The following is a 57,671-nucleotide window of genomic DNA, read 5'->3' as shown; positions in this document are numbered from 1 at the left end:
TTTACTGCACTGCCATAATCCATAATCACCTTGAGTATAAAACAAGCGTTTTTTATCAAATCCAGCTTTTTGAAATTGATGATCAACATTTGTCGTTAAGACAAAATAATCTTTATCTTTAACTAGCTTCAATAATTTTTGATAAGTATTTTTAGGTGCCTCAATATAACGATTATAATATATATGTCGTGACCAATATGCCCAATACTCTTCTAATGTTTCATAAGGATAAAAACCAGCCGAATACATATCTGGTAGATGATACTTATCAATAAAATCTGCAAAATATTTTTGAAATCTTTCACCAGTATAAGTCAATCCTGCCGAAGTTGATAAACCGGAACCAGCCCCAATAACAAGACAATCAGCTTCTTTAATTTTATTTGCCAGTTTAGCTACTGAATCACTATAATCTTGTTCAAAAAACATTCTTACCACCTCATCTTTTATTGTAATATAACCAATAGCTAAAAGATATTAAATCTTTAACTATTGGTTAATTTCACAAACTATTATTTTCTTACAACACTAATTCTTTGTTGAAGATGATTTCCACTAACAATTTCATCAACCATAGCAATGGCATAATCAGCATATGAAATAATGCTTTCACCTTTATCATTCAATGTCAATTCTTCGCCACCTAGAATATAGGCCCCAGTTCTTTCACCTTCAGCCTGAAAATCTCCAGCTGGTGAAATATATGTCCATTTAACATCATTACGATTTCTTAATTCATTTAAAGCTTTAGCCATAGCAGCAGCTAATGGTTTAAAAGCATCAGGAAAATCTGGACCATCAGCCACACATACTGTATGTTCTGGATTAACATATAAACTTCCAGCTCCTCCAACAATTAATAATCTTGTATTGCTTCCTGATAAAATATCACATAAATGTTTAAGAGAAGTGCTATGTTGTGGTAGGTCTTCTTCTACCCAGGCACCAAAAGCATCAACTACAACATCAAAATCTTTTAAATCTTCACTAGTTAAATCATATAAATCTTTTACGATAACATTTTTAGCTTCTGTTTGGTTTTCTCCTCTAACTACCGCAGTTACCTCTAATCCTCTTGCGACTGCTTCTTTAACAATTAATTTACCAGCTTTACCATTGGCACATACTACTGCAATTTTCATAATCTATTTCCTCCATTTCTTGATTTGTTGTAACTCTATTGATTACATCTAAAATATAACACCGCTTTAATGTAATGTCAATAGTTACATCTATTTTTTTTAATATTTCATTAACACAAATTCAATAAGATTAAAATACTTCAAGTATAAACTAACAAATGTAAAACGAAAGGAGATTGTTAAGATAGCAAAATCAAAATTAATAAAAGTTAATGAAAAAAAGGGTCCTTATCATAATTTTTAAGAACCTATCTAATCTTCTTTTTCTTTAATCTTCAATTACAAAAGCACTTCTTAGCATTTCTTCAACTCCTGGAGCTTCAGGATCGTGACTAGTCTTACCAGTATCTAATGCTTTCATTTCAGTCATTTCTTCTTCAGTCAAGACAAAATCAAAAATATCAATATTACTTTTGATTCTTTCAGGATTAGTTGATTTCGGTAAAACAATCAAGCCATCTTGAGTTTCAAAACGCAATAAGATTTGACCTGCATTTTTACCATACTTTTTAGCCAATTTAGTTACAACTTCATTACCTAATAATTCAGGATTTCCATGACCTAAAGGATAATAACATTCTAATTTTACATCATCTTGAGCCATGATTTCACGAAGTTCTTTTTGTTGGCAAAAAGGATTACACTCTACTTGATTAACTGCAGGTTTGATTTTAAATTCTGGGACAAATTGATTGTATATTTTAGGTGTCATATTACTTACACCAATTGATTTTAACTTACCGGCTTCTTTGGCTTCTTCAAGAGCTTTCCAGGCACCAACGACATCACCATAAGGTTGATGAATCAAATATAAATCAATATAATCAACATTTAGTTTTCTAAGTGATCTGGCAATTCCCACTTTAGCTTGTTGATACCCATGATCTTGTAACCATAACTTACTGGTAATAAAGATTTCTTCACGTGGAATCCCACTATCACGAATAGCTTTTCCGACATCTTCTTCATTAAAATAAGCAGCCGCAGTATCGATATGACGATATCCATCTTTTAAAGCCTGTAGCACAGCATCATAAGTTGGTCCATCATTAGGAATTGTAAAAACTCCAAAACCAACAATTGGAATTTTATTTCCATCATTTAAAGTAATCATTTCCATCTTTATACACTTCCTTTTTTAATCATGTACTTTTACTGAATGAATCATTTTCACAAATTCTGGATCAAAATGATTTACAATATTACTTTTACCAGTATCTAATTTTGAAATTGCTTCTATATCACTTTCATCAAGTTTAAAATCCCAAACATCAAAATTTTGTTCAATTCTATCTTGATGAACAGATTTAGGAATTACAACAACTCCACGATCAAGATTCCAACGCAAAGCTACTTGAGCTGGTGTTTTATGATATTTATTTCCGATTTCTATTAAAACAGGATGACTAAAAATCCCATATTTTCCTTCCGCAAATGGTCCCCAGGCTTCTAAAACCACTCCATATTCACTAGCAGTTTTTAAAGCTAATGGTTGTTGAAAAAATGGATGTAATTCAATTTGATTGACAGCTGGTATTACTTCAACTGTTTCACAAATATCAGCTAAAACATGAGGATAACAATTACATACACCAATCGCTTTAAATTTACCAGCACGATAATTTTCTTCCATGACTTGATAAGCAGCTAGATAGTTTCCCATTGGTTGATGGAATAAATATAAATCAATATAATCTAATCCTAATAAATCTAATGATCGATCAATAGCGCTTTGAACATCATTATAATCTTGAACCCATAATTTAGTCGTTATAAATAATTCTTCTCTAGTAACAATTTCTTCATTAATAGCTTTTTTTATCGCAGCCCCTACAGCCGCTTCGTTCATATATGCTGCTGCAGTATCAATCAAACGATATCCAGTTTTAATAGCCTGATAAACAACTTCTTCACATTGATCTAAATCAGGCACCTGATATACACCATAGCCTTCCATTGGCATTTTGATTCCATTATTTAATGTAACATATTCCATAATCTCACTCCTTAATTTTTATAAATATCTATTAATGGTTTTAAACTATATTCACAATAATTTTCAATACTAGCAATCAAGCTTCGCTCTTGACCGCCATTAATACACCAGGTAGCTACTGCTCCATAATAATTATCAATAATGATATTAATAATTATATTAACTGGAAGAGTATCTTTTAACTCCTTAGAATTAATAGCCTCCATCAAAATCTCTTTGATAGCTTCTTGGTCATAGTGATATTTAGTAGTTCCTGTATCTTCATTTTCTAATGGAGCCGTAACACTTTTCATCCATTGTTGAGCCACCTGTAATGTATTTTTTTCAATGATCATAACTGATTGTTTTAAATAATAACTGATTTGATCATAGACACTGCCTGATAAATTTGCTGCTAAATCTTTAATAACCTCATATTCTGATAAAGCAATGGCTGAAATCGCATCTTCTTTTCTTTTAAAATGAGTATAAAAACTTCCTTTAGCGATCTGTGCTTTAGTCGTAATTTCTTCAATATTGATATCTTCGGCTTTTTTTTCATTAAGCAACTCTCTTACTGCTTCAATAATTTTTCTTCTGGTTTCTAATTTGGCCTCCTGTCTTTTACCCATCATATGCCCTCCTCGACTATATTTTGCCATTTCGTTGAATAAAGTTAATGAATTTATTCAACGAAATTTAAATATTATAAAAATTAATAACCTTTACTAAACTTTATCGTGCTATTATAATAATTAAATAGAGGTGGTATTTGTGAAACTCACAATTTCTCAAATTGCAAAAATGGCTGGTGTTTCTCGAGGAACCGTCGATCGGGTACTACATCATCGCGGTAACGTTTCTAAAGAAACTAAGCAAAAAATTCTTAGTATTATAGAAAAATATGACTATCAACCTAACGCTATTGGAAGTGCTTTAGCTAGAAAAAAAAGTTATAAAATTGGCGTAATTTTATTAGAAAAACATAATTCTTTTTTTCAAATAATAAAAAATGGTGCTTTAGAGGCAGTTAAAACATATAAAGATTATCACATTGAATTAGAAATCCGACATATCCCTTACCTGGAGGTTAAAGACTATATCAAAGCTTTAAATGAATTAGAACCTATCGTTGATGCCTTGGCATTAGTTGGTTTAGATAATGAAATAGTTTTAGAAAAAGTTAATTCACTGGTACAACAAAAAATACCAATCATGACAATGAATACTGATTTATCAAATAGTTTACGAACCGGTTTTATTGGAATCGATGATTATAAAGGAGGGATGTGTATTGGTGGTTTAATTAAAGATATATTAAAAGAAAACAGTACGATTCTACTATTAAGTGGTGATTCTATTATTAGATCGCAACAATCACGACTTGAAGGCTTTAAACAAGTTTTAAAATCTTATCCTAGCATTTATCTTTCCGATGTTTTTTATACTCATGACAAAATCAATGAAGTTTATCGTTATATTTATGATACTTTATCAAAAAAATCTTATGATGCAATTGTTTCCATGGGTTCTCATGTCGATATGATCGTTAAAGCCATAAAAGATCTTAATTTATCTAATAAGCCCTATATTTTAGGCTTTGATTTAATGCCTGAATATCATGATGCTTTAGCTAATGGGGAAATTGATTACATTGTTGATCAAAATGCTTTTTTACAGGGGTATCAGACTATCACATGTTTATGCGAATATTTGATTCATAAAAAACAATTGCCACAAGGGCCTCAGTATTTACCGATTCATATCTATAATCAATATAATATTTAAAAGGGAGCTTTACATCTTGAAAGCTCCCTTAATTTACTTCATCCGTTAGTGTGCATATTTTTCTTAAATATCATAGTAGAACTTATTTGATAAATATATTTACACTCTTTTAATAGATTCTTTGTCTATAAGTAACTTCTACTTTTAATACTCTGTTTACACTAAATCCTCTTTTTTAAATTTTAGTACATCCAACTAATATACATCCAATTGTTACCAATACAACACCGATAATAGTATATTTCAATTCTTTTTTAGATTTATTTTCATTTAAGAACACTAATGAACAAATTGTAGAAACAACAACACACATTTGTGATAATGTAAATCCAATTGCCACTCCATTTAATAAATTAGCATAAATCAAAGCAATATTAGCTACTGACCAAATCAAACCTGGTAACATATTTTTAAAAGTTATCACATCAAATTTCTTAATATCTTTAGGTTCAAATAAACATAAGATCAAAGAACCAATGACCATTCCAACTGCTTGAGGGAATACTGCTTCAATCCCACCAGCATTAACAAAACGTGGTGCACATGAGTATGCTGTAAATCCTATTGCTGCAATTATTAAAATAATAACCCCTGCTTTAGTATTAGATTCTTCTTTATTATCACTATAAGAAGTACAAACTGCTCCCAAAATAATAATTGCCAATGCTACAAAACCTAAAGTTAATTTAGTAGTAGTATCCCATTCATTAAAAACAATTACACCGAATAAAGAATTAAGTACTAAATTAAACCCTGTAGAAATTGCAAATGCTTTGGAAGTTCCTAATAACTGATAAGATTTATATTGTAATAATTGCCCTACACTCCAAAATAGTCCTGAAATAGCACTACCCAAAGCAACTGCCATAGTAACTTGTGGCTGCATTACTATAAACACAACTATTGCAAAAATCATTGCTCCAAAAGCTGTTCCTAATTGCTGTTGAATTGGTTTACCACCAATTTTGCCAATCACTGTTGGATTGATTCCCCACATTAAAGCTGGGATTAAAGCGATTAATAAATCCATTTTTTCTTATCTCCTTTTTATTTATTTGGATATAATACAACTTCTAACGCTTCACCTTTACGCATTGCATCTAACCCAATTCCAAATTCATCTAATGTTAGACGATGAGTAATCATATTTCTAAAATCAACAATACCACTACTTAACAATTGAATTGTTGGTTCGAAAGTAAAGTGTCCAATATAGCTACCTAAAATAGAAATATTTCTAGTTGCAATATCACTTTGACAAATTGTTTGTGTCGCATTACCATTTAATCCAAATAACAATATAGTTCCAGAAGCTCGAACACATGATAAAGCATCATTCAATAATGTACCAACTGCATCAATTACAATATCAGCACCATAACCATTGGTTTCAGCTTTAATAATTTCTGCTAAATTTTCTTTAGTTGGATTAATTACTCTTGTTGCTCCCATATCCCGAGCATATTTTGAGCGATATTCAGAAACCTCAGAAACAAAAACTTTTCCTGCTCCTTTTAATTGTAATAACTTCAAATAATAAAGACCTATTGGTCCAGCCCCTAAAACAACAGCACTTTGACCAGGCATCATATTTCCTAATTTTTGAATACCACCCATACAACAGTTTACTGGTTCGGCGAAAACAGCTAAGTCATCAGGTAATGAAGCTGGTACTTTAGTAGCTGCACTATCTGGTACAACTACATATTGAGCAAATACCCCATCACTATCTACACCTTTAGCATTCATGTTCAAACAAGTGTTATAATGTCCAGTTTGACATTCCTCACAATATCCACATGGAATATTATTATCAATTACAATACGGTCACCTGGTTGATATCCTTTGACATCTTCACCAATTTCTTCAATTGTTCCTACCATTTCATGTCCTAAAATAATCCCTTTTGTCGCATTAACTCCTGGTGGTGTAGCTAAGATATGCACATCCGTTCCACAAATAGAACAGGCATCTACTCTAACCAACATATCAGTTCCCTTTTTTATTGTTGGTTTTGCAACATCTTTAACTGCAAAACGTCCAACATCTTCAAATACAACAGCTTTCATAATTTTATCTCTCCTCTCATATATAAATGTTTTTCCGTGCACGTGCACTGTTAATTTTATTATACTCCATTACTCATAAATCTCAATAGACAGAACTTAAAATATTTTTCATATTTTAAAAATAATTTTTTAATTATTCCAAAGAAAAAAGCCTGCTTTTCAAACACCATTAATGTGCTTTAGCAGGATTTATTATTAGTATATTATTTAATAATATGCGCGGTAATTATCGTATAACTAGATGAATTGATTGTAATTCTAATCTTATCAACTTCAACATACCAATTCTTACCTTGTTTATAAATAATAGCATTTTCTTTTAAAATTTTATCTTTACAATAAGTCACGACATCATCATTTTTTAAATTAAGATTCTTTTTTATGCGATCAACACCCATTTTAGTCGTATGTAGTTTTTCAATCTTTGCAAGTAATGTATTTTCCATAAGGATCAACCCCTTTTTAATCTACTGTTTTTTTAATTCATTCCAATTAACATCACTATCATACGGTTTAGCTATGCCATCAACATCTTCAGCACGAACATGTAAAATTCCTTCTTCATCTAACCTAAAGGTTACATCAACTCTTACTTTACCAGCCGGTTTACTTGCTAAGCCATTAATATTAAACTCATAAAGTAATTTATTAGCAGGATCTTTAGCGTTTGATAAAACATTTCCTTCATAAATTGCAATATGAAGACTAGTACAATAATCGGTTGGTGTATAATAAGCACGTGTTTTTTCGATAGCTGGTGGATGCATGCTTCCTTTTTCAATAATCGGACTTAATTCACCACTATTAACAAGAATTCCTAAATTATAGTATAGCATATCAGAAACTTCTAATTTTTCTTTTGTCCCGGTTTTATCAAAATCTCCTTCATCCTCAAATTTTGAATAGGCAAAGATAGCGGCACCAGCGGCCACAATTTTATCTAAATCTTTATCCAAAGGTTCTTTTTTTAAAAAATTATAGACTATTTCCTTTACTTTAGGAAGATTCATTGATCCACCGGCAAAAATCACTTTATCAATATCATCAATCGTCAAATTTTCAGTTCTTTGAATAGCTTTTAATGCATCCTCTATACTATCTTGAAAATGATTAAATAATCTTTGCGCTTTTTGTTCAAATCGCTGTCTTGATAATTCCATCGAAAAACTGATATCATTTCCATTTCTATTGTATAGCTTTGGAATATCGATGTAAGTAGTTTGTTCATAACTTAAAGCAATCTTAGCTTTTTCAGCATGATCTGCAATTTTTGATTTTAATTTTAAATACTCTTCATTACTTTTAAATATATTTTGTAAAACTGGACTAGCATCAATATTATCATAAGATACATCCAAATAACCGTATTGTTCATTATTTAAGATTTCATCTTCGATTATTTTAATAATGACATCGGTAAAATCATCACCGCCTAAGTCTGGATTACCACCAGTATACAGTACTCTAAATTTATATTTATTGACAGAAACAACTGAAAGATCTAATGTACCACCACCTAAGTCAATAACTATATATTTTCCATTAGTTTCATTATCACCAATACCATTAGCAATAGCGGAAGAAATGGGTTCTTTTAATGTTCTAACATTTTTAAAACCAGCTCTTCTGCCAGCTCGTTTAGTTGCATTTAAGGCATAATCTCTAAAATTAGCGGGAATTGTAACTATAGCGCTAATATCACTTTCTCCAGTTTGTTCCTTAATTTCATTATAAATTCTTTTTAAAACTTCAGTTGCGACATCTTCGGGGCTATATTCTTTATTACCAGCTTTAAAATAATAATTACTTTCTCCCATTTTTCGTTTAGCTGATGCTATATAATATTCGGGATGAATTAATCCCCGGGCTTTAGCTCTTTTACCAATCAATAAACTTTTACCATCGTCATATAAACATGATGGTAGTATTTCTAGATGATCAAATTTAATATATTGTAATTGGCGATCTTTATAAATAGCACACGCACTATTAGTTGTCCCTAAATCAATTCCTACTGTAATGGCCATAAATTATTCCTCCAATTTAATATTTTAATTCTTGCCAATTCAATTCGGTATCAACTTGGTGATTATTAGATAAATCTAAAGCAGTAATTTTCAAAATACCTTCCTGATTTAAAGAAAAAGTAACTTTAATTTGTGGCTCTCCTGCTTCTTTCATTTCAATACCACTTAAATCTAATTTACCTAACCAATGATTCTTTTTATCATATACATCATCTACAATATTTCCTTCATATACTTCAAAAGAAATCATCGTTTGATTATCTTCAAGCGTAGTATATATTTTAGAAGCCTCAATAGGATATTTTGATTGTTCTGGAATAATTACCGAGATTTTATCCCCCTCTACTTTTAATCCCAAATTGAAATTTACTCTTGGAGTAATTTGTTTAGTAGTGGTCATTTTACTACTTGCTCCAATAGCAACGATCGTATCTAAATTATCTTCTAAAATATTGGCTGGTATTAATTCTTGAACAATTCTTTTAGCCTCAGGTAAATTCATTGAACCTCCAACAAAAATAACATGATTAATATCACTAACTTCAATATCTTCTCTTTTCAATTTTTCAATTACTTCTTCGATTGCTTCTTTATAATCACGCCATAACCGTTTCACTTCAGAATACTGGTTAAAATCTTCACTTGTAACAGCACATTCGAAAGTAACTGATTGATCATTTTTAACACATAATTCGCCTATAGCCACATTAACACTTGTTTCATAGCTTAAAGCTACCTTAGCTGCCTCAGCTTTTTGGGCAATTTTGGCTTTCGTTCTTTGATAAGTTACATTACTATCATAAACTGTTTTTAATAAAACATTATCTTCAATTGAATCTAGTGAATAATCTAAGGCTTCTTTTTCCATTATTTGATTATTAAGATAATTAATCATGGCATTAGTAAAATCATCACCACCAAGTTTTTCATTACCTCCAGTAGCAATAACTTCATATTCATTACCATCATATCTAATTACAGCAATATCTAGGGTTCCACCACCAAAATCACAGACAAAATAGATGGCATGATTATCGGGTCTAATCTCTTCACCATAAGCTAAAACTGATGCTATCGGTTCTTTTAAAGTTTCAACCTTAGAAAAGCCTGCTCGAATACCAGCACTTTTAGTGTTTTCGACGGCACTAGTTGTAAAGTTATTAGGTACTGTAATTACTGCTTCTAATTCCTCTTCATGTCCTAAGTATTGATAGATAGCTTCTTTAACTTTTAATAGAATTTCAACCGCAACATCTTCACTGCTAAATGTTTTATTAGAAGCTGTAAATTTTTTTTCTGGTGAATCTATTGAACGCTTGGTAGATTTAATATAATTATCTGGATCCATTAAACCGCGATTTTTGGCCCGTTTACCTACTAGTTTGATTTTTCTTTTTTCATTATAGTAAAAAACTGATGGTAATAAGTTATCGTTATCAATTGGTACAATTTTGATTTGATCATTATCATTAATAGTTACAACTGTATTAGTTGTTCCTAAATCAATTCCTATCTTTTTCATTTTTACTTTGTTTTCCTTTCAGCATTCCAATTAACTGGATTATCACGATTGTCGTATGGTGGCGCAACACCATCTAAATCCTCAGCATGAATATACAACATACCTTCTTCATTTAAAGTAAATGTGACATCAACTTTCGCTTTACCTGCTGGCATTGGTCTTAATCCACTTATTTCAAAATGGTATATTTTTTTATTAGCAGGATCTTTAGCATTAGATAATTCATTTCCCTCATAAACATTAAAAACAATCGTTGTTTGATCATCACGAATTGTTGTATATGGTCTTGTTTTCTTGACTTCTGGTGGGTATGTAGTTCCTTGTTCAATAATAGGACTAAAGCTGCCATCAAATAAATCAACACCTAAATTGTAAGGAAGTTTATTTTTTAGATTGATATCAACCTCTTTAGTTCCCGTACCTTTTTTATTTTCATCAAAGGCAACAACAGCCCAAATTGCAGCACCAGCGGCCACAATTTTATCTAAATCTTTATCTAATGGCTCTTGTGTAAACATTTTTTTTATAATTTCTTTGGCCTTTGGCAAATTCATTGAGCCTCCGGCAAAAACAATTCTATTAATATCCTTTTTATCAATATTTTCTTCTCTTTTTACGCTTTTTAGCGCATCTTCAATTGTTTCCTGGAAACGATTGAATAATCGGCTAGCACTTTTTTCAAAATCTGATCTCGTAATTGTCATCGACAAAGAAATTGTATCACCATTAATTTTATAAATATCTGGTAAATCAATTACTGTTTGGGATTCGTAACTCAAAGCTTGCTTTGCTTTTTCAGCAGCATTAAGTATCTTTTGTTTCATTTGTCGATATTTTTCATTAGATGGAAAAATACTTTGTAAAAGTGGATTTTGAGCAATACTATCATAAGAAACATCTAAATGACCATATCTTTCTTCATTTAGGATTTCATCTTCAATCATCTTAACGATGACATTAGTAAAATCATCACCACCTAATTTATCATCACCACCAACACTAGCAGTATAATAATCATTACCTTTTACAGTAACAATTGAAATATCTGTTGTTCCCCCACCTAAATCAATAACCATATAATTACCATCGGCTTTTTCTTCAATTCCATTAGCAATAACAGATGAAATAGGTTCTTTTAAAGTTTTTACATCTTTAAATCCAGCTCGACGTCCTGCTCTGATCGTCGCTTCAATAGCATAGTCCCTAAAAATAGCCGGTATCGTAATTACAGCACTAATATCACTTTCTCCAGTTTGTTCCTTAATTTCATTATAAATTCTTTTCAAAACTTCAGTTGCTACATCTTCAGGACTGTAAGTTTTACCATTTACATTAAAACGATAATTTCGATCATCCATATATCGTTTAGCTGAAGCGACATAATTTTCTGGATGCAACAATCCTCTTGATTTTGCCTTTTTTCCAATCAATAAAACTTTATCATCTTCATATAAACAAGATGGTAATATTTCTGACCCATCAAAATTAATATATTGTAATTGTTTATTTTCATAAATTGCACAGGCACTATTAGTTGTCCCTAAATCAATTCCGACTAAAATTGACATAATCTTCCCCTCCATTTACATTCCATATTCGTTATCAGTTTCTAAATTCAAATCATCTTCCATGTTGCCACGTTGCTCCGTTTGTTCAGCTGCCATCATATCATCACTAAATTCATCCATATTATTCCTCTTTAACTAATCTTTTAATTCCTCAATAATAATTCGATTATTGGCATCTTCCATATCATCATTAATCGTCTCTTGATTAGTTTTATCTTGATTATCTTTTGATTCAGTATTTTCATCTGATTGATCATTTAAATTTTCACGACTATCTTCAACGTCATCAGTTGCTTCCCCTTTTTTAGCAACCATTAAGGCAGTTTTTAAAATTAGATCATTTAATTTAGTTGCTGTTTGATGCATTTCTTTTAACAATGCAACATCTGGATTTATAATTTCCACTTCTTCCTCTTTTGTATCTTTTGAAACTTCTTCTGGACTAACTTTGATATTTTCAATATCATTTTTTAATAACGTAACCGTTCCTAAAATATTATTAATACTTCTAGTTATTTGTTTACTGCTATCAATATCATCTTCACCTTGATTACGAATTGATCGTAATAAATCTTTTTGGGCTTTTAAATCATCTTCAATAAAACCTAATTGTTTATTTAAATCTGTAATCTTATCAATAATATCAGATAAATCTTTGGTTACATCATTATTATTACTTCTATTAAATTGAAAAGTAATCATATTATTTAAAGAATCAATTTTTTTTGAAATATTTTTTAATGATTCATTTGATGGTTTCAAAATATTTGATAACAACCCATTATAATTAGTTGTTTCATGCTTAGTTTGAATATTTTCTAATTTTTGCTCAATAGCATTTAATTTATTCTCAATTTCATGAGAACTGTTTTGACTTGTATTATTATCACTTAATTTTTTTATTACTTGTCTAATGGTTTTTTCCCCACAATAATAAAAGTACGGCCCATTATAATATATCCAAATATTATTTTCAGTCACTGCTAAACACTGATTGAAACGCTTTATTATATAATTAATAGTGTTATTTGAAAAATTTCCTTCTAAATATGTTATTGCCTGAGGTTTAGAAATTATATTATTTACTATGCGCATAATTTCATTAACATCATTTACTTCTAATTCATAAAATTGCATCTTTTCCCCTCCTATAAGATATTGAATTCTTTTACTATCGAACCTTCTTTATTATAAATGAGTAATGTAACACTACCGCCACTAGCTTTTCTTTCTAATGCAAACAAATGATTACCATCATTATATCCAGAAAGATCGATATTTTTTAGTAACGTACAATCTCCAATCATTGCTCCATTATAACCTTCATATATTCCTAGCTTTCCTTTAAAAGATGCAGGTATTTTAATTTTTAAACTTTGGGCTTTAATACTTGAATATGATGGAATCATGGTTTTAAAAGTAGTAACAGTTCGTAAAAATCTAACTTTTTTAGATACCCCAATTCCAATTTGTTTTAAGTGATCTTCAATTTTGTAAGTTAAGTTATTGTTGCTGACACCACCTAAACAAGTTAATTCATCAATATCTAACATCAAGTCCTGGTTTAAATTAAAGTCCCGATTAATTTTTTCCTGAATTCCAAAAATAGTACTAATATTACCAGTATAAATAATTTTATTGATATCACTTCTAGTTTTACGACTTTGATCAATACATTCATCAATTGTTTGATAAATACTTTTTATGATTCCAGTTTTTTCAAATAATTCAATGATCATATCTTTAGAAAAATCATTATCATATTCAGCTCCAATATCTGACAAACCAATATATAAATTAGCACTATCATTTTTTCGACTATCAAAATCTTTAAGTAAATCATTAATTCCCGTATCCAATAAATCTTGGTCAGTGGCTGTCAATTTATCATAGCTGACATCAACATCCATAACTTCTAAAAAATATTTTCTTAAAGTATCAAAGAAGCTAAAAGAGGTGTCAAAAGAACTTCCATCTAATTTAAAGATCAATTGTGATTTTTTATACTCAATATCAAAAATTTTAACTTTAATATTATCATCTTCAATTCCAATCAACATAAAACTATCTTTATGTTTTATTTCTTGATTCGTATGTTTTAGATAACCTAAATAACTGGCAATTGGTTCTTCTAATATTTGATCAACTCTAAATGAAATGGATTTAAGAATATTTTTTAATTCTTGTTTTCGCGTTTCCGAATATTCATAAGGCACAATTAGTGTCATTGAATCTATTGGATCATTTTGTTGATGATTATCTAATTCTTTTTTGATATACATAAAATATTCTTTTACAATATCTTTCATAGTATATTTTTTATTATTAATTTGGTAAGTTTTATCAATATCATCTTTAAAAGCTTGTCCAACATTATTGATATATATTTCATCTTGACTATTACCAGTAGCACTATTACCTACTACAGTATCTTTATCAGTAATTTTAATTCGACTATAGAATCTAGCAGAAGCATCACCGTATTTAATTAGAGTATTATACTTTTTAGGTTTAAATTGATTCCCATCTAACTCACCAATTAAATTAAAAGCGCTTCCGAAAGTCATTGCATATTTTCCCATATTTACCTTCCTTTCCAAATACTAGTTTTACCTGGGTATAAAACGAATGAATTTCCCAAAGAATTATAATCAATCAAATAACAATATCGATATACTTTATGAATAGTATCGATTTTATTTTTATCATCGGTAATATTATCAATTACATTAATTTCTGGTTCAAATTTTAATTCATCCCAATCATCACCATCATTGCATGTAACTGAGTAAATATTAATTCTTTGTAAAAAAGAATTTAACATTTCAACAATATTAACTGCTGTTTTATTTTTCTGTTCAATTTGTGATTGCAAATAATCAAGATAATCAATATAGGCTTCAATAATCTCTTTGGTGACCTCGTTAAAATATTTTTGAATATCAAACTTACTAAAAGTCGGCTTAACAATTTTCTTTGTTGCAATTTTATCATAAACCCTTTGCATCCGCTCTTTTACCCGATTGGCAATTCCTTCTTTATCATTAATCTTATCCAATTCTTTAATTAAATCCTGAAGCAGTGTTAATGTATATTGATGATAATTTTTAACTGTTTCAATATCACCATTTAAAATATCCTTATTTTTCGGGATGAAAAAATACTCTAAAGAATTTTCTTTAAATTGATATGTATTTAACGATAGATACTGTTTATATAACTCATTACCTTCATTAATTATCTTTTTAATTTTTTCATGTTCCAATAACATTACATACCATCCCTTCTTACTGTACCACTATTTAATTGATTGCCAGCCACCTCTACATCTACTTTAATTATAAATTCATTATTGATTGAAACTTTGATTTTAACCGGATCATTTTCATGATAACCAGCAACATTAGAGCTAATATATTTTCCAATGTATTCAACATTAGAATCATGAGCAACAACGATCTTATTTTTCATTTCAATATCATCATAACTATGAAATGAAATATCAATACAATTATCGTTATTGACTAACTGACTTAACTCATAATTTAAAGTAATACTGAGAGGAACTTTTGACCCACGAGGAATTATTTCTTTGACATTGCTTGAACTTCCAACTGCGACACCAATTGTATCGGAAATTTTTTGAATCATCCCAGAAAAACTAATCGCATCTCTTAAAGTATCCGATTCCTCTTGAAAAATTTGATTTGCGATAATGGCTGCTCCTTTACCAATCATTAATTCCTTATCGGAATTCTTGACGATTTTATCATCACCGCCAAAATAATCCTTCAGTTTTTTATCAACCAGTGGAATTAATGAACTCCCACCAACAACCAAAATACGATCTACATCATCTTTTGTCATATTATTTCGTTTCAACAACACATCGATTTTTTCAATAGAACGATTAATATAACTAACAATCATCGCATCAAATTGATTTTTGGTAATAATCCAATTATAATCGACTTTATTTCCATGTTGTCTGAAAGTTACTGGTTTATCACATTGAGTATATAATGATAATTCCTCTTTTGCCTTTTCAGCAACATCTCTTAAAACCTCAATATTTTTAGCATACTCTTCTTCACTATCAAAATTGTTTTTATCATCTAGATCAAAGAATTCATTATCAAAGAAATAATTCTTTCCATCAATAAATACCTTTTCAGTAAAATCTTCACCACCTAAATGAACATCACCATTAGTATCGGTAAACTCTAAAGTACCATCTTCTTTTCTTTTCAACAAGGAAACATCAAATGTACCAGCCCCTAAATCATAAACTAATAGTGACGAATTATTAGGAATTGTTTCTACTTCAAAGTCATAACAAATAGCTGCTGCTACAGGCTCTTGAACGATTAAAACATCATCCATTCCCACATCTAGAATTCCTGCTTGACGTAAAGCAGCACATAAAGAATACCCAAATTTTGCTGGAACTGTTAATACTAGTTTACGAACATTACAACCATTTTGGTCATTGAAACGATCAATTAAATTTCTTAAAAAATTACTGCTGACTTCTTTAGGAGTCAATAATAATTTTGTTCCATCGGCACATTCAATTTGATAACGCCCAGCAACCAATTTCCCAGTATCACCTGTCAAGCCTCTTTTAAAACATCTTAGCAATGATTTAGGATGTAATAGTCCCCTAGCTTCAGCGCGTTCTCCAAACAAGATATCATTTGGTGAATTAAAATATAGTGCCGACTTTATTACCTGTCGACCATGTTCTTCTAGAAACGTATAATCCCCTTTACTATTAAATTTTACGACAACCGAATTTCTTGTTCCTAAATCAATTCCAATTGCCTCATTACCCTCTTCTTCAAAAAAACACATTTACTCTCCCTCCTTATTTTTAATTACCATTTATCAATAAGTTTATTCGCTGCTATTGATTTTATATTCAATCGTACTTCCTAAAGCACCACCTAAACAAAGCATTTCATTTACATTGATCATGATTTTTTGATCAATATTTAAATAACTATTTATTTTTTCTTGAATACCAAATACTGTGCTAACATTACCAACATAAATCAAATGATCAATTTGTGGTACTTGAGAGCTTTGCTTTAAAATATCCATAATAATATTATCAATATCTTTAAAAATTCCCATATCTTCCAATAGCTTATTAAACTCTACTTTAGAAAACTCCGCTTCATATTCTACTTCAGCATCTAATAGACCAATATACAATGTCGAACGATTATTTTTTCTATTTTTAAAATCAATAATCAAATCATTAATTGCATTATCTAATGATTCCTTATCTGCATTAGACAGTTTAGAATAATCCGCAATATTCATCACATTTACAAAATAGGTTCTTAATAAATTAACAAAATCAAAATCCTTTTTTTCCACCTTATTTATAAGATTAAACACTACTGTTGAATTTTGATAAGATACATTAAAGATACTAACTTGAACTAATTTATCTTCAATCTTAATAAACATAATATAGTCTTGATCTTTAATATCCTGATTTATCTGGTTTAAATAGCCTAAATAGCCCGCTACTGGTTCTTCAACTAATTGCCTTACTTGATATGAAAGTGATAATAAAATATCCAATAACTCTTTTTTCTCTTTTACTGTATAATTATATGGTACTACTAGTACCATTGGTTTATCAACATCTTGATGAACAACAAGCTCCTTTTTAATATATGCAAAATACTGTTTAATAACATCATGAACCCGATATATTCCATTATTTAAGTTATATAGACAATAATTATAATTTTTAAAAACATCTCCTACATCATCAATATAGATTCCCTCATCAGTGTTTTTAGCCCCATTACCGACAACAACACTATGAGTAGTAATTTTGATTCGACTATAAAACTCCGCTGAATGATCACCATAATTAATTAAACTATTGTACCTTACTGGTTTAAATTGATTATTTTCAATCTTTCCAATTAAATTACGGTTCATTCCAAAAGTCATAACATAGGTATTGTTAATTTCAACTTTTTCTTTAATATTATGATATGCATTAGTATTATCATATAAATCTTGAGCATCAATATGTAAAATTCCATCCTCATCAATACTAAGCGTTAAGCTAACTGCTGCTTGATCACTTGATAAAGGCTGCAAATCACTAATTTTAAAGCTATCTAGCAGATAATTGCGACTGTCACTTAAATTATTTAAAATATTTCCTTCATAAATACTAAAGGAGATGCTCGTTTGTTCTTGATTTAATTTAGCATAATATCTAGTTTCGCTTATTTTGGGAGGATAAGTACTTCCTTTTTCAATTAATGGGCGCATAGTATCTCCATAATCTATTCCAATATGATACGGTAATTTATTAATAAGCCTAATCACATTAGCTTGTTCAGCCCAAAGAAGCGCTCCATTAGCTATTTCTTGCATATAGCTATAAGAATAAGGCTCTTGCTTAAAAACATCATAGATAATATTTTTTAGCATTGAAAGAATTATTGAGTCACCTGAAGCAATCACTCTAACAATTTTCTTTTTCTCATCAATAGCCTGACAAGCCTGAAGCAATACTTGTTTATAGCGATATAACATAGGTCCAGCGTTCATTTTAAAATCTTCAAGTGTGATTTCCATCTTTAAATCAATTGATTTTTCTGCCAGTTGATATAAATCTGGCAAACTAATCGTAGCTTTAGAATTTTGATACAGATTAATTAAAGTCCGTTTGGCCGCCCACATTATTTGTTGTTTTACTAACTGATATCTTTCATTAGATAAAAACACTTTTTTTAAACTACTATTTTCTTCAATTTTTTGACATGATAAATCTAAACAACCATATAACTCATTATTTAAGATTTCATCTTCAATCATTTTGATAATAACATTAGTAAAATCACTACCACCTAATGACAGTGCACCACCAACATATAATGTTTGATACTTATTATCAGTTACTTCAATAACTCCAATATCTAAATAGTTATCACTAAGAGATACAGTGACAAAAACTCCATTTTGTTTATAAAATGCCACACGATTAAAATATTGAATCAAAATTGCCATCGGCTCTTTAATTGTTTTTACCTCTTTAAATCCGGCTCGTTTAGCACTGTCGACTAAGATTTTAGTAGCTTGCGTTGGAAAAATTGCTGGAACTGCGATAACAGCATTAATAGCATCTTTAGTTACCAATATACTTTTTATTTTTTTATAAATATCACTTAATATTATCGTCGTAATATCCAAAGGACTTAGCTGGCTATTTTTAATTGAATAATGATAATTTTTATCGATCAGATTTTTTTGATAAGCAGATAAATCATTACTATACCATAATATTTTTGCATCCTTATCATGTAAAAATGATGATAATATTTCAGGATGCTTAAAGCTATAAACTTTTGAATGTACTAGACAGATAGTATTATCGCTTTTCATATTGATTCCAACTAAAAATGCCATTAGCTTTTCCCCCTTTTACTCTTTATTTTCCATCAGCTTATTTAAACACTCACTTGATAAAAACTTATATTCTACTTGTTGTTTTTGTCCGTTTTCTTCAATCGCATTATCATCCAAAATTAAGTTTTTATAACCCTCAATAACTTCTTCACTAGTCATAATTATATGGCCCATATCCAAGATTGTTTCGATAAATCCTAATACTTCTTGCGTAGGATCAAATAAAACTACTAAACTATCATCTTTTAATAAATCATCCATCATTGATTCAATCATATCAGGCATGATTTCTTCAAAATTATTTTGATCAATAATTCTTCTTAATATTGTATCACTGTAATCTTCATAATAAACATATTTTATTTCCTGCTGGTTTAATCTTGGTAACAACAACTGCGCTAAATATAATCTTCTTTTAGCTTCATCTTTAGACACAACAATTAAATTATCATCAAAAGATATACTATACTCATTATTGATTAAATATTTATTTTGATTTAAATTATCTTGATAGAATTGTTCAAAATTATTAACCTTAACAATCGGTACAGGGTGACTATTTTGTAATCTATTGATTCCCTTTTCATTGATCCGATTTAAATACAAATCATATTTTCCATTAATCACAAAACATTCAATTCCCCCATTTGGTTGATAATGTTTTAATCGAATATAATTTTCATATAATTTTGTATCATCTGGATTAGGCTGACAAACTACTATTTGAATATTATCGGGTTTATCTACCATAAATTGTTTAAAAGCAGGTGTTAAATTACGACCATTTTCTATAAATATCGAAATCATCTGATCAGGATATTCATTAATTTCTTTTTGTAACTGTAAAACAAAATCATCATTAATAGTAACTGGTTGACAATTATCATATCCAGGAACCGTAAATAAAGTTGGCATTGTTTGATAGTCATAATAAATATGAATAGCCTCTTTCGTACTATCTAACATCGTACTAAATTCTAATAGCTGTAACATTGCCTGTCCGTGTTTACTGCCAGCAATTATAACGTAATCATTTAATTCATCATTAAACATCATTTTCAAACAATTCTTTTCATATTTACCATTTAATACTTCTAATAAAATATCTTGATAATACCATTCTTTTAAATATTCATTACTAACAAATATTTTTCCAATTGTTAGTCCGGGAATTTTTACATCATTTTCCAATTGCAATGATTGTTTTAAATCCATTCCAATTTGTTCTATGCGATTTTTTAAAATTGCCTGAGCTTTTTTGATATCTTCGTTATTTTCAATATAACTATCTTCATCACTAATTTGTAAAGCTCGACGACATTCTTGGATAACCTTTAAATTTTTATCACATTCAAATGGCTTTTGAGCCTGTTTAATTCGTTTAGAATAACTATCAATTGTTTTTTGATAATATAATTTATCTTTTTTGTTATTTAAATCATAATATTTTAACAATTCTTGTTTATACTCTTCAATGCATTGCGTTTTGACTGCATTCATTTCTTCCTGTTCAAACTTTTCTTTCAATATGGCATCCATCTGCTTTTCAATTTCTTCATAAGTTCGTTTAAGGGAATCGAAATCTTTTTCTTCTAACTCCAATTGCTTTTCAAGTTGTTGATAAGAGTGTTGATATTGTTTTCTAATGGTACTAACAACTTCATTACGAATCTCGATTTCTGTTTGTAACTGTTCGTTAGCTTTTTTACTACAAGTATTAATATTATCTTGCAATTTATTTAATCCTTCAATACTATGATTAACCTTCACTATTTTCACCCCCTGGTTGTCGATAAATCCAAATCATTGAAACATCATCATCACTAGAAAAATAATCTACTAAACCTAACATATTGTTATGAAATTTAATACGATCAGTTAAATACAAATTTTCTACTTTTTTGACAAATTCACCTTCATCTTCAAAGCTACTACCACCATCGCTAGTAAACATTATTGCTTTAGGTAATTGTCTAACCAAATAAATATCCATTTTAATTTTAGGATCACTTAATGATTTTGGTGTAATTGATTTGTTTTTTATCATAGATACAAACTGATTATTTTCAAACAAAGCCATACATTTGCTATCACCAATATTCATTAAAATCATTTTATTATTGGTTAAGATGATAATTGAAAGTGTTGCTCCATAAATCAAATAAATGTTGTCATCATAATCTGTCTTTGATTGAGTATGATAGTGTTTCATTACTTGGTAGCGCCATCTATCTAAGATTTGATTGGAAAGATTTCTTAAATTATCATCAGAAAAATCACTTATTGGTTTTAAAATTTCTAAAGCGGCATAACAAGCAAACTTCGATCCATAATTTGCTCTAAAACAGCGTCGATCTCCATGACCATCACTAATAATGGCAATGGTTTTATCATCGTCTTGATATGTAATACTATAATCTTCACATGGTAATTTTTGTTGTAATTTTTTCTTTTTTATGTGAAGATAGCTAAAAACATCAATCATCATATTTCAATTTTGAGAATTTTATTTCTTATATCATTAAATGGATCGTCCAAATTCAAATCATCATCATTTTCATTTTCTTTATTTTCATGTTTAATTGTTGTAATAGTAACAATATCTAATATATCCGCTAATTTATCCAAATTAGAAATCATAAAAATCATTTCTTCTTTTTGACCAGTAAAATCCATAATACACTCATAATCAATTGAGTCACGATATTCCTCTTCGTTCATGTTTTTTTCGGTAATGATTGGCAAAGCAATTCTAGTAGCCCGATGAAACCATTCATTTTCTTCACATTCACTTAGATAGTCTTCGTACTCATCGGTTGGCTTACCATCACTGATCAATAAGATTATTGGATGATAATCACTGGCATTTTCTAATAAATCTTCTTTATTTAATTTATTATTTAAAGATTGGTATAATTTGCTGTAATTACTTTGTCCGGTATTACTACACTCAATATCAATAAAATTAAAATTGTTGATTTCTTGTGGTTTTTCAGGAATCCAGCGAACATCTTTATCAAATTCTAAAATAGTGATTGCCACCTTAGCAATATTATGTGATAAATCAAGTTCTTTCATTTTAGTAATATTTCTTTTCATAGCATCATTGACAATTTCAATTTTATTTTTCATTGAAGCTGATGTATCCACTACTAAAATAAACAACATTCTTTTTTTCTTAGCACTATTAATAAAATCATTATTATCGATAAATTTATCATCCATTTTTCTATTCAACTATCCCTTTGATTTGATGATATTCAATGATATCACCACGCCTAAGAGTTAGTTTATCTCCTTTCTGCATTCTTCTATTATTAATAATTACTTCATCATTACAGATAGTAATTACATTATTTTCATGACTTTCAAACAAAACTGTTGTAAATATTTCATTACGATCAAAAATATAACCATAAATTTTTTTATAATCACTAATCAAAGTCTTTTGACCATTAATATTGATTTTTAAATAGCTAATTGTTTCTAGTGAAAAGAATCCTTCTTTAATTTGCATATCAAATTTCTTTTTAACAAAACAATCATAGCTTTGTTTAATTACTTCCATCCACTTTTCATCATCAATTCTTCGTTTCGGATTTTTCAAACCGGTTGTAAACGCTTTAGTAAAAGTGTCTTTTAATATCGGTGGAAACCAACGCCACCGCTTTTCAAGGGCTAATGTACAATCCCGATAGAATCCATTAGAGTGATTAATTGGATCACAAACAAATACTGGATTTTTGCCAAAATATTCAATTTCATCTTGAGCATCTAATGGTTTTGACCAGGTCTTTTCCCCTTCTAGAGGGTGATTAATATAAAACAATCTAAATAAAACAACTGCTAAAGAATAATAATCCGTATCTATGTTGACATTAGACATCTTGGTTACCAGCTCAGGTGCCATATACATCGGTGTTCCTACAACAAACTCCTCGCCTTCTTTATTGCAATTATCCAAATCACAAATAATTACACTTTTTAATTGCTTATTAATAAAAATACCACCAGGATTAATATCTTGATAAACATAGCCTTGTTTATGAATTGCATTAAAACTAGCCGCTATGGCATAACCAACCTGTAATATTTCTTCAACATTTAAATTATATTTATCATCAAAAATAAAGTAATTTAGTGGTACATAGCCACTGGGAATCCGATTCATTATATAACCAAAGCTACCTTTATAATCTTGAGTCATCATTAAGGGCCAAGTAAGATTAGGGTACGGGGACTTAACACTTGCTAATTGTTTAATATTCTTTTTTATTTGACTACTTTTGAAGTCTTCTTTATACCACTTCAACATTTTTCGATTAGTTGTGGCATAAATATATCCCTGCCCACCTTCACTTACATAATCAATAATTTCACACTCACCACCAGATTGCAGTGGTACTTTTTCTAAATAATTTAATGTTCCCATTTTTACCCTCCTAAAATAATTCTGACAATTCCGTATTTGCTGTTCCAATATTTGTCACATTTACTTTTGAAATTATGATTATTTAACTGTCTAAATTTATCACTGGCTTCTCTATAACTACGATTAATAACTTCCCAGCTAAGACGTTTATCGGTGACATAAGCAAAGATTTCATTAGGATATTCCTTCAAACGTTCGTAAAAATATTGACTTAAATTATTAATATCATTGACCATATACTTATTTTTTACATAATATGTATATTGCAAACCGTAGCTTTTAGGATAATTGCCAATAGCGTTGATTGTTCGTGATTTTTTGATCCATAAATCATCGACCATAAAAAATTTGTAAATGCCTACATTATTGTTATCTTCAAGTAAATCCCAAGTAGTATCAATATGATAAAACTTCCCGTTGTACTCAACCATATTCCAGGCGTGATTTCCTTTAGTTTTTCCTCTAATAACTAAACAATTGATTCCACTATAATCACAAAGTAATTTAAATACTAAAGAAAAGCCGTAACAGACCGCTACTTTTCCTTGAAAAAAACCAATAATATTATAATCTTCATCAACACCACTACCACCTGAAGATACTATCTGATCATAATTGGCTAGACTAGAAATACAATTATGAAAGATTAATATCTGATTGTACTTAGGTAATTTTAAAATTTGATAATCATCAAAAAAATGCATCAATATTTTTTTGATCTGATTTTCATAATTTATAGTTGTTGTTTTATCATAAATATAATTAAAATAAATGCAGCCATTATCATTGTAACTTAATTTATACGGTGATAAATAGAAAAAACTAGGATTATCTTCATAAACATATTTAATAATTTCCCTTGCTCGATTAATATTGATTTGCTTAAAATCAACTATAATTGACATCTGACGATTTTTGATTGCCCTATAACATCGCTGATAAAATGTTAACTCTTCATTTTTCAAACTTTGTTCAAAAAACTTATATCCCTCTTTAAACATATCTAACCTCTTATTTATTCAATAATAATTCGAGCAATTCCATATTTGACATCAATATCATAATAAACTTTTTCTTTGATAAGTTTATCTTTAATATCAAGTCTATTGATTGCATTTAAATAAGCAGTATTTAAGATATCATAACTAAGCTGATGATCTTCAATATAAACAATTACCTCTTTAGGATATTCTTTCAATCGCTGATAAATATAATCTGATAATTGATGGTAGTTAGTAATCATATAGCCATTGTATCCAAAAAAAGTATACTGCAATCCACAACTTTTAGGGAAAACATCATAAATATTTAATTCCCGCGATTTTTTCATCCAATCATCATCAACCATAAAATATGTATAAGCCCCTAGTAAGCCTTTATTTTTATCCTTACTTAAATCCCAGGTTGCATCAATATGATAAAAATCTCCATCATATTCAACCATATTCCAGGCATGTAAACCATTAGTCATTCCATAACAACGTCCAGTTGCAATCAAACAGCTGATACCACCATAATCACATAACAGCTTAAATACTTGAGAAAAACCATAACAGACAGCCATTTTACCTTTAAAAACACCGATAATATTATAATCTTCGTTTACTCCATCACCACCGCTGGATACCTCGGGATCATAGGTGCAGATGCTAGAAATTAAATTATGAAAGATTTGAATTCGATTATATTTAGGTAATTTTAAAACTTGATATTGATCAAAAAAATTCATGATTATTTTTTTAATTTGATATTCATGTTCTTCACTAGTTTTTCTATCATAGAGATAATTAAAATTAATAGCGGCCGGATTACCAGCTCGATAAGTAATTCTATAAGGAGAAAAGTAGAAAAAACTGGGATTATCTTCATAAACATATCTAATTATTTCTTTGGCACGCTTGGCAGAGATAATATGATAATCGAAAGTAATATAAGGAATATAGGCTGTTAAAGCATCATAAACCTGGTCATAGAAATCTTTTTCTGTTCTATCTTTCAATCTTGTTTTAAAAAACTTATATCCTGCTTTAAACATCTTTTCTCCTCCATTAATTACATTGTTTTGATCGCCTTTAAGACATCTTCCAATAAAATTTCATAATATGGAATATTATTGCGTCGATACCGTTGTAAATTGATTTTTTCAAACCAGTTTCGAGCGATTAATTCATTACCCTCTTTAATTTTGTCTTCTTTTTCATCTAAGGCAAAAATTGTTTGAATTGCTGCTCCAGCATTTGATGAAATAATAATTCGATTTTGATTACAAATTTTTTCAAATACCTGATATAACTGTTTACTATCGTAATCTGGCAAATTAATGATCTTGCATCGTCTAGTGAAACCAGCATCAAAACTTGACCAGGTGACTAATCTTTCAGGTGTCATTTTTAAGATTATTTTTAATCCACGCTCGTAATATTTTAATAGTATTTGTATAATTTTATTATCAACAATAATATTTGAGCAATCTAAAACGACTAATTTATTTAGAGTATAGCCACGATAACAATCACTTTCAAGATGCTGATAATCAGCTTTAATAAAATCCTCATCAAAAATCAAATTAATGGCATAATACACCTTGGCAATAATATTAATTGCTTCTTTTCTACCACTGCACACATTACCAGCAATCACTAAAATTGGATCGATCCCATCATTTAAATTATGTTGTTTCATTTCCTGAGAAATTTTTTTTCTTAACAAAAAGCTATCTAAATATTCTTGTAATGGCTCATTTCTGACCATTGTGCTAACTTCCTTTAAGACTTGTTTTAATAATTGAGATTTATTACGTTCTTTTTCAAGATAACTATCCACTTTTTCTTTAACTTCTATTGGTAGACAAGTTACATCAAAAATATTTTTTTGCTTATCCATTCGTTTTATTTGCATTTTTTTAAATAATTCTTCAATGATGCTACCAGTAACATCTTCTTGATGATAGACCAGCATTATATACTTGTTTACATAATCTAATGTTTGCTCATCAATCATTTCGTTATTATCAGCCAATAACTCCATAAATATTTGTTTTAAGTCAGTTTCATTCATATTCTTTAAATTAATACTTATAACACTATCATCTATAATATTTGTATACGTATTAATAATGACAATTACCTGATGTTCTTTACAATAAGCAGTGATGATATTTAAATCATCAAGCGCAAGTTTTTCACGATGTTCAACTAAATAAATATTTTCGGTTTTTAAACCTGTTAGATTTTCTTTGATTTCATTAATAGTAGCCTTAACTACCGTTAATGAATTATTTTGATTTAAGTAATCAATTATCATCATTGATAAAGTTGTTTTTCCACTTTGTTTTGGACCAGAAATAACAATTAATTGGTTTTCTTTTGAAGAAAGATATTGTTCTTTAAATTCATTTAAATAAGTTTCTAATCGTATCATTTTTAAATCTCTTAAATTTTCTTTAATTCTTCTTGTTTATATAAAGCAATATCTTCTTTAATAAAAGTAAACTGGTCCTGATTAGTTTCTTTACCGCGACGATGATTAATGATCCGTAAAGCTTCAAAAACTTTTTGTGGTAATGAGGCATTATAATTTTGAGCTTTCCCACTGCTAACTAAATCATTGAACATATTTAATAATTCATCTTGAACATCAACGGCAATTTCAATTTGATTATTTTTAGCTATCTTTTCAAAAATATGATATAACTCTTGACCACTATAATTATGCAATTCAATGATTTCAAAACGACGCTCCATTCCATCATCCAAATTCAAAAATCTAGTTTTGTTTCTAGGATAAATACAAATTGCCACAATTAGATTAGGGAACTGCTCTTGATCTTCAGCCGCCTGAATAAAATCATGCATCATCAACGAACCTGCTGTTGTTTCAACAAAGAAATTACCTTCATCAATACATAGTAATCTACCGGTTCGATTAGCTTCTTTAAGCTTTTTAATAAAGCTACTTTCACCATCACTTTCAATATTGGCCGTCTGCTTAGCATCAAAATAAATTGGGTTTTCTGAAGATAAAACTCCTAAGTTAGTTAAAAATTTAGCTGCCAGTTTTAACATCGTACTTTTCCCAGTTCCGGCATTTCCAACAAATAAAAGATGCCGGTTCATCCGCATTGACTTGATACCCCGTTTTTGGTTTTCATGATTAATATCAATTTTAGTTTTAATATCTTCAAAATGTTTTTTGACATTATCAAATCCTTCATAATTATCTAAGATATCATAGACTTCTTTAAGCGCATAATCAGGATTATTTAAGTTATGTAAAATATTAGTAACTGATTTTAGATATAACGATGGAAAATCGGCTAAAGTTATCAAGTTTTCACTATTTTCATCATTATCTTTTCTTTTATAATAATTATTTGTAAGTTGCGAAACTAAATCTACTGCTAGACTGGCGTTTTTACGATCAACATTACCAGTTCTTTCTTGATAAATAAAATAACCTTTAAGATAATCATTTAAACTATAACCAAATTCATTAGTTTCGGTTGCAAAAACTAATTGCTCTTTTTTTCTTAAGATTTCAAAAATTTGATACAACTCATCAGCTGTATAGTTATGTAAAGTAAACTCCCTAAATCTTCTTTCAATCCCACTATCTAAATCATAAAACTTTCCTTTATTTTCAGGATAGATAGCCATTACAATTCGTAAATCCGGATAATTTTCAAAATCTTCAGACGGATTTAAAATTGGCGAGATCATTTCTTTCCCAGCATTACCAATATTACAATAATAATTAGCTTCATCAATAAATAACAATGCTCCTTTATCATTGGCTTCTTCAATTTGAATTGCTAACTCACGTGAAGAAGTGGCATTAGCTTTTAAACTGATCATCGTTTCAGAAGCTAAAACACCCATTTCAAAAAAGAATCTAGCTAATAATTTAGCTGTAGTTGTTTTACCGGTACCCGGATTTCCGATTAATAAAATATTACGTTTAGTTTTATTGACCGCAATACCTTTGGATTCAGCATCTTTTTCTCTTAAAACATCAAATCTCAATTCTTCAATAAATTCTTTTAAATTACTCATTCCAACATAATTTTGATCAATTTCCGCAAAAATTTGATCAACTATTTTACGACTTCCAACATCAATAAAATAGCGCTGATAATCTTTAAAATCTTCCATAATTAATTCATTGGTGTAATGATTACGATCATTCATATTTTTAACAACATTATCAAAAACATTGTTAACGGTACCGGCATTACCAAATGATCTTTTCGGTGAAAATTTTTTCAGATTTTTAAAAAACCTGGTCGTATCAATTGCTTCATTTACTTTAATCTGGTTCTTTTCACATAGTTTATAAAAAATATCTTCTAATAAATCACTTGGATAATCATCAATTACAATTTCAGTAAAACGACGTGGTAAACCTTCGTTCATTTCATATAATTTTCTAGTTTTTTGATAGCCAGCTAGAATAATACAAACATCATGATCTAAAGCCCTGGCAACAATAGTATCAATAGCCTCTTGACGATAAGCACCACTATTGTCTTCATTGCTTCGATTAGGGTCGGCATATAAAGAATAAGCTTCATCAATGATTAAAACACCACCACGAGCACTGTCAATTACTCGATTAGTTTTACTTGGCGTTTGTCCAACGTATTCACCAATTAAAGCTGAGGAATTTACTAAAATAACATTTCCGTTTTTTAAAATGCCACGATCTTTAAAAATTCGTCCAATTAATTTAGCGACTGTTGTTTTTCCAACCCCAGGATTACCGATAATCATATAATTAGGACATTGATAAGATTTTTTAGCATCGCTGATTTCTAGTCTATTTTTAGCATCAGCTACTTCAAACTTTTTCTTTTGACTTTCTTTGGCAAAATTTTTCAATTCTTTATCTATTACTGCTGCAACACTTTCCCATCCCTTAGTATTCATTAATACATCATAAGGATCTTCTTCTAGTTCTTCATGATAATTAAAAATATCTTTTATTGTTGGTTCATCTATATATGTTATAGTTTCATCTGTCTTGGTTAGATATTCTTCAAACTTAGAAAAAATTTCACCCATAGATAGGTATTTTAAACAAACATGCGGATTTTCCTGGCTGCCGGCATTAGAATAGCTATTTTTGATCTCATCTAGATTTTCATCCCTTATTTTATCTAACATTGCCATTCTGATAATTTCCGCAATCATATCAATATTATCTTCATCAAAATCAATCTTTCGTTTACCATTAGTAGTTTCGATACCTGTGATTTTTAATTTTCTTAAAAACAATTGAATTTCTAAAGTATCTGGTGATCCGACTTCATGATTTAAATTATCTTTGAATAAATCGAAAAAATAATTATTATTTGGGTTTTTAAATTCTGTTAAAATAGTATTGATGCTTTGTTCCTTAGCTACAAAAATAGTTAAATTCTCGTCATCATAATCTTTTCCCTGTTGTAATAAATCATAATAGCGATCAAAAGCATCAGCTGGTGAATTAGTGTAATTAACAACATTTGAAAAAACCACAGCTGTTTTATGTTCCCGATCATTAATTTGTTTTTTATAAGTATCAAAAAACTCACTAGTAGTAATTTCCGGATATTTTAATCGGATATCAGTGTTTTCTGCTTCTTTTTCTTCAATTACTTCTTCATCATCGTCATCTAAAAGACTTCTTCTTTTTCTTTTTTTCTTTTTAGCAGCTTGAGGTCGTACTAGACTAGCGCTATGTTCATCTAAATAATATTCTCCTAAATTTCCAGCCCCATCGAAAAAGATAATTTTTTCATACCCCTTTTTTTGTAAGTGGTAATGCAGATATTCATCAAAATTACGACTTACTAAATCATCACAAATAAAGACATTATCATTATTTCCGGCAATCAAACGAATATGATAGCGAGCATTCTTATCTAAAATTGATCTAGCCATCAGTATTCCTCCCTTCAAGATAAATTACATTAAGCGACGGACATTTAAAATTCTTTGATCATCAGATAGCTTTCCAATTGATGAACGATTACAACCAATTCCCCCATGGATAGCATCTTTATTATCTTCATCAATGGCTTGATGAACTAATTTTTCCGTCATATCATTTTCATGTTGATTATATGGATCACCTTTGATTCGATGAACATGAAATTCTGATTGTAGTCGGGTATCTGGTGAACCGGTATAATTAATTTCAATCATGAATTCAGATTTAGTACTTTCATCTTCAAATAGGACAAAGATTGGTTTAGTAAAATCATCTTCATTTTCTTTTTCACCCAAGCGCATGCTTTTAAAAATACGACCATGTTCTTCAAATTTATCAATAATACTATTCATAAATGATTCTCTTTCTAAATAATTACCAAAATATGCTACAGCATCATTAAAAGCTTTATCAACTTGAGGATATAAACATTTAATTTCTTCGACTTCTTTTTTTAACTGGTCTAAAGTATAAGCATTAGTTTCATCCTCTAATTTAGCTTTATATGTTTTTAGTAATTCTAGATTTAAATCTATTTTCTTTTCCGGTGAAAAATAGCTTAGCTCTTTTTTAGTCATTGTTTTAGAAATTCGTTTTCCATCTGTCATCTGATTAACTGTATCTAAAACATCCGGATTTAATTTCATTCTTTCTTCACTATATTTAAGTAAATAATCAACATAATATGTCGCTTCTTTTAATAAATTATTGTATTCTTGCCGTTGTAAATCGAAGTTAAGAATTTCTTGATAACACTGTGTATTAACATCGATTGCTACTGCCATTGCGGCTTCATAAAGACCATTTTTAATATTAGTACTACAAGTTTCTAAAGTGTTCTTTAAATTGTTGATAACATTATTGTTGTTGTAGTGTTCATCATATACATCTTCTAATGTCTGTAAAGCTGCTTGAGCTTTATTTAGATAAGCTAAAGCATAATTATTGGCTTTATTTTTTTTACTAGCTAAATCATGTTCTAATGCTTTTAACTCATTGATATTATTAGTATACATGGCATTAAGCGTATTTTTATATGACTTGGTCATCGCATTAATTTCATTATGATAATTCGCTATTAATTTGTCATGAAAACTTTTTATTGTTTTGGCTGTTTTACTAGTTGCTTCATTAAATATTTGAGAAACTTGATTTAAATTTTGAGTGTTTTTTAACTTTTTTTCATAATCATTCATAGTATTATTGATTTGATGAGCTATTTCAGTATCCAATATTATCTTTTCATTACTAATTTTATTAATTTTATTTTTAATATCATTAATTTCATTTTCAAAGGCTTTGTAAGCTGCCATTTTTTTAGCTTTTGCTTGTCTAGCATAATGGTCATATACATAATAACCTTTAAGCTTTCCAAAAGTATCATAGACTGCAGTGGCATTAAGTTTTTGATACGCTTCTAAATATTGAAAATCTTCAGCACTAATTATAACTTTACTACTCATTTTTTATCTCCTTTATCTACTTCTAATTGCCCGATTTAATTTTCCGGCAAATTTTTGAATATTTATATCTCTACTAGCTTGTAAATTGGATACCGCCTGTAAATCGGCAAACGGTATATACCAGATATCATTTTCTTCATAACCGTTATTATCAATCTTAAGACCCAATTGTCTTAAAATTCTAAGCAGCATTTGATAATCATCATATTCAGCTGAAGATAAGTAGCCCTGATCACCAAAATCATCATATAATAAAATAATATTACGATAACGATTACCTAAATCTTCAGGTCGAATATAAATGTGAATTTCTAAATCACCGGTACTAATTAAAATGCCATGTAAACTTCTTCGTGGATCCCCAACTAACTTTTTAGCTAATAATTTATAATTAACATAATCCAAGGCACTATCATCTTGTGCTTTTTCAACTTTAATTTGGCTTTTTTGGACATTACGTTTTATTTCAAATTGTTTAATGAGTTCATCCATTATTTCTGTACGTAAATGATATTTTTCTTGATTGTCTTTTGCTTTAGTATAAATCTCAAAGATTTGATTTAGTGTTTCATTTAAAGCCCGGCTTTTTTCAATTAAAGCGATTACACTGATACTATCTTCATCTAACAAATAATTATCGATTCCTCGATGTTCAATTTCTTTTATTAATTCTAATTCTTTTTCTAACTGTTTAAAATATTCTAAATATTTTCCAAAAGACCAAAAGTCGATTTCTTTAATTATATTAATTTTATTTTCATCAAAATCATTTAAATAAAAATTATCCGCTACTTCAATTTCGTTAATTTTTGTCGCATAATCGGATTTCCAGTTAGCCATATGATCATAGATACTATAAAACAAATGACTGGTATATTGCTTATATAATTGATACTCATTTACCCATTGACTAGACAATTCAGCAACTTCAATTTCTAAACGGTGTAAAGCTGATGTTGATGAAATAGCAACAGCCGTTTTAGCTTCATACATTTCCCCGTCATCAAGAACATTAAATTCTTTTTCTACTTCTTTAATCGTATCCAGCTTATTAGGTGTGAATTTTTGATGGGGTATCTTAACAAAAGATGCTACTACATCTCTAAACTCCTTAACATAGCGACTGGCAATTTCTCGTTTTCTTTTTAAATCTTCCTGGATATTTTTCTTCAAACCTTCAACGCTATCCCTAAGACTTTTTTCAATCTCTTTCATTTGTCTTTTTAAAGATGAGATTTCACGATTCTTCTGGCGAATTTCTTCTTGCAACTCTTTATCTAAACTGGTAATTTCACCACGAATAAATCGTTCGTATTCTTTAATTTTACGTTGGTATTCTTGTTCCAGCTTTTTTCGATCAGCTGCGTTTTGACGTAACATTCTTTGTTCTAAACGCTGCAATTCTACTTCAAATCTTCTTCTTTCTTTTTCTATTGCCGCTCTTCGTTCATCTTCAAGTTGATTAATTCGACGTTTTAACAAGTTAATTTGTCCCTGATAACCATTCATCATCAACGCCTCCTTTTTATTCAGGTTTTATCATCTGACGGATTTGATCAACTCTCTTTTGCTTATTTTCGATATATTCTTTTAATAACTCTTCAGCCTCTTTTAATTCCGTTTGAATATCACTTAAAATTTCTTTAATTTTCTGACTATTATTTTCTTCTTTATATTCATTGAAAACATCTTTAGTAATCCCATAGTGTCTTAAAGTACCATCGAATTGTTTTTGCAGTAAATCATTTTGATTTTTATTTTGGCTAAATGTCTCATTTAATTCTTTAATATCTTTTTTGTAATTATCAATTTCTTTAATGATTGCTTCATTTTGTTTTTGGAGTGTTTGATAATTTTGTTTTAATTGTTCATTATCTTTGACTAACAATTCATTTTCTTGTTTTATTTTCTCATACTGTTCTTTTAATGAAGTATGTTGTTTTTCCAAGTCTTCCTTTTTAGATTCCTCTTCTTTAATTGCTTCTTGATTGATTACTTCTTCATTAGAAATAATATGAATTTGCATTTTCATGTCATCATTGATGTTTAAAGTAATCGTCGTATCATCTAAATTTATTTCTATCTCTTCCCCATTAATAACTACTTTATCTTTAATTCCATTATTTTTATATGTGATAATAAAGCTATCATTGCTGCTTCTAATCGCTCTAATTCTTAAATTACCACCACTTAAATATTTAATAATATTAAGACAACCACCATATTTACCGGTTCGATTATTTTCTAATCCGGCAAGATCAAAATCATCAAAACCTTTTGATGAAATAGTTATATTGGTTGTTTCTTGATAAGGAATCAATAGATGACTTCCCCGATCTAGCACTCTATTTGTTTCCATTGTTTAAATCTCCTATAATTGCTTCATATAATATTTTATCTTCTTCACTAGGGATCCCTTCCATAATATATTTATTACCATCAATATAAATATTAGCTTGGCGTTCTTGAAAAAAATAAGCTTTATCTTTTTTATATCTTGAGGTTAGAAATATAAAATTTTGATTAGTGGAACCGCGTCCAGCTTCATTATTATCTAGTTGTTCAATAAAGGGTCCATCAATTAATAAATCAGTCAGCTTTAATAAATTATTAATATCTTGATCATGTTTATTAACTAATTCATCATAAGTATAGCCACTATAAATAATTACTCCCTTAGCTTGTCTTTTTACTTCGCTAGCAAGCTCCACTAAGGCCTTTGCCTGTAAAAAAGGTTCACCACCAGAAATTGTTATTCCTTCATTATCAGGATACTCATTGAGCCAATTTAATACTGTATTAACTTCCACTCCGCCATCTTTTTTGATTTCATGACTCTCTGTGGCAATACAACCAGGACAATTTTTTAGACAACCTTGAACCCAAATAATACTTCTTAAATATGGTCCTAAAACCGTAGATGAAGGTTGAAAGTGCATTAAATATAATTTCATATATCAACTCAAAAAAGAATATAACAAAATCCCACCAACCAGAAGAATAAGACCGTAAGTTATAATAGTTTGGAAATTAATAATAACAGCTATAAAAACAATAATTCCAATTACCCATTTCCAAGGAATTGCTAAAAGTAACCGAAATAATCCAGCAATACCAGAAACAGCACTGTTTAAAACAGTATTGGAAGTATGAACTATTTGATCTCTTTGAACTTGCAAAAGCGGAGGTTGATAATTAGTTTGATTATACTTTACTTCTAAATTATCTTTTTGAGGATCATTATAAATAAATATTTGTTGTTTTTTCTTTTCTTTTTTATCCTCTTGTTCGTGCTTTTGTTCTTCCTGCTCTTTTTTATTCTTTTCTTGCTTTTTCTCTGGTGAATTTTTTTCCATAAATTTTTTTATGATCTGAGCCATTTCTTGGTCATTTATCGGCATTATTAACCCCTTCTTTCTAATAAAACAAGACTATTATAAATCTTCATAACTAACATTATTATGATAAATAATATCATTGCCCCTAATTTCAAAACATTCAAAATTTTCTAATAAATCTGCAACATTTTCACCAGAAAGTTTATTAACTCGCTCTCGATGTGTTTGTGAATTACTATAATGAGTATCTCGCAAGTGAAAAATATCTAATACTCCATGTCCACGTCCATGTCCTTCTAATTTATAAATATAATCATGTTCCCCATAATAATCGACAATTGAAGAAGCTGTTCCAGGTTGCATTTTAAATAGTAATGTTACATTTTTCTTTCCTAAAATTGCTTCTTGCTTAATGGTGCTGAAATCACGATTAAAATTACTTGAATAAATTGATAATGCATCAGTATCAATCATTTTATCTTCAAATTTGTCATTCAAAGCACAATTAACATCAAATAAAATTACATTATAATTGCTTCCGACATAAGATAATTCTGCTTGAAAATAGTCCATTAATTCTTTAGTTCCATTAGCTAAATTTATGCAAATTATTTGATTTTGTTTAACGGCATTACTAATACTATAATGACAATATTTATTATTTAAATCAGTGATTGAAAAATCTAACTTTTTCAGTAATTTTCTTACTGGTGCTGAAGATATTTTTGTCAGTTGATCTTCTTCAAACATTTCTTTAGCTTCGATCAAATCTTGCTTTAATGTACTGCTATTAACTCTACTGATTAAATCATTACATTTATCAATTAAAACATTTAAATTTAAGTTAGTATATTCCATAATCGAATGTAATTTAAGTGGTATTTTTTCAGCTTTAATAATCGTTAAAATACTATCTAAATAGGCACTATCATCCCGCAATAAATCATCATTACTATCAACCACTTTAACAATATCCTTAAATTCAACTCCTAGTAATGGATGATAATACGGATAATCTTTATCAATTAATATTAATTTATTTTGGGTATCATGTAACTTTTTTTTAGTATATAAAATAGTATTAGTTATTTCTTGATGCGTAAAACTATTATTACTGGCACTAAAAAAAACAATTGTCGGTACATTATTTCGATACATTTTTTCTAGATGTCTTCCTAACAGCTTTAATCGATACTGTAAATTACTGCCGCCAAAAACATAAATATTTTCATTGCATGTATCATAAAAATCATTTAGTCGCATCTTACGACGACTAATTCTGCCACCATATCGATCATCCATTATTTTTCCTCCTAATCATCATATTTGCCAAATTGATAAATAAATGGTTTTAATCCATCTAGTTTAATAATCGCCTGGCCACGACCAAGTGATAAAATATCATAATCTTCGACAATATGTCCTTCTTTTTGAACGTTAATTGGCTTTTGTTTTTCATTGTAATAATAAAAATCTACATAATTTTCACCAAAATTATCAATAATATATTTACGCGTTTGAAAATCTAAAACATAAAAAGAAAAAACGTTCATAAATCCACTCAATAATGACTTAGCGGTAAATTCACCATAAGCATCCTCAAGCTGATGAATATTTTGAATTCCACAAACACACTTTACCCCTAATGAACGTCCAAAATTTAAAGCATCCTCTAAATGATTTAATTTAGGTAATAGCTTTAATTCATCTATAATAAAATAACACTCGCCCCTGCTTTTCTTTCTCCCCAACGCTTCTTTTAAAGCTAAATCAAACAACAGTGAATATACTGGTGACAATACTTGTCCTTTAGTTAAATCATATTCAATAAATATTTTGACACCATTTTTATTCCGAACAGTTTCAATTATTGAAACATCTTTATTAACATCACTTTGACCAAAAGCATCAGTAAAATAATCTTCTATCATACTTCTAAGTTCCCCAAAAACTCCTAATGCCTGTTTACTTCTGGCATCACCAACCGCAGATTCGGTATTTCTAAAATGACATTCTTTCAAAATCATTGCAATTTCACTATCGCTATGATTTTGAAAAAAATTCCAAATAGTTGCATTTGATAACTCTGATTTTTTTGTTGTATTAAGATTGAAAATATCTTCCTTACTTTTTAACACCTTTTGATCATTTGTTCCAATTAACCCCTCATTAAAAGCAATTAAGATATTAGCAAATATTTGCTGCGCAGCATTTGAAAAAAATGGCTGACTTTCATTTTTACGATCAACAAAATACGATTTAGCAATCTCTCTAGCAAAGCTTCTTTGTTCCTCTACATCATTTGAATAAGCTTTAATTTCTTTGAAAACATTATAAAAATTAGTTACTGATCGATAATTCTTACCAGTAGATATTAAAATATCTTTTTCTTTATTATAATAACGATAAAAATCGCCTTTAGTATCAAAGATCATGGCAAATGAATCCCGATTTAAATTATTAATATCTTTCATGATTTTATGAATTACATTAGTCTTTCCGGTTCCAATTGCCCCAATTAATAACAAGTGTTTCGACAACAACTCAGAATTTAAATAAATATCATTATTATAACTGGGAAAACTAACAACATAATCACTTAAATATTTAGACTCATTTTGATTATCTTTGACAATAGAACCATCAATTACTGATTTTGTTAAATCTCTAATCATTGTTCATCCCCTCACAGAATTTAATCCATTTCACTGCCACTGTCATTATCATTATCGCCATCATAATCACCGGAATCATAATCATTAGATTCATAGTCTCCAGGATTATAATCATCAGGATAATCCATGGCATTATCGTATTCATCCATTAAATCATTATTTTCCGTTAAATCGTTCCACTCCTGTTGCTCACTGGCACTGGCATTAGTATATGAAAAAGCATCCCATTCACGATTTCCATTTTGGTCTTCAGTAATCGTATATCCCATATAAGCATCCGGACGTTGCGATCCGTTTGATTTAAATGTTTCAACATTTTCATAAACTTTATTGCCGGAACTTAATTGATCAGCCAATTCATTTTCATGAATTTTATAAGAGCCACGATTTAAATTAGCATCTTGAGCATCCATATTTTCTTTTTCCCCAGAGCCATTAAATCTAGTTGCAATCAAATGACCTCCATCATCAGTTGCCAAGCGGTCATTACCACCAACAGTTCTTTGAGCGTAGGCATTACGTTGACCATTTTCTAATGTTAACTGTCCCTTTGCCGTTTTACCATATTGGTTTTCACTATATTCATAATCCCCTGGTTGGTTTTCATCAAATAAATTTTCATTATTTAAATCATCATGTAAACTCACAATATCCCCTCACTTTACTTTTTAATATTGCAATTTTACCCTTGGTTTATAACTTTTTTCAAATTATAAAATAATGTATTGTTATTAGATATTGTATCAAAATTACGGATAATATTAAATCTAATTTATCTAAATAGTTTTAAATTTTGGTAAATTTCCCCATCTAATTCTCAATTTAACCAAAATATAACATTTTTTACAAAAAAGTTGTCAATCAATCACGCTAATATCTGATTATTTTTATCCTTAAAACACTAAAAATTCTTTATTTAAATTTATTGTTTTCAAAAAAATTATCAACTAACCTAATCCAATAATTAGATTTATTGGTTCTATAATAATGAACAACTCGACTAGTAATAATAAAACCACCTAAACAGGCTACTAACATATCAGTAATTGTATCATGTACTCCAGTTGTGTAATGTCTAATGGCATCATTATTCAAAAAAATCAAACAAAAGTATTCAAAAAATTCCCAATATACTGCTACTAACATATTACATGCATTGATAAATAATATCGCCAGTTTTCGCTCGTCATTAGTTTTAAAATCAATTTTCTTTTTGAAATAACAAAAAATCATATATGCCAGTTCAGTAATAAATAAGCCGCTAGAAAAATGAAGGATTTTATCAAAAAAAGGAATTGAATAAGCGCCTAACATGCTTCCTAAAATACTTGCAATAGCTGCAAAAATAATATTAATGATATATATTCCAAAAACTGATTTAAATCCTAATATTTTTAAAATCAAAGGTACTAAAAAACAAGTAAAGCTGGCCATTAATCCCATCATCATTCCATTATTATTATGATTTAAATAACAATAAATCATTGCTGTTATTAATAACAAATAATAAATTATATAGCTGATTTTCACCAGTTTCTTTTCTTTTGAATTCATAATATCCCTTTCTTTTCACAAATAAAAATTTTTCTTTACTTACTAAAGTTATATAAATATTTTATGTGTGATACTTTAAGATATTATTGACGACTTATTTAAGTTTTATTAAATTTTTACTTTTCTTATCCTCAATATAACTTTTTTAACTATGATACAGTTTTAACAAACCATAAGAAAGTATCTTTTGGATATCTTGCTAAATCGATATTTTCAGCATTTATATATTTAAACTTCATAATATAAGCTATATGAAATCATTTTGTATCACCTATATAGTTAGCCGATACAAAATAAATAAAATCAGCTACAATTAAAAGATAATAAAAGTGATCAAATCATGGAATATGTCAACATCGACTAATATTTGTATCGATATCTGTAAAATAATATTCAATTTTCAATTAATCTAATTTTATCAATGACTAGAAATTTAAAATTAGAAACTACATGTAATCTTGAAATTTCAAAGAAAAAACTCTTTAATAACGTATTTAATCTGAGAAATATCTAATATAATTTACTAATCGACATGAAACTCTTGAAAAACGATTTCTATTTTCTCATTAAAAGGAAGTTTCTGTTTATCAAAACAATAAAAATATATTGCATCGGATTTCTTATACTCTCTATATATTGGAGCAACATAATATTCTTTGACCAATAAATAGTAATCTTTTTTTTGGTTACTATAAAGATATAGGTCATTTTCTTTTCTATTATAGATAAGAAACAATCTATCTTGATCATAATTATTTTCATCACTTAATATAACAACATCATAATTAGATATATAAAACAGCTTGCTTTGAGTATATATTCGATGATTAACAATTCTAAACCATCCTAAGTTATGACAAGCTTCTTTTATAATAATTTTATTTTTTTCAGCTTCACGATAAAAATTTTCACATGCATTTTGTTGCTGGAGTGCAAGCCTAACTATAGCAAGACAATATGAATTATTGTTTATGATCTGTTTATGATCTTCTATATATTGAAGTTGTTTTTGACTTGGTATAAATGACGTTAGATATTGAATATAAACCTTAACCATTTCATCGTCCAATATCCCCTTCATTTATAAGACACCCACCTTAATTTCATGAATGAGACTCTAATTTTCTTTAGAGGTAAAAAATCATCTGCATCTTTCAGTTTATAAATTTTTTGATTACATCTATCAGTTTTCTTATAAAATCTTGTATGTGATTGAAAATAATGAATTAACTGACAAAATAGATTGGAAAATAAATCTTTTTTTAATTTCTGAGATTCAAATTTATATTGTTTGATTTTTGTTTTTTTAGATAATACGTTGATTTCTATTAATCCTTCACTATCATTACAGAATTTCTTTAGTATTTCTGGATACGATTTATAAAATCTTCTTAATAGATACTGATAAATTTTAATACACATATGTTTTACAATAAACAAACAATTTAAAATAGAGTCAAATATAGAAAAGAATTCTTCGTAATCTAATTTCCTAAAATTAATATCATAACAATTATACAAGTTCCAGAGTTCATCATAATTTTGATTCTTCAAGAGAAGTTTTGCTTTCTCCAGATAATATTTTGAGATAAAAGTATATATAATTACAATATTCCTCATAATTTTCTCCTTTCATATTATAATTTAAAATAGTCATATTTTTGTTTCTAATAGTCTGTTCAATATCTAACATCAAGCTGCGTAAAACATACAAATCTGATAGACTATACTCATCCACTACAACAATAAAAAGTAGATATAGAATTTAAGTATTACTAGAAAATGAATAATCTTAATAAAACTATCTTATAAAATTTTAAAACCCATTTGCAGTCAATATATTCTTTAATCTAATATCATCTATCACTATAACTACATTGAAATTATTAAAATGGAAGAATATAATTCAAACATTACTCTTCCATTTTTAATAGAATCATTAATTTCTAACTTGAGCTTTGTACTTTTTAAAGCTAATTATTTTTATAATAATCCATTATTGTTTTCTTGCTTTTCTTTTTTAATAAAATACTGATTCTAAATTTAGTAGCAACATATGTTTATCCGTTAGTATTTTACTGATACTAGCAAGAATCTGTGTTCCGATATTCAAATTTCCTGATACGTATCCTGGTACTCCATTAATATTTGCAATTCCTCCATTTTTTGTTTCTTTAACAATGCAACATACAACAGAATCAAATTTGTTTAAACCGTTAAGACGCTCCTCAAAGGTTTTTTCGTTACAAGAATTTACTGTCAGCATTGTATCACCACGACAAACATACATTATTTCTGCATCTATTTCATCACCAATCTTGACCTTTTCTTGAACAGGTAATTTCATATCATCAATCTCTAATGTATGCAAATAGCCATATGCATTGTAACCATCTTCATCTGTATAATTACAAATTGCATATTCTTCTAAAAAATCAACTACTTTTACTAACATAAATCTCACACTCCTTTTACTCTTAATATAACTGCATCCATTTTTTCCCGGTTATTGATATAAATAAAGACCACTTTATGTGGTCTAAGTCATTATTGAGATAATAGATTTCTGTTATTATTCCCAAGTGATGTATCCGATTGAGTAAAAACATCTTTACAGTCGTACAAAATATCGCACATTGTTTTCAAGATATCACCAATACCTGTAATATTAGTTTTCACTTCTTTTGCATCCAATAAGAATGCTTTTGCTCCTTTGCCTTTCCAGTTATTTTCTAATGTATTAACAATACGATCATATTCTTTTTGAATTCTTGCATATTCTTCAATCCACTCATTTGACTGTTCAATAAATATATCAAACTTACTTGTATCCAATAATTTATATTCTGCCATAATCATCATCTACCTTTACCATTTTCAATTTTTGTATTTCATCATAATCAACATTATAATAAAAGCCATCACCTAAACTACTTTTCCCAAAATTTTCTTTTAACTCATATTCATCATATTCAGAAAACTTACTTGTTGCACCTCTAGATTTAATAAATTTTAAGATATCATCTAATAAAAATGCATGATGAATACAGTTATTAAATATCTGTCTACTATTTAAATCTGTAATTCTTTGAACATCAGAGAAGATAACTAAAGTATTTTCATGTCTTTCAATATAGTCGGACAACTGATTAATTACATGCTCACTCTTGGAATAAAAAAGACGACTTTGAATAATGAAAATATTCATAAGCGGATGAAAACTGCTCTCTGTTATAGATTTTTCTTTAACTGGCTCGTTTAAAACATCAGGTCCATCTATACCAAAATAATTATCATCATAAATATTTCGATTCAAGTCCACAAAATCTGCTGATACAAGAGAGTCTATCTCATTGACTTCAATATGATGATCAAGTTGATATAAATAATTTAACAATTGGCTACATGAATCGATCTCAATCTTTTGACCAAACTCTACAAGATCATCCTCGACCTGATCTAATTCTCTTCTCACATCATCAAAACAGATAACCCTCATTTGCTCCTTAAGTGACAAACCTTTAAGAATTAATTTTAGCAAATTTGTCTTTCCATATTGCCTTTTCCCATAAATAGCAATTGTTTTTGCCGTCATTAAATCAATAGTGGCTGGCAAATATTGATAATAATCAATACCCGCTACAAGATGTTGTTCAATATGGAGTGGCTTTTGCGTATACATCTTCCAATTTTTTTCTGTAAGATCGCCTGTTAAACTTTTTAATTGTACAGATTGTAGTTGCTTGACATCAACACCATTTTGAATCAAACATTCAATTATTTGATTGATCATTTGTTCTTCACTGTTATTTTTAATATCGCTATTATAAGGTAAGAAAGCCTGAAACTCATAACTATGATCTTCTAATAAAGCAATTCCTCTTCCTTTCAAGGTAACTGGTTTCGATGTAAAATCAGTAAAAAGTTCACTATATTGGTCTTGATCTAAATCAAAAGCAATAACATGATTATAAGATGATAGTAATTTTTTTAATCCAACAGAAGGCTCATTTGCTGTTATAATGATTGATATTCCTTTAGAAAGACCATCTGTAGAAAGTTTCTTTAATTCATTTTGATATCTTGCATAACAATCATCTGCAAAAAGAGCATGCACTCCATCAATAATTAATGTAATATGTTTTGCTTTAGAATGAGCAGATTTTTCAATAAAATTTTTTCCTGGTAATTCTTTAATATTATAGGTTAATTTATCAAAGATAAGTTTAAAGATTCTTCGAATATTTTCTTCATTATAGGAATCAAAATAAGCTCTAACATAAGGTAATGATTTATAACTTTCTAAGTTATTAGAAAAATCTAAGATATAGATTTCTTCTTCATCTCCTATGATTTTTTGATGCATTCTTATAAGAAGTGTTTTGAGCAATGTTGTTTTACCACTCATTGTATGTCCAAAAATAGCTAGATTAGAAGTATATAAATCAAATGAATAAATATCCTGAATTTGATTATCTGGATCATCATATAATCCTATTGCTAGGTTTAAACTTTTCAACTTTATTCCCTCACTTTCTCTTTAAAACAATAACCTCACCCGTATCAAAATCATAATAACATTGTTCAGGTAATGGATTTTGAAATACTGTATGAACATGAATATCGCGACCTAATTTAGTGATTTCTTCAGCTAAGACCATAAGCTGTGTTTGATCCATTTTTATTTCATTTTTTAATGTTTCTTTTTTAGAAACATCCAGATATAACTGACCGTAATTTTTATTTGTTTTATAAATATAATCATACTGAATAGCATCACTATAGGATTTATTTGAATCGTAAAATAATTTATTTTCTCCGTTTTTCTTTACTTCTGTAACAATCACATGTTTATGGTTATTTTTTACACATCCAGCACCTGAATAAGCACTTTGGAAATATTCAAAGCGACTACCTGTACCAATCAACAAATATGCTCTCCCATTTCCAGGCATTAAAGGTGAAGCCGCAAGATCACGTCCAATCATTTCTTTAGAAGCTTCATTTGTGGCAACTTTTAAACATAAACGTGCATTTGTATTTACACTAATATCTTTTGTAATCGCACCTTCAATATTTTGTGAAATTAAGATAATATGAAAACCTAAAGAACGGCCAATACGTGCTAATGATGTAATTTCTTCCTTGAAATTAACTCCATTATTCTCTCCTGAATATCTCATTAATTCGGAAAATTCATCAATTACAAGGAATAGATGTGGAATATCTTCAAGATTTTTGATTTCCTCAATTTGTCTTTCAATCTCAGCACGCTCATATTCATCTTTTGCATTTTCTGGATCGAGCTTTAACGTTTCTTTAATATGAGTATCTAAATACTTTTTAGCTGTGATATAAGTATTGATACTGTCAACACCCATTTTAGAGAACATCATTTTACGTCTTTTGACTTCGGCATCCATAGATTTTTGGAATCGTCTAAGCATGTACTCCATACTTGTTCCATTTTCATCACCATCAATATCAGTTACTTTACCTACAACATGTGGTAAACTGCCAATTCTTTTAACAAAACCAGCTCCTTTCATATCCATTAACAATAAATTCACCTGTTGCGGTGTATATAATAGACACAACATAATCAAATACGTTAAGATGGTTTCTGTTTTTCCAGAACCCGTCGTTCCTGCTACAATCATATGTGATCCATCAGCTTTTTCATGAAGATCTAAAATTACAAGACTGTTTTCAGAATCAAGCTCTGATCTAACACCAATAGGAACAGCCAATGAATCTATTATATTTCTAGTGCCTTTAAGATTTATACCCCATTCTCGTTTTAATAACATTTTAACTTTTTGTCTTAATTTATCTAAATCTTCAGAGGTGTGACATTCTAGATGATCCTGCCCTTTAGGAATTAGTTTATTAATGATATCAAATAGCTGTATCGATGATGGAACATCCCCTGCCTGTTCAATACGATCATAATGTAGTGCACTTAGGATTTTAAATGCATATTCAAATCTTTTATGTAAAACTGAAAAATCAAGATCATTTTGATCAAATCGATCACAAATAAATTCATAGTTATTCATATTAATATGATGACTATCATTTTGACTATTTCTTAATAATAGCTGTGAATGTGGTAATAAAAACCATTGTCCTTTATCAGTAGCTCTTACAATTTGACCACAATATTTAGGTAACAATTCTAGGTGTCTTTTACAAAAAATAAAGCTAATACCATGATCAACATATTTTTCATCTTTTTTATATTCTCTTAAATATTCTGAAACAGGATGTCTTTTAAAATCATATTCATTTTCAAAAATCATAATAATATGTGGCTTATGTTCTTGCCTGTTTGATAAAATATCTAAAATTTTATTTAAAATCTTAAATGCACCATCCTTATGGAAAGCAAAACTTGAGAGATCTCTATTTTGATTAGTATCCATTAATAGTTCTCTAAAATGTGGTAAGTGCTTGAATCTTTGAATTTTTCTTTGCTCATAATCCCATTTTGAAATACTAATATCTGGATGTTTATCGCAATAATCTTCATAAGTTTCAGCAAAGTAAACAAACTGGATATCTTCCGGTGAATGATAGAAACAAAGATTAAGAATCATATTTTCTAAAAAAGGTTGAAAGTTAATACTCTCATCGAAAACAAGTCCTAAGGTCCCACAATCTAACAAATCTAATAATACTGGAGCATCATGTAAATAGGCATACTGTGAAGCAACATTTGAAGGTAAATCAATCAAATATGGCCAAGAGTCATTTCCTTCATCGATAGAGATCTTAAATGGTTGATTCATATCACTGATTTGGTTATATCGTGCAGATGAAAAGATAACATCTTGTTTTTCACCTTTAATTTCAAAAACAGATTTAACAAGCTGACTTTTTGGTGCAGAAACACCTAATCTTACTTTCATAAAATCTGGATGTTCTCTATTTCTTGAATAAATTTCTCCATCAATCGCTCTAATTTTATTAATCAAACAACTCTCATTTTCAAATTTTTGATCTTTATAAGGCTTTAACTCTTTAATATTAGGTAGAACCGGTGGATACATTAAATTAAGTTGCTCCACATCCCACTTCTGTTTAGAAACAATACTTTTAATTGTTTTTACAATATAATCCTGATATTCTTTCTTCCATTTCTTTAAATCTTCTCGATAAGTCCTATTTGTGTAATATTTGTTGATCAAGGCTGTAAGTATGGTTGCCACTAGCATTGCAATCATCATAGGAAGATAAGACATAAATGAGCTAGAATTACTAAAACCACGAGCCACCAGCATTGTAGCTACCATTAATACACTTGATAAAATTCCAACCACAACATTAGTCTTGCTTTTTTGTGGCGCTGGTGTATCCGGAATAATCTTTACTGGCTCAACATCTAATTTATAAAGTGGCGTATCACTAATATTGTAGTTAGGTTTTCTTTCACGAAAAGCTTTGATTATTACACTAATATCTTCGTCAAATATTAATCCCGGATTTTTGATTCTCGACCATCCAAAATTTATATGTGATGAGCTAACAAAGCCTAATTCTTTTAAAGTTTTTTCACCATGAATCTTTTTTGATAAATAGAACTTTGAAGATAAATCACTAGCATCTAAATTTACAAAACCTCTAGTTACCGTATATTTATAATTTTCAATAGTATCTTCAGGGACATAACAACTATAGAACTCGTTATAACAAAGTAAATAAATTTGTAAACATAAAGCATAGATATCTTCTTCTGTATTATCTTTAGAATCCTTAAATAAGTCATTAATGACTTTATCATTATGTGGCTGATAATAATCAAAGATGTATTCTATGAAAGATCTTGAAGACAGTTTAGAACTGTCCTCAAACTTCTTTTCTAACCCAATCCGAATAGCATCCATCAACTGATTGCATGTAATATCATTATTTACAATCAAGTCCAGATCATAGAAGTTTTCTTCTTCTATCGTTGTTTCTGTACCACGCTGTTTACCACTTCCAATAAAGTGCGCAGTGACAAAGATAGTATTTTCTTCATGAATTGATAAAATTTTTTTGTTTTCCGCCATTTTCATTCACCTCTTTAAATTTTAAATAATTCTTCTATGATTTTCTTTGATTCATCTATATTTATTTGGGGACAGCTATAAGTTACTGAGTCTGTTTTCATTATTTCAATGCTTTGATATAGTGCTTCAACAAATTCTTTGACTTCAGGATAAGTATCTATCTGCGGTATTTTATATTGTTTTTGTAGGTCAATACCTGAATAAATAACATCTGAAATACAATACATCTGAAACTTTGGAAGTTGTTTAGTTTCAATACTTTTAGTAGTTACTTTTATATGATTCAATGATATTTGAAAGTCATGTTCAATAAACTCAAAAGGCTTTTCTACTTTAGATAAAGATATTAGATACTGTCTATATTTTTTTAAATCATACTCCTTTAAGGTCAATAATAACCCTCTTTTTAAATAGCTATTTGAATAACTTTTCATAAAATTACTTTGATAAGCTTTTGGAAGATTTGGCTCTGATCCCTGATAATAACCTTTAATATCAAATTGTAATTGATCAAATGCTACATTTCTTTCATCAATCGCTTCAAAAAACGGTTGATAAAATGGAGCAAGAGAAATATTTATTAATGGCTGTTGTAAAGAAGGTTGCGTTTGAGAAATATCATAATGTAGTTTATCTACTTTCTTTATCACTATTTCAGGAGTATTGATTTCCACTTCTTGACATTGTCCATTTAAATGTAGTGGTTGATAAATATTCTTATCATACTTATTATTAATGATGATATCATTTGAAATCTTTTGTCGCACAGTGATGGATCCTGGGGAAACATTAATTATTGGTGTTTGTATATTAATATCATCATGTAAATATACATACGAAAGCATATGATTATAAACAATATCTTTTTCACTGACATCAATCTTTTCTAAACTAAATGCATTTTGTGCAATATTAATATTCCTCTCATCTTGACAAAAATTATATCTATCTATTTTAGATATTGTCATAACAATAGGATATTTATATTGAAGTGGATAGATTGAAAAATTTACTCTCTGTAAGACATTTTTCTTCAATTGAACCTCTTTTGTATGCCCTCTAATATACACATTATTTTTTGATCTATCCAACGACAAAGGATTTATCTCAATATTTTCTAATAATGGTTTTAAAGAAGAAACATTGTTACCGTTCATTACTATTCCAAAAGAGTCCTTAGATAAGGAAAGCTCATCTAAAGACATCTTCTGATTTATATTTTCATAGTTTTGAAAATCATGTGGGCATGACTCTTCAACACGTTTAGAAAACTCTTGTTGGTTATACAACAACAATACTAATGTTTCTTCTCTTTCATATGTTTTTTTCACACTCACATGCCTCCTTTTATATTAAATAGAATCCGGAATTCCTTTAGCAATTTCTTCATCAGACTCCTGCATTGCCTCAGCATTTTTTTGTAAAACCTCAGCAATAGAATCAATCGTATCTGGAATATTAGTTTTTACATATTTACTGACAGAGCCATCCATCAATGTCTTGAATTTGTTCATTGAAGCTCCATCAGCACCTTCAATAGCCGCATCAACATTAGTAATCAATGTATTTCCGGCTTCTCTTATTGCTTCAGCACCTGTTTTAATAGCATTAACTGAATTAGTAATATCTGTATAATTAAACACGATTTTATTTGCCATTTTTCATTTCCTCCTTATTGATTTACTGTATTCAAACTTTCATTTTGAGATTTTAAGTTTGGATCAACATCTGATAATAACTTTTCTAAATAAGAATCTAACCATGTTTTTAACGATGGCATCAGCCCTTCATTTTCATAAAAATTGTTTTTTAAATCTGTCATTGTCTGAGTAATAAAAGTGTTATACCCATCAGATGCATCACCAACAAATCCTGCAGCTCTTAAGCTATCAATCTCTGTTGTAATTTTCTGTATTTCTCCTAAACATGTATCGATATATGTTTGAATTGCACTTGAGGCATTAGTAATATTTTCATCTGTCAAAATTGTATTTTTTGTATCAGCCATAATTTATTCCTCCTATTTAATACTGTTATTTAATTGTTTGTATTCATCAAAAACTGATTCGTATTGAGTTTTTGCTTGAATAAGATTTTCTGCAACATGCTCAATAACTATTACCTGATTTTTTACTGGATCTAAAAGTTTGCTTTGAAAAGTCTGTACATACTTTTTGCCCGCAGGTGTTTGAAAACCTGTTTCTAGATCTTTTAAACCCTGATTTACATTTTTTCGAAGTGTTTCCATATCATCAGCAAGTTTCTTAAAATTTTGAGATGCTGTTTCAAAAGCCTCCTCATCTAAAAGAATATCTGTATTTAAGATATTCATGAAACAATACCTCCATTTTCTAAGATATATTCATCAACTAACCGTTGAGCTTCTTCAGGTAAAATATGTCCTAACTTTTCAGCTTTTTCAAATTGTCCCACATCACAATATGCCTTAGCACGATATACCAAAGCAACCAAATCATTAGGATCAGATGCTGATGCATTTCTAAAGTAAGCGATTACTTGTCGATATAACTTATCGACATCTTTTTTAAAACTAGTCTCTTTTTTTGAAATTTCCAATGTTGCATAGGCTTCATAGTAATGTGCAATGTGCCGAATATTGAGATCATCACTTCGTTTCAGCTGTATAGCATAAATGATAGCTCCTTTGTATTTTTTTACTTCAATATAGGCATTCATCAAGTCAAGTCGTGCTCGTTCAATATAATTTACAAACACTTCATCTTCAAGATCGGCGATAGTTTCTAATACTTCAATTGCTTCATCGATTTTCTTTAGTCTCAGTAAAATTTCTGCTTTAGTAATCATTTTTTCATAAGATATATCTTTTTCATTATCTAAAGGTTTAATACTATCTAATAGCTCAATTGCTTGATAGTAATATTTATCTTGGTGCGTTAAACTTACCTGATGAACATTGAATAAAATCTCATCAAAAGTAATTTCGATAATGTCTTTATGTTCCTTAAATAAAACCTTAGCTTCATTTAAAATTTCTAAAGCATCAACCATCTTGTTTAATTGCAACAAAATTTGAAATAACAAATGATAATGATTGTAGACATCTGGAGCAATCATTTTCAATGATCTTGCAGTAATTTCTGCTTCAATAAAATCATTCTGGTTCACATAAATTTCTAATTGGTTTAAAAGAATATCGATTCTTTGATCATTATTTCCTTTAATTTCACCTGCCTTTTGATAATTTAGTAATGCCTCTTGATCTTGACCATGAACTTGATTGATGTTGCCAAGAACGTAATAAATCTTTTGTTTAATATCATCACTAACTCCATATGCTTCTGCTTTTGCATAGCTTTCTATTACCAAAGTGTAGTCAGCTTCACCAAGATAAACATTTCCTAATAAGAAATAATATTCACCATTTGTATTATCTAAAACAATAGCTTGTTGATACATTTCTTTTGCATTTACAAGATTATTTAGTAAAAGATAAGCATTACCAGCAATAATATAGGCTTCACTTTTCGTCTTATTAAATTGAATGATTGTTTTAGCAAGTTTGATTGCTTCTTCATATCTTTTATTAGCATAAGCGACTCTTGCCTTTGATAACAAATTCTCATATTGATTAGTCAATATCTTCACCTCCTTTTATTTCTAATATAACTGCATTTCATTTTTCCCGGTTTTTTGAAGCAATCACCTTAAAAAAGTGATTGCTATTTTATTCAAATTTGGTAACACCAAAATGCTTCATTAAATATTCATTTTCTTCATCGTAATAATGTTCTGAAAAAATTAAGACATTTTCGACTAAATCTTCAGGACAATAAATCATTAAGCCTAATGTTTGACTATAATAACTTTCATCAAACTCTAAATACTTCAAGTCATCAACTATCTTATTTAACTGGTTCAGCAAAAATTGTATATCTTCACTTACAATAATAGATTGATCATGATATTGAAGAGTAACTTCCGGAAAGACTGACACTGCTTCTAATTTTCGATCTGGTGTATAATAACAATGTTGATATCCAAAATCATCCACAGAGTGATTTTCTACTGGAAAACCGGTTGGATAATTTTTAAAACTACCACATAGATATCTTACTTCTTGACGTTCCATCCCAAATATAAGTTGACCAACACTTTGATAGGGAACAATTTTATATGTTTTCATTAGTTAAATACTCCTTCCTTAATCAATGTTTTTAAATACTTTCTTGCTTGTTTAATTGCTGCATCATATTTATGACCGCATATATTTCGAATATTTTGAACATCCATATCAAAAGCTTTCATAATTTCTCCATTTTTTATTAACTCTGACTGCTCTAATCTATAAGCCTTAGAACCTGCTTTATTATCAAAACTAGATGTTAACTTATGATCTGCTTTATCAATAATGATAGAAGTTCCTCTTCTTGGATTAAAATCAGTACCTTTGTAACTAGATTTTGCAGGCATATGATGTACTTCTTCAATTTGTGAATTAGATAATTTTCTTAACTCTTTATAACTACCACCATATTGTTTATAATATTGACTACTTTGTCGGAAATAGTCGATTCCATTGAATATACTGTTTAAACCAAAAGCGAGACCACCAAACATATACCCACTTGCAAGTCCATCTAAGAAGCCTTCCCAAAAATTTCCACCAAAGACAACTGAAAGACCTCCATTTATAACTGCAGATGTAATCATCGATACAGCAACTGTTTTTAAAGCTACAGCTAATGCGGCTAAAACTGTACCACCTGTTAAAACACATAATACAACACCAACAACGACACCAATTGTCCCAATAACTAATTCAACCCAGTGTTCACTTACCCAATCACAAACTGCATTCCATGCTTGAGAAAGCTTTTCTTTCGCTGAATTCCACTTATCTTTGATCCAATTTTTACAATTTTCAAGCCATCCACCTTTTTCTTCGGTTGTTGGTTTTAACCAAGAATATTCTGCGTAAAACTGTTTTTGATTTGTTTTAATTGTACTTGCAACACTTTGATCAATAGCGACTACATTATCTATAAAATCATTCATTTTTGTAACTACTTCTTGTACCTGAACCTTTTTAATATTTTCCTTGTTGATTCGTGTTGATAAATTATCTGATGCACTTTTTGTAGCATTGTTGTAGCCACCAGAGATATTATCGATATCATCCTTTCTTTTTTTCATGCTATTGATTGTCTCATTAATATCTTCAACAATATAATTGCTTTTCTTTAATAATGCATCTATTGAAGATTGACTAATCTCAATTCTCAAAAAAAGCACCTCCTATTGTTTATATATCTATAATTTTTATAAGTATTTTTTATAAAAACTAATATCATATTCATAAGTATTAAGACTTTTATTAATAGTAGAAATGACAGATTCATAATTTCTCATATTTTTTGATAATTGTGTGATTTGATTTTCTATATTATCAATTTGTTTTTTTAGATTTGTAATTGCTGTTTCCAGTCGCTGTTTTTCCCTATTCAAATCAGTTAAAGACTGATTTGAATAGGCATCTTGATAAATATCCTTTAATTGAAATGTACTGTAAAAATCTGCACTTGCAATGGAATCACAGTGTATACTTTCTTGTAATAAATCATGTACTTTTTTTAAAGACTGATTAGATGTAGATACTGATTGACAAATCTTGGAATAATCTTTAATAACACTATTAACATCTTCCAGTCTCTTTTCTAAGCTTCTTTGATTACTCTTTAATACCTGAACCTGTTTTGTTTTCTGATTTTTTTGGTAAGAAGCCGCATTATAATTCTTTTGATAAGAGGCTTTTAACTGCATTTGTTCATTCTGTTTTCTTTTTGATTGATTGATATAATACTGTGCTTCTTGAGCATTCATATTTTCACCCCTTTATTCAATATAGCCAGCATTCTTTAATTCCTGAACTTCACTTGCACAACTTTCACTATCTGGGATAATAGCTACAACACGGTTATTTTGCTGGTTTGTTGTATTTTTTTTACCGTCAGGAAATTCATCACTATTTCTCCAAGTGAATGTTGTTACTCCAGCATCAATTGTTTGGATTCTTGTTGAAGGAATTCCTAATTCAATAAGCAATTCTTTAACCACTTGAGCTCGATTGGCAGAAATTTGACTTGTCTTTTCATTACTATCAGGTGAAGTTTTAGCAATACTTCCAACAACATAAATAGTTCCATCTTCGCTATTAACAAATTTTAGCAATGATTCTAATTGGGTGTCTTGAATTGCTTTTTTTGCAAGATCAACACCATCTTTAAAATCTGCAGAATTAGATTTAAAACCTAACTGTGCAGAATTATAAACATGTGCTAATACTTCAGTACTTGGAACATGAAAACTAATTGGTGTTACATATGGATAGTTGACATCACTTTTTTGATCTTCATCATAAACCATGGCAGTTCCATTAATATTAGAGTATTGAACATTAGCAAAAGCTGCATTAGCATATGATAAAATACCTTTCCATAAATCTGTTAAATTACTGCTATATTCTTCATAAGAGTTTTGAGCACCTGCTACATTTCCTAATCCTTCAAAATAAACAGAAATATTTTCTAATGATGGTATTGCATTTTTACTAGAAAGCTGACTGATTATTGATTCAACATCATTGTTGGCAATATCATAAGCACTACTATTCATATTTAAATAACCTGATGTTGTATAACCACTATCATAAATATAGAGATTTGCTGGTTGACCTTTTGCAATAAATGAAGCTTCATGTAAAGCTGTCAATAAATCTGATTCTTCATCATCAGCAATCACTTTATTGGATAAAAGAACTCTTTGAATATTATTTTTAATGCTTTCAACATTAGCATTTAAATAATTTTCATTGTATTCATTTGTTGTTTCAGTAAGATCAAAATTCAAATCCAGTGTTGCGGGAGCACCATCATTAATAATGATGGATACATCTGCTTTGCATTGATATCCATTGCCGGTATCTGAAACTGTCATAGAATCATTGATTAGTTTTGATAATGTTTCTGGTATTTCTGTAAAAAAATTCATATTTGCATGTTTACCAGCAATAATAATCAAAGGGACAGAATCACTTTTTAACAGCGATTCATTTAATTTACCACCGCACCCTGTTAAAGGGATACATAATAATAATGCTAAAATTAAATAAACTATTTTTTTCATGTTATCACTCTCCTAATTTTTCATATCTAAATTCTTTTCAACATAGACAGCATTACGATTTAATGAATTATTGATTTGATCATGAATGACTGGGCCAGCTTTTTTATAATCCCATTTATTCATATCATCTTTATTGGCATCATACTTTTCGATAACATCTGATAATTTCAATAATAAAATGTCATCTGGAATCGAAGATTGCTTACTTAACGCAGTAATATAAGATTGCAATAATACTTCCATTTCAGCATTGTATGTTGTCATTTCTGTATCTAAGATATCCATACAATTATGGTAAAGATGCTCGCGAATGCGATTAAAGATTTCATAGCGATATACACTAGGGTTTACCGGCATCTTTTTATCACTACACACTAATGTCCACAACTTAACACGTGCATTTTCAAACTTATGTAAAGCATCTTCTTGTTTAGTAATTTGATGTACTAAACGTCGATGAAGTCTATCCTTTTTATTTTTTTGTTCATCAATTTTATCCGTTCTTAGCCATTTCCATGAAATACATAGCGCTAAAACCGATGTTAAAATTGGTGACATTTGCAAAAAACGGTCAAGAATATATTGAGATGGCTTAGTAAGATAATAAGCATTACCAAGATCAACAGAGAAATCCTGCATGGATCCAGCAATATAAGCTTCATAACCACCGCGACTTTCTATCTGTATTCCTCTTAAAACAAACACAAGGATAATGACTAATAATGTTCCAATAAATGCAAAAATAAATCCCAAAATGCTATATTTAAAGTCATTTTCTTTAAGTTTTATTTTAGTAATTATATTTCCAAGCAGTGAACCACAGATAGTTGGAAATCCCTCTAGACAGAGTGCAAAGGTCCATGCAAATATAAAAGATGAGATAAAATCTGTCTGTGCTTCATTGTCTCTAAACATCAAAAAGATTGAAAAAAAATCAGCTACTATTAAAAATCCAATCATGATCCATGCAAATGTCTTTGTATTCATATGTTCTTTAAGCATAATCATCTCCCTCCATTCCACCATATAGAGCTTTCAATAACTCATCTTCAAAATCCGATTTTTCTCTATCATAAAATGATAAATCATTAGTCCCAGGAACATACGAAGATTGGTAAGTATGATCCACAACTCTGTTATATATACCATTTTCATATTCATATTCTTTTTGCAGATATCTCTTATCTCGCAATTTTTTATAAACTTCTACCTGTAAAACATCAATCTCTTCAATCATCTCATCATAATAGTCAAAGATATGCCCAGATTCGACATTACTTTTTAAACAGTCAGCAAGCTGTTGTCTTCTAGAAACGCAGATAGAAAGCAAATTCATCAACAGCTCTTCAGCTCGTTCTACCGATAATGTTTGATCGCTATCTGCATCAATTTGACTAATCAATTTTTGAAACTCTTCATCTAACTTTTGTCTTGTCATTTCAATTTCTCGTCTTGTAATCTTAGAAAATTTATCATGAATGATGTCATAAAGCTCCTGATCGGTTTTCTGTTTTCTTTTAAACAACTTCATTTTCATAATCTCCTTTAAAACAATCTTTATTAAATAAATGAAAGTCCAACCCCATTTTATTGATCGCTTCTTCATCAAAAAGCATCAAAGAAATATCCGGGTTGATCATCTTGGCACTTTCGCAATAATATCTAATCTTCAATAAAACTTTTGATCTTTTAGCCTGTAAAACAAAGCGAGCTTGCTCAATCAATCTCTTTTGTTCAGCGTATAATGCTTTCTTTAATGTCTGTTTTTGATTAATTAATTCCGTCATCTGTTCATTCATCAGTAACCATCTATTTTCATATAATTTTGCTTTATGAAAAAGATTCTTTTGATAAGCTTTATTGACCATTTCTTCATACTTATGATGTTCTTGATCAATTTTTTGTTTTTGACAATATATTTCATAATCAAGTCCATTAATACGTGAGTTTAATGTAGATAATGCATATGACATTTTTTTATATTGTCGTCTCAATCTTCCTTTACGGTTAGGAAATAAAGCTATAACACGATGATTTGCTAAATAATTATCACGTTTAGAAGTAAAAGCAGATACTTCTCTTAATATAAAAGGAGACAGTGTCTCATTTTGCTTATTTTGTACATCTACAAAACATTGGTTAATTGCATCTTGCTGCGCCTTTCTTTGAATCAGTTTTTTTTCAATAAAATTCAATTCATAAGTCATCATTATATGCACCTCCTTTTACTACTAATATAACTGCAAGTAACTTTCCTCGGTTTTTTGATAAAAACAATTAATCTTTTTTCTACCCTTAATATAAGTGCTAAACGTTTTTCCCGATTTTTTGATAAAAAAAAAGATCACTTTCGTGATCTTTAAATATCAATTCTCCCTTGAATAATAAATCCTTTCCAGTCTTCTTTGATATACTCTCTTCCTTTTTTCTTTACTATATATCCTCTATTTTCACTTTCTCTTATCCTTTGATCTATCTCTTTTA

General features: G+C 29.0%; 51 protein-coding genes (1 of these 51 running past the window's edge). 1 reads left to right on the top strand and 50 read right to left on the bottom strand.

Annotated features, from left to right (window positions below; translation table 11 throughout):
* From Q0K54_RS11075 to Q0K54_RS11055, 5 genes are all read right to left on the bottom strand, one after another.
* Positions 1–429 carry the 5' portion of a Sir2 family NAD-dependent protein deacetylase gene (locus Q0K54_RS11075; RefSeq protein ID WP_294581302.1) on the bottom strand. Its footprint begins 435 nt before the window's first position, so 429 of the gene's 864 nt are visible here — the first part of the coding sequence; its start codon is at positions 427–429; its stop codon lies beyond the left edge, outside the window.
* 83 nt (positions 430–512) lie between these two features.
* Positions 513–1,142, bottom strand: coding sequence for an NAD(P)-dependent oxidoreductase (locus Q0K54_RS11070; RefSeq protein ID WP_294581301.1), 630 nt, complete (start codon positions 1,140–1,142; stop codon positions 513–515).
* A gap of 268 nt (positions 1,143–1,410) precedes the next feature.
* Positions 1,411–2,262, bottom strand: coding sequence for an aldo/keto reductase (locus Q0K54_RS11065; RefSeq protein ID WP_294581299.1), 852 nt, complete (start codon positions 2,260–2,262; stop codon positions 1,411–1,413).
* An 18-nt stretch (positions 2,263–2,280) separates the two neighbouring features.
* On the bottom strand, positions 2,281–3,138 hold the full coding sequence (locus Q0K54_RS11060; RefSeq protein ID WP_294581298.1) for an aldo/keto reductase: 858 nt from the start codon (positions 3,136–3,138) through the stop codon (positions 2,281–2,283).
* Positions 3,139–3,149: 11 nt separating this feature from the next.
* Positions 3,150–3,749 carry a TetR/AcrR family transcriptional regulator gene (locus Q0K54_RS11055; protein ID WP_294581296.1) on the bottom strand — a complete coding sequence of 200 codons (600 nt, stop codon included), beginning with the start codon at positions 3,747–3,749 and terminating at the stop codon, positions 3,150–3,152.
* Positions 3,750–3,891: 142 nt separating this feature from the next.
* On the opposite strand from Q0K54_RS11055, the gene Q0K54_RS11050 reads away from it, so the two are divergent.
* Positions 3,892–4,905 (top strand): substrate-binding domain-containing protein, encoded by a 1,014-nt coding sequence (locus Q0K54_RS11050; protein WP_294581295.1) that lies wholly within the window; start codon positions 3,892–3,894, stop codon positions 4,903–4,905.
* 175 nt (positions 4,906–5,080) lie between these two features.
* On the opposite strand, the gene Q0K54_RS11045 is transcribed toward Q0K54_RS11050, so the two are convergent.
* From Q0K54_RS11045 to Q0K54_RS10825, 45 genes are all read right to left on the bottom strand, one after another.
* Positions 5,081–5,935, bottom strand: coding sequence for a GRP family sugar transporter (locus tag Q0K54_RS11045; RefSeq protein WP_294581294.1), 855 nt, complete (start codon positions 5,933–5,935; stop codon positions 5,081–5,083).
* 17 nt (positions 5,936–5,952) lie between these two features.
* A complete protein-coding gene (locus Q0K54_RS11040; protein ID WP_294581293.1) occupies positions 5,953–6,975 on the bottom strand; it encodes a zinc-binding dehydrogenase in 1,023 nt (340 codons plus the stop codon).
* A 203-nt stretch (positions 6,976–7,178) separates the two neighbouring features.
* Positions 7,179–7,421 (bottom strand): DUF3781 domain-containing protein, encoded by a 243-nt coding sequence (locus Q0K54_RS11035; protein ID WP_294581291.1) that lies wholly within the window; start codon positions 7,419–7,421, stop codon positions 7,179–7,181.
* A gap of 21 nt (positions 7,422–7,442) precedes the next feature.
* Positions 7,443–9,002 (bottom strand): Hsp70 family protein, encoded by a 1,560-nt coding sequence (locus tag Q0K54_RS11030; protein WP_294581289.1) that lies wholly within the window; start codon positions 9,000–9,002, stop codon positions 7,443–7,445.
* Positions 9,003–9,018: 16 nt separating this feature from the next.
* Positions 9,019–10,524 carry an Hsp70 family protein gene (locus tag Q0K54_RS11025; RefSeq protein WP_294581288.1) on the bottom strand — a complete coding sequence of 502 codons (1,506 nt, stop codon included), beginning with the start codon at positions 10,522–10,524 and terminating at the stop codon, positions 9,019–9,021.
* A gap of 2 nt (positions 10,525–10,526) precedes the next feature.
* Entirely contained in the window at positions 10,527–12,092 is a 1,566-nt protein-coding gene (locus tag Q0K54_RS11020; protein ID WP_294581287.1) for an Hsp70 family protein, read from the bottom strand.
* 135 nt (positions 12,093–12,227) lie between these two features.
* The gene (locus Q0K54_RS11015) at positions 12,228–13,229 is read right to left on the bottom strand and encodes a hypothetical protein (RefSeq protein WP_294581285.1); all 1,002 of its coding nucleotides are present in this window, start codon (positions 13,227–13,229) and stop codon (positions 12,228–12,230) included.
* A gap of 11 nt (positions 13,230–13,240) precedes the next feature.
* Entirely contained in the window at positions 13,241–14,674 is a 1,434-nt protein-coding gene (locus Q0K54_RS11010; protein WP_294581284.1) for an Hsp70 family protein, read from the bottom strand.
* A gap of 2 nt (positions 14,675–14,676) precedes the next feature.
* Entirely contained in the window at positions 14,677–15,363 is a 687-nt protein-coding gene (locus tag Q0K54_RS11005) for a hypothetical protein (RefSeq protein ID WP_294581283.1), read from the bottom strand.
* Complete coding sequence (locus tag Q0K54_RS11000; RefSeq protein WP_294581282.1) at positions 15,363–16,946, bottom strand: Hsp70 family protein; 1,584 nt, start codon at positions 16,944–16,946, stop codon at positions 15,363–15,365. Before Q0K54_RS11000 ends, Q0K54_RS11005 begins: the two co-directional genes overlap by 1 nt.
* 42 nt (positions 16,947–16,988) lie before the next feature.
* Positions 16,989–19,538: an Hsp70 family protein gene (locus Q0K54_RS10995; RefSeq protein ID WP_294581280.1), complete on the bottom strand. Its 2,550-nt coding sequence runs from the start codon at positions 19,536–19,538 to the stop codon at positions 16,989–16,991.
* 15 nt (positions 19,539–19,553) lie between these two features.
* Entirely contained in the window at positions 19,554–21,308 is a 1,755-nt protein-coding gene (locus Q0K54_RS10990; protein WP_294581278.1) for a hypothetical protein, read from the bottom strand.
* Positions 21,298–22,023 (bottom strand): protein phosphatase 2C domain-containing protein, encoded by a 726-nt coding sequence (locus Q0K54_RS10985; RefSeq protein WP_294581276.1) that lies wholly within the window; start codon positions 22,021–22,023, stop codon positions 21,298–21,300. Before Q0K54_RS10985 ends, Q0K54_RS10990 begins: the two co-directional genes overlap by 11 nt.
* Positions 22,023–22,763, bottom strand: coding sequence for a hypothetical protein (locus Q0K54_RS10980; RefSeq protein ID WP_294581274.1), 741 nt, complete (start codon positions 22,761–22,763; stop codon positions 22,023–22,025). Before Q0K54_RS10980 ends, Q0K54_RS10985 begins: the two co-directional genes overlap by 1 nt.
* A gap of 4 nt (positions 22,764–22,767) precedes the next feature.
* Complete coding sequence (locus Q0K54_RS10975) at positions 22,768–23,970, bottom strand: serine/threonine-protein kinase (RefSeq protein ID WP_294581273.1); 1,203 nt, start codon at positions 23,968–23,970, stop codon at positions 22,768–22,770.
* Positions 23,971–23,972: 2 nt separating this feature from the next.
* On the bottom strand, positions 23,973–24,971 hold the full coding sequence (locus Q0K54_RS10970; protein WP_294581271.1) for a hypothetical protein: 999 nt from the start codon (positions 24,969–24,971) through the stop codon (positions 23,973–23,975).
* A 14-nt stretch (positions 24,972–24,985) separates the two neighbouring features.
* Positions 24,986–26,005 carry a transglutaminase domain-containing protein gene (locus Q0K54_RS10965; RefSeq protein ID WP_294581269.1) on the bottom strand — a complete coding sequence of 340 codons (1,020 nt, stop codon included), beginning with the start codon at positions 26,003–26,005 and terminating at the stop codon, positions 24,986–24,988.
* 17 nt (positions 26,006–26,022) lie between these two features.
* Entirely contained in the window at positions 26,023–27,390 is a 1,368-nt protein-coding gene (locus Q0K54_RS10960; RefSeq protein WP_294581267.1) for a hypothetical protein, read from the bottom strand.
* Positions 27,391–27,401: 11 nt separating this feature from the next.
* Complete coding sequence (locus Q0K54_RS10955) at positions 27,402–30,890, bottom strand: AAA family ATPase (protein WP_294581265.1); 3,489 nt, start codon at positions 30,888–30,890, stop codon at positions 27,402–27,404.
* A gap of 24 nt (positions 30,891–30,914) precedes the next feature.
* Complete coding sequence (locus tag Q0K54_RS10950) at positions 30,915–32,402, bottom strand: hypothetical protein (protein ID WP_294581263.1); 1,488 nt, start codon at positions 32,400–32,402, stop codon at positions 30,915–30,917.
* 12 nt (positions 32,403–32,414) lie between these two features.
* Entirely contained in the window at positions 32,415–33,911 is a 1,497-nt protein-coding gene (locus Q0K54_RS10945) for a hypothetical protein (RefSeq protein ID WP_294581261.1), read from the bottom strand.
* A gap of 16 nt (positions 33,912–33,927) precedes the next feature.
* Positions 33,928–34,761: a hypothetical protein gene (locus Q0K54_RS10940; RefSeq protein WP_294581259.1), complete on the bottom strand. Its 834-nt coding sequence runs from the start codon at positions 34,759–34,761 to the stop codon at positions 33,928–33,930.
* Positions 34,748–35,356: a 4Fe-4S single cluster domain-containing protein gene (locus Q0K54_RS10935; RefSeq protein ID WP_294581257.1), complete on the bottom strand. Its 609-nt coding sequence runs from the start codon at positions 35,354–35,356 to the stop codon at positions 34,748–34,750. Before Q0K54_RS10935 ends, Q0K54_RS10940 begins: the two co-directional genes overlap by 14 nt.
* 3 nt (positions 35,357–35,359) lie before the next feature.
* Positions 35,360–35,803: a hypothetical protein gene (locus Q0K54_RS10930; RefSeq protein WP_294581255.1), complete on the bottom strand. Its 444-nt coding sequence runs from the start codon at positions 35,801–35,803 to the stop codon at positions 35,360–35,362.
* A 33-nt stretch (positions 35,804–35,836) separates the two neighbouring features.
* On the bottom strand, positions 35,837–37,042 hold the full coding sequence (locus Q0K54_RS10925) for a hypothetical protein (RefSeq protein ID WP_294581253.1): 1,206 nt from the start codon (positions 37,040–37,042) through the stop codon (positions 35,837–35,839).
* An 11-nt stretch (positions 37,043–37,053) separates the two neighbouring features.
* Positions 37,054–38,415 (bottom strand): type IV secretory system conjugative DNA transfer family protein, encoded by a 1,362-nt coding sequence (locus tag Q0K54_RS10920; protein WP_294581251.1) that lies wholly within the window; start codon positions 38,413–38,415, stop codon positions 37,054–37,056.
* A 20-nt stretch (positions 38,416–38,435) separates the two neighbouring features.
* Positions 38,436–39,062 carry a DNA/RNA non-specific endonuclease gene (locus Q0K54_RS10915; protein WP_294581249.1) on the bottom strand — a complete coding sequence of 209 codons (627 nt, stop codon included), beginning with the start codon at positions 39,060–39,062 and terminating at the stop codon, positions 38,436–38,438.
* 265 nt (positions 39,063–39,327) lie between these two features.
* On the bottom strand, positions 39,328–39,969 hold the full coding sequence (locus Q0K54_RS10910) for a hypothetical protein (RefSeq protein ID WP_294581248.1): 642 nt from the start codon (positions 39,967–39,969) through the stop codon (positions 39,328–39,330).
* 523 nt (positions 39,970–40,492) lie between these two features.
* Positions 40,493–41,050, bottom strand: a complete 558-nt coding sequence (locus Q0K54_RS10905) for a hypothetical protein (protein WP_294581246.1) — start codon at positions 41,048–41,050, stop codon at positions 40,493–40,495.
* Positions 41,051–41,989: 939 nt separating this feature from the next.
* Positions 41,990–42,424 carry a hypothetical protein gene (locus tag Q0K54_RS10900; protein WP_294581245.1) on the bottom strand — a complete coding sequence of 145 codons (435 nt, stop codon included), beginning with the start codon at positions 42,422–42,424 and terminating at the stop codon, positions 41,990–41,992.
* A 92-nt stretch (positions 42,425–42,516) separates the two neighbouring features.
* Positions 42,517–42,822 carry a hypothetical protein gene (locus Q0K54_RS10895; RefSeq protein ID WP_294581243.1) on the bottom strand — a complete coding sequence of 102 codons (306 nt, stop codon included), beginning with the start codon at positions 42,820–42,822 and terminating at the stop codon, positions 42,517–42,519.
* Positions 42,809–44,488 carry an FtsK/SpoIIIE domain-containing protein gene (locus tag Q0K54_RS10890; RefSeq protein ID WP_294581240.1) on the bottom strand — a complete coding sequence of 560 codons (1,680 nt, stop codon included), beginning with the start codon at positions 44,486–44,488 and terminating at the stop codon, positions 42,809–42,811. Before Q0K54_RS10890 ends, Q0K54_RS10895 begins: the two co-directional genes overlap by 14 nt.
* Before the next feature lie 10 nt (positions 44,489–44,498).
* Positions 44,499–48,023, bottom strand: coding sequence for an FtsK/SpoIIIE domain-containing protein (locus tag Q0K54_RS10885; protein WP_294581238.1), 3,525 nt, complete (start codon positions 48,021–48,023; stop codon positions 44,499–44,501).
* A 14-nt stretch (positions 48,024–48,037) separates the two neighbouring features.
* Entirely contained in the window at positions 48,038–49,354 is a 1,317-nt protein-coding gene (locus Q0K54_RS10880) for a hypothetical protein (RefSeq protein WP_294581236.1), read from the bottom strand.
* Positions 49,355–49,375: 21 nt separating this feature from the next.
* Positions 49,376–49,681 (bottom strand): hypothetical protein, encoded by a 306-nt coding sequence (locus Q0K54_RS10875; protein WP_294581234.1) that lies wholly within the window; start codon positions 49,679–49,681, stop codon positions 49,376–49,378.
* A gap of 14 nt (positions 49,682–49,695) precedes the next feature.
* On the bottom strand, positions 49,696–50,031 hold the full coding sequence (locus Q0K54_RS10870; RefSeq protein ID WP_294581233.1) for a hypothetical protein: 336 nt from the start codon (positions 50,029–50,031) through the stop codon (positions 49,696–49,698).
* 12 nt (positions 50,032–50,043) lie between these two features.
* Positions 50,044–50,355 carry a hypothetical protein gene (locus tag Q0K54_RS10865; protein WP_294581231.1) on the bottom strand — a complete coding sequence of 104 codons (312 nt, stop codon included), beginning with the start codon at positions 50,353–50,355 and terminating at the stop codon, positions 50,044–50,046.
* A complete protein-coding gene (locus Q0K54_RS10860; RefSeq protein ID WP_294581229.1) occupies positions 50,352–51,641 on the bottom strand; it encodes a lipopolysaccharide assembly protein LapB in 1,290 nt (429 codons plus the stop codon). The genes Q0K54_RS10865 and Q0K54_RS10860 overlap by 4 nt, the downstream gene beginning before the upstream one ends.
* Positions 51,642–51,729: 88 nt before the next feature.
* Complete coding sequence (locus Q0K54_RS10855; protein ID WP_294581227.1) at positions 51,730–52,188, bottom strand: hypothetical protein; 459 nt, start codon at positions 52,186–52,188, stop codon at positions 51,730–51,732.
* Positions 52,188–53,288 carry a hypothetical protein gene (locus Q0K54_RS10850; RefSeq protein WP_294581225.1) on the bottom strand — a complete coding sequence of 367 codons (1,101 nt, stop codon included), beginning with the start codon at positions 53,286–53,288 and terminating at the stop codon, positions 52,188–52,190. Before Q0K54_RS10850 ends, Q0K54_RS10855 begins: the two co-directional genes overlap by 1 nt.
* A 36-nt stretch (positions 53,289–53,324) precedes the next feature.
* On the bottom strand, positions 53,325–53,885 hold the full coding sequence (locus tag Q0K54_RS10845) for a hypothetical protein (protein WP_294581224.1): 561 nt from the start codon (positions 53,883–53,885) through the stop codon (positions 53,325–53,327).
* A 12-nt stretch (positions 53,886–53,897) separates the two neighbouring features.
* Entirely contained in the window at positions 53,898–55,187 is a 1,290-nt protein-coding gene (locus Q0K54_RS10840) for a hypothetical protein (RefSeq protein WP_294581223.1), read from the bottom strand.
* Between the two features lie 12 nt (positions 55,188–55,199).
* Positions 55,200–56,189 carry a hypothetical protein gene (locus Q0K54_RS10835; protein WP_294581222.1) on the bottom strand — a complete coding sequence of 330 codons (990 nt, stop codon included), beginning with the start codon at positions 56,187–56,189 and terminating at the stop codon, positions 55,200–55,202.
* The gene (locus Q0K54_RS10830; RefSeq protein WP_294581220.1) at positions 56,182–56,718 is read right to left on the bottom strand and encodes a hypothetical protein; all 537 of its coding nucleotides are present in this window, start codon (positions 56,716–56,718) and stop codon (positions 56,182–56,184) included. Before Q0K54_RS10830 ends, Q0K54_RS10835 begins: the two co-directional genes overlap by 8 nt.
* A complete protein-coding gene (locus Q0K54_RS10825) occupies positions 56,705–57,397 on the bottom strand; it encodes a hypothetical protein (RefSeq protein ID WP_294581219.1) in 693 nt (230 codons plus the stop codon). Before Q0K54_RS10825 ends, Q0K54_RS10830 begins: the two co-directional genes overlap by 14 nt.
* Between the last annotated feature and the right edge of the window lie 274 nt (positions 57,398–57,671).

Origin of the sequence: uncultured Thomasclavelia sp., from assembly GCF_944324745.1 — a bacterium.
Lineage (GTDB): Bacteria > Bacillota_I > Bacilli_A > Erysipelotrichales > Coprobacillaceae > Thomasclavelia.
This window is presented reverse-complemented; position numbering and strand designations above follow the sequence as displayed.

What these genes read in the sequence shown, in the direction of transcription:
- Q0K54_RS11035 (WP_294581291.1), bottom strand. Translation starts at nt 7,421, where the DNA reads ATGGAAAATACATTACTTGCAAAGATTGAAAAACTACATACGACTAAA.
- Q0K54_RS10940 (WP_294581259.1), bottom strand. Translation starts at nt 34,761, where the DNA reads ATGGAAACAAATAGAGTGCTAGATCGGGGAAGTCATCTATTGATTCCT.
- Q0K54_RS10830 (WP_294581220.1), bottom strand. Translation starts at nt 56,718, where the DNA reads ATGAAGTTGTTTAAAAGAAAACAGAAAACCGATCAGGAGCTTTATGAC.
- Q0K54_RS10950 (WP_294581263.1), bottom strand. Translation starts at nt 32,402, where the DNA reads ATGAGTAGTAAAGTTATAATTAGTGCTGAAGATTTTCAATATTTAGAA.
- Q0K54_RS11060 (WP_294581298.1), bottom strand. Translation starts at nt 3,138, where the DNA reads ATGGAATATGTTACATTAAATAATGGAATCAAAATGCCAATGGAAGGC.
- Q0K54_RS10955 (WP_294581265.1), bottom strand. Translation starts at nt 30,890, where the DNA reads ATGGCTAGATCAATTTTAGATAAGAATGCTCGCTATCATATTCGTTTG.
- Q0K54_RS10900 (WP_294581245.1), bottom strand. Translation starts at nt 42,424, where the DNA reads ATGTTAGTAAAAGTAGTTGATTTTTTAGAAGAATATGCAATTTGTAAT.
- Q0K54_RS10960 (WP_294581267.1), bottom strand. Translation starts at nt 27,390, where the DNA reads ATGATACGATTAGAAACTTATTTAAATGAATTTAAAGAACAATATCTT.
- Q0K54_RS11040 (WP_294581293.1), bottom strand. Translation starts at nt 6,975, where the DNA reads ATGAAAGCTGTTGTATTTGAAGATGTTGGACGTTTTGCAGTTAAAGAT.
- Q0K54_RS10965 (WP_294581269.1), bottom strand. Translation starts at nt 26,005, where the DNA reads ATGTTTAAAGCAGGATATAAGTTTTTTAAAACAAGATTGAAAGATAGA.
- Q0K54_RS10970 (WP_294581271.1), bottom strand. Translation starts at nt 24,971, where the DNA reads ATGTTTAAAGAGGGATATAAGTTTTTTGAACAAAGTTTGAAAAATGAA.
- Q0K54_RS11000 (WP_294581282.1), bottom strand. Translation starts at nt 16,946, where the DNA reads ATGTGTTTTTTTGAAGAAGAGGGTAATGAGGCAATTGGAATTGATTTA.
- Q0K54_RS10975 (WP_294581273.1), bottom strand. Translation starts at nt 23,970, where the DNA reads ATGGGAACATTAAATTATTTAGAAAAAGTACCACTGCAATCTGGTGGT.
- Q0K54_RS11070 (WP_294581301.1), bottom strand. Translation starts at nt 1,142, where the DNA reads ATGAAAATTGCAGTAGTATGTGCCAATGGTAAAGCTGGTAAATTAATT.
- Q0K54_RS10855 (WP_294581227.1), bottom strand. Translation starts at nt 52,188, where the DNA reads ATGAAAACATATAAAATTGTTCCCTATCAAAGTGTTGGTCAACTTATA.
- Q0K54_RS10935 (WP_294581257.1), bottom strand. Translation starts at nt 35,356, where the DNA reads ATGAAATTATATTTAATGCACTTTCAACCTTCATCTACGGTTTTAGGA.
- Q0K54_RS11055 (WP_294581296.1), bottom strand. Translation starts at nt 3,749, where the DNA reads ATGGGTAAAAGACAGGAGGCCAAATTAGAAACCAGAAGAAAAATTATT.
- Q0K54_RS10905 (WP_294581246.1), bottom strand. Translation starts at nt 41,050, where the DNA reads ATGAAGGGGATATTGGACGATGAAATGGTTAAGGTTTATATTCAATAT.
- Q0K54_RS11005 (WP_294581283.1), bottom strand. Translation starts at nt 15,363, where the DNA reads ATGTTATTGGAACATGAAAAAATTAAAAAGATAATTAATGAAGGTAAT.
- Q0K54_RS10945 (WP_294581261.1), bottom strand. Translation starts at nt 33,911, where the DNA reads ATGAATGGTTATCAGGGACAAATTAACTTGTTAAAACGTCGAATTAAT.
- Q0K54_RS10925 (WP_294581253.1), bottom strand. Translation starts at nt 37,042, where the DNA reads ATGGATGATCGATATGGTGGCAGAATTAGTCGTCGTAAGATGCGACTA.
- Q0K54_RS10875 (WP_294581234.1), bottom strand. Translation starts at nt 49,681, where the DNA reads ATGGCAAATAAAATCGTGTTTAATTATACAGATATTACTAATTCAGTT.
- Q0K54_RS10885 (WP_294581238.1), bottom strand. Translation starts at nt 48,023, where the DNA reads ATGGCGGAAAACAAAAAAATTTTATCAATTCATGAAGAAAATACTATC.
- Q0K54_RS10980 (WP_294581274.1), bottom strand. Translation starts at nt 22,763, where the DNA reads ATGGATGATAAATTTATCGATAATAATGATTTTATTAATAGTGCTAAG.
- Q0K54_RS10995 (WP_294581280.1), bottom strand. Translation starts at nt 19,538, where the DNA reads ATGGCATTTTTAGTTGGAATCAATATGAAAAGCGATAATACTATCTGT.
- Q0K54_RS11045 (WP_294581294.1), bottom strand. Translation starts at nt 5,935, where the DNA reads ATGGATTTATTAATCGCTTTAATCCCAGCTTTAATGTGGGGAATCAAT.
- Q0K54_RS10870 (WP_294581233.1), bottom strand. Translation starts at nt 50,031, where the DNA reads ATGGCTGATACAAAAAATACAATTTTGACAGATGAAAATATTACTAAT.
- Q0K54_RS10930 (WP_294581255.1), bottom strand. Translation starts at nt 35,803, where the DNA reads ATGCCGATAAATGACCAAGAAATGGCTCAGATCATAAAAAAATTTATG.
- Q0K54_RS10845 (WP_294581224.1), bottom strand. Translation starts at nt 53,885, where the DNA reads ATGAATGCTCAAGAAGCACAGTATTATATCAATCAATCAAAAAGAAAA.
- Q0K54_RS10835 (WP_294581222.1), bottom strand. Translation starts at nt 56,189, where the DNA reads ATGCTTAAAGAACATATGAATACAAAGACATTTGCATGGATCATGATT.
- Q0K54_RS10865 (WP_294581231.1), bottom strand. Translation starts at nt 50,355, where the DNA reads ATGAATATCTTAAATACAGATATTCTTTTAGATGAGGAGGCTTTTGAA.
- Q0K54_RS11030 (WP_294581289.1), bottom strand. Translation starts at nt 9,002, where the DNA reads ATGGCCATTACAGTAGGAATTGATTTAGGGACAACTAATAGTGCGTGT.
- Q0K54_RS11010 (WP_294581284.1), bottom strand. Translation starts at nt 14,674, where the DNA reads ATGGGAAAATATGCAATGACTTTCGGAAGCGCTTTTAATTTAATTGGT.
- Q0K54_RS10985 (WP_294581276.1), bottom strand. Translation starts at nt 22,023, where the DNA reads ATGATTGATGTTTTTAGCTATCTTCACATAAAAAAGAAAAAATTACAA.
- Q0K54_RS11025 (WP_294581288.1), bottom strand. Translation starts at nt 10,524, where the DNA reads ATGAAAAAGATAGGAATTGATTTAGGAACAACTAATACAGTTGTAACT.
- Q0K54_RS10910 (WP_294581248.1), bottom strand. Translation starts at nt 39,969, where the DNA reads ATGAATTCAAAAGAAAAGAAACTGGTGAAAATCAGCTATATAATTTAT.
- Q0K54_RS11065 (WP_294581299.1), bottom strand. Translation starts at nt 2,262, where the DNA reads ATGGAAATGATTACTTTAAATGATGGAAATAAAATTCCAATTGTTGGT.
- Q0K54_RS10840 (WP_294581223.1), bottom strand. Translation starts at nt 55,187, where the DNA reads ATGAAAAAAATAGTTTATTTAATTTTAGCATTATTATTATGTATCCCT.
- Q0K54_RS10825 (WP_294581219.1), bottom strand. Translation starts at nt 57,397, where the DNA reads ATGATGACTTATGAATTGAATTTTATTGAAAAAAAACTGATTCAAAGA.
- Q0K54_RS10920 (WP_294581251.1), bottom strand. Translation starts at nt 38,415, where the DNA reads ATGATTAGAGATTTAACAAAATCAGTAATTGATGGTTCTATTGTCAAA.
- Q0K54_RS11015 (WP_294581285.1), bottom strand. Translation starts at nt 13,229, where the DNA reads ATGCAATTTTATGAATTAGAAGTAAATGATGTTAATGAAATTATGCGC.
- Q0K54_RS11020 (WP_294581287.1), bottom strand. Translation starts at nt 12,092, where the DNA reads ATGTCAATTTTAGTCGGAATTGATTTAGGGACAACTAATAGTGCCTGT.
- Q0K54_RS10895 (WP_294581243.1), bottom strand. Translation starts at nt 42,822, where the DNA reads ATGGCAGAATATAAATTATTGGATACAAGTAAGTTTGATATATTTATT.